Genomic DNA, 57195 nt, shown 5'->3' with positions numbered 1-57195 from the left:
TGCGCAGGAGTTCGGTCAGGCGCGCGTCCGGCAGAGCAGGGTCGCCTGGTGTCATGCCTCACCCCTCGGTGCCGCGTCCCTTCCTGACGTACCGGCCAGTCTGGAGGGTGCGCGGGGGCCGTGGGGCGCCTTTGCCGAAAGTGCTGCGCGTGCAGCACGTGCAGCACGCGCCGAGAGCGCCCGCAGCCCGCAGCCCGCAGCCCGCAGCCCGCGGCCCGCGGCCGTGGTCGGCCGACGGGCGTCGAACGTCGGGCGGGCGGGCGCCGGGCGGGCGTCGGTCCTACTCCTCCAGCGTCAGCGCCTTGCGCAGCCGGACCAGCGTCCGGGACAGCAGCCGGGACACGTGCATCTGGGAGATGCCGAGTTCCTCGCCGATCTCCGACTGGGTCAGGCCCGCCACGAAGCGCAGCGAGAGGATCCTGCGGTCCCGGGAGGGGAGCTCGGCGATCAGCGGCTTGAGGGACTCGATGTACTCGATGCCCTCCAGGCCGTGGTCCTCGTACCCGATCCGGTCCGCCAGCGTGCCCTCGGAGTCGTCCTCGTCGGGCTGCGCGTCCAGGGAGGAGGCCGTGTACGCGTTGGCGGCCGCCATGCCCTCGACCACCTCTTCCCTCGAGATGCCGAGGCGTTCCGCGAGTTCCGCGACCGTGGGGGAGCGGTCCAGCTTCTGGGCCAGTTCGTCGCCCGCCTTGGCCAGGTCGAGCCGCAGTTCCTGGAGGCGGCGCGGGACCCGTACCGACCACGACGTGTCGCGGAAGAAACGCTTGATCTCGCCGATGATCGTTGGCATCGCGAAAGTGGGGAACTCGACGCCGCGGGACAGTTCGAAGCGGTCGATCGCCTTGATCAGGCCGATGGTGCCGACCTGGATGATGTCCTCCATCGGCTCACTGCGGGAGCGGAACCGGGAGGCGGCGAACTTGACCAGCGCGAGGTTCAGTTCGACGAGTGTGTTGCGCACGTACGAGTACTCGTACGTGCCTTCCTCCAGCGACTCCAGCCGCTCGAAGAGGGTCTTGGACAACGCGCGCGCGTCGACCGCGTCGACCTCGTCGTAAGGGGGGATCTCGGGCAGGTCCGCGATCAGTCCCTCGATGGCATCCAGTTGTTCCGGTGGGGGTGTCGACGTCGCCGTCCGGGTATGCGAGGCGTCGAGCCGGGGTGACATGGTGTCCTCCATCGTTCTCGGCATATGGCTGCCGAAGCCGTGCGTGCACTGCGGTGTGCGGCGCCTCCAAAGCCGGCCGTGTCGGTTTAGGTGTCCGTACTAGCCCTACCCGCTTCGTCGAGCCCATCGCAAGTCCGTTCTATTGTGATTTGTCCAGTTAGGGGGGGTTGTTCGGGTGTCGGAGTCCGTGGAGAAGGCGTAATGTTCGAGGGCGTCGGCATGGCGTTCGGCAGACATCGGCGAGCATCGTCAGGCATCGGTCAGACGGTGACAAAGCGGTCACAACCTCGGGAGAGAGACGGCAATGGACCACGGGACGGTCGGCAGCGCACAGTCGGGCCGGCTTCTGGTGGAGGTGCGAGAAGAGGGTTCCAGCGCCGTGGTGACTCCGGCTGGTGAGCTCGATCACCACACCGCGGATCTGTTGCGCGAGCCACTCGACGATCTCCTCGACAAGGGTTTCTCACGCCTCGTCGTCGACTGCTCACGCCTCGAGTTCTGCGACTCGACCGGGCTGAACGTGCTGCTCGGCACCAGGCTGCGGGCCGAGGCGGCGGGCGGTGGTGTGCACCTCGCCGCGATGCAGCCCGTCGTCGCCCGGGTGTTCGAGATCACCGGGGCCGAGGCGGTCTTCACCGTCCATGACTCCGTGGCGGCGGCTCTGGCCGACGGGACCGACGGCGGGACCGACGACAAGACCGGCGACGAGGGCTGAGTCCTGTTCCCTGCCGTCCGGAACCGGGGGGTGTTCCCGCCGATCGGTCGGGCAGGAGTGATTCTGGATCTGTCGGCGCCCGGCCCGGGCACGCCCGAGGGCATCAGGCCGACAGGACCGTACGAAACTGCAACAACGCGAATTCTGAATCGTGAACCGGTGAAACGGTGAGGTGAAGCGCTGATGAGCACCACCCGGCCTTACCCGCCGGGCGACCGCGGCCCGGAGCCCAGCGGCGCTTCCGGGATGTCCGAGACGGCGGCGTCCGGTGTGCCGCCCGCCTCGTCGGGGGGTCGTCAGGTCCGCAGTGTGCGCCTCGAAGGGGAGAGCGGGGTGGTGCCGCTCGCCCGCGACTTCACCCGCGAGGCGCTGCATGCGTGGGGGTGGCTGCCGGCCGCCACCGCCGACCGCAGAGCCGCCGCGGAGGATGTGCTGCTCGTGGTGTCCGAGCTGGTCACCAACGCCTGCCTGCATGCCGAGGGGCCCGACGAGCTGTTCCTGGCCTGCGACAACAAGGTGATCCGGGTGGAGGTGTCGGACCGCGGGAACGGTCAGCCGGCGCCGCGGACCCCGCACCGCGCGGGGCGGCCCGGGGGGCACGGGATGTTCATCGTGCAGCGGCTGTGTCTCGACTGGGGGGTCGTACGGACGCCGGGGGCGGCCGGGAAGACCGTCTGGGCGGAACTCGGGGCGCCGGCGTAGGGAGCCCCGCTCCGTCGGCACCCCCACACTTCCGCCACGCCCTTTCTCTTCCCTCCTCTTGAGCCCCGGCGTACCTTGACGGCCCATCTGATACGCCGTCAGGAACGAGGTGGACCGTGCCGTCCTCCCAACGAACCGCCGCGCTCGCGTCCGCCGCCGCCCTGGCCGGCTCGGCGGTACTGCTGGCCGCCCCGGCCGCGCACGCCACCGTCGTCGACGTCGACTACCAGTGCCAGACGCCGATCGGCCAGAAGAGCGCGGTCTCCCCGATCGACATCAAGGGCGTCCGCAGCGGCAGCGGCTACACGATCACCATGTCCTGGCAGAAGGGCGTCTCCTCCAGTCCCGTGGAACTCGGCAAGGGCGCCATGAGCCCGAGCGCCACCATCACGCTGGGCGGCGCCGAGACCGGGACCCTGAACGTCACCGGCCCCGCCAACCAGGCCGCGATCCCCGCCAACACCCCGATCAAGATCAGCGACCTGAGCGGCACCTACACCCCGAAGAAGTCCGGCAAGGTGACCTTCACGCCGGGCACGCTCGTCATCAAGGCGCTCGGTACGACGACGACGTGCAACCCCACCAACCACCCCGGACCCGCCCTGACCCTGGACGTGACGGCGTCGGGCGGCGGTTCGAGTGGCGGCTCGAGCGGCGGTTCGAACGACTCCGGCTCCTCGTCCGGCGGCTCCGGCTCCTCGTCCGGCGGCACGGGCACCGACTCCGGCGGCACCCTCCCGAAGACCGGCCCCGAGGACTCGTTCGTCGCGCTCGGCACCCTCGGCGGGACCGTGCTGCTCGCGGGCGCGGCCGGCACCCTCTGGCTGACCCGGCGGAACCAGACCGCACGCCGCTGACCCACCGGGTCCGACCGCTGGAGCCGCCCATGCCACCCACCCGCTCCGCACGCCCGCACCCCCCTGCGGAGCCCTCCCGCCCCACGTTCCCCGCGCAGCTCACCCGGCCCACACCCTCAGCGAGGCCGGTCCGGGACGCGCTGCCCGCGGAGTCCGCCCGTCCCGCGCCCCTTCCGCGCTCTGCGCAGCGCCTGAGCTCTGCGCACCCCGCGCACCCCGTCGGTGCCATCTGCCCCGCGCACCCCGTCGGTGCCATCTGCCCCGCGCACCCCGTCGGCGTCGGCTGCCCCGCACATCCCGTCCGCCCAGGCTGCCTCGCGGCCCCCCTCAGGCCCGTCCGCCCCGCGTCCCCCGGCCGGATCGCTCTCCGTGCTCTCGGGCTCGCTGGGGCGGTGCTGTTCCTCGTCGCTCCGCGTGCGGTGGCGGTCGGGGGGTGGTCGGTAGGGCCCGGGGGCGGTGGGCGGCCCTCCTTCTACGCCGAGGGCGTCCCGGGGGCGGTCCTCCAGGACACCGTGTCGGTGACCAACCCCGGCCGGCACCCCGTGACGGTACGGCTGACCGGTACGGGGGTCCCGGTCACCCCCGCCGAGCGGAGCGTCCGCGTCCCCGCCCGCACCCGTGCCGACGTCCCCTTCACACTGACCGTCCCGGCGGACGCGGCCCCGGGCGACCGCTCCGGCGCCCTCGTCGCGAAGGACGCCGACGGCCGCACCGCCACCGTCCGCATCCGGCTGCGCGTGGGCGGCCCCGCCCTGACCGCCCTGACCCTCGAACACCTGGCCGTCCACGGTGACCGCATCACCTACGAGCTGGTCAACCGGGGTACGACCGCTCTCGTACCGAAGCTCGCGGTGCACGTCGACGGGGTCTTCGGCCGGGTCCTCATGGACCGCGCCCCGCGCACCCTCCCGGTCCGCCTCGCCCCCGGCACCCGCACCGAACTGAGCGAGCCGTGGCCCGGCCGGCCCGCGCTGGACGCCGTCCACGTCCGGCTGACGGCGACGGCGGCCGGCGGCGCGCACGCCACGGCGAGCACCCGGGCCCACTTCGTGCCCTGGGGCGCGGTGGCGGGGACCACGGCCGCGCTGACGGCGGCGGCCGCCGTGACCGTCGTACGACTGCGCGGACGCCGTGCCCAACCGGTGGCCGAACTCCATTCCCCGGACGTCGAGCTGACGGGAGCAGCGAGGTGAGGGCGCGAGCGTTCCTGGTACTGGCGGCGGTGTTCGCGCTGCTGATGACCCCCCTGGCGGCGGCCGCCGCCGTCGGGCCGGCCGTCAAGGTGTCCACGGCGCAGGCGGGCACCGGGGGTTCCGTCACCGTCAGCGGGACCGGCTGGCGCCCGGGCACCCTGCTGATGATGCTGATCTGCGGCCAGGCCACCCCGGCCCGGGGCGTGATCGGCGGCACCAACTCCTGCGCCAACTCCGCCGGACGGGCCGTCACCACCGACGCGGACGGCCGCTTCAGCAGACAACTCCCGGTAGCCGAACCGCCGGTGCCCTGCCCCTGTGTCGTCCACGTGGCCACCGTGACCGGCGCCCCGGCCGACGCGGACACCGCCTTCCAGGTCGCCGGACACGCCGTGAAGCCGCTGCCCGTCGCGACCACCGGCGGCCGCCTCTCGATGCTCACCGACACCCGGCTCGAGGGCTCCTCCGGGCTGCTGACCTGGTTCGGCGCACCCCCCTCCCGCACCCTCGTCTTCACCATCGGCAACGCCGGGTCGACCCCGCTCAAGGATCCCGTCTTCCAACTGGGCACCGCGCACGGCCTGTTCGCACCCCAGTGGGACGAGCAGCAGTGGCACGGCACCCTCGCGCCCGGCAAGAAGGCCCAGATCAAGCTGCCCTTCGAGCTCTCCGCGGGGGCTCATGGCGACTACACCGTCTCCCTGAAGTACGACGGCAAGGTCCTCGCCGAACAGCCCTGGGGCGTCGGCCGCCCCTGGGGGGTGACCCTGTTCTGGCTCCTGCTCTGCGTGGTCGTACCGACCGCCGTCTTCCGCGTCGGCATGGCCGTCGTGGACCGGGTACGCCCGGCCCGCGCCCACCGGGCGGCACCGCGCCCGGCCTTCCGCGTCCCCCGCCTGCGACGCGCGCCCGCGCCCGACCCCGGGCCCGCCACGACCTCGACCCTGCCGTGGTTCACCCCGGACGACGATCCGGGCGCGACGGCCGGTCGGCTCTCCGCACCGCACGACGACAGTCCGGCGAGTCCCAGGACTCCCACGCCACCCACGACTCCCACCACGAAAGGACCCACGTGATCATGCGAAGGAGAGTGACACCGGTCAGAGCGGGCGCGGCGGCGGCCGCATTGGTCCTCGGCGGGGCAGGTGTCCTGCTCGGCGTGGCCGCCGGTACCGCCCAGGCCGCCGAGGTGTCGTACGCGACGCACTGCGTTCCGCCCGCCGGGGTCGCCGACCCGATCGACGGGACCACGAAGGTCGAGATCACCGCGCCCGCCACCGCCAAGGTCGGCGACACGGTCGACGTCACCTGGAAGTTCGTGCAGGCCGCGTCCAAGAACCCGAACATCATCGATCTGCCCGCCGACACGGTCCAGCCGTCCGGCACCCTCAAGGCGGCCGGCGCCCAGAGCGCCGACATCGCGATGCAGGGGCCGCGCAAGAACCCGGCGATCCCCAAGGGCGGCGACATGGTGCTGTCCGACATGACGGGCACGCTGAAACTGACGTCTCCCGGCGAGGTGACGCTCACCCCGGACGCGTACACGGTCAACGCGTACGGCACGAACACCGTGTGCACCCCCTCCGCGCCGGTCCCGAAGGCGGCGACGATCGAGGTGACCTCAACCGGTTCGACCGGCTCGGCGAGCCCGACGGACACCGCGTCCGCCTCCCCTTCCACCTCCACCTCACCCTCCGGCCCGGCGAGCCCCTCCGACTCGGCGTCGGCGTCCGTGTCGGCATCCGCGTCCGCGTCCGCCTCCGGCGGCACGGGCGGCGGCCAGACCGACTTCACGGGCAAGGAGGTCGACATCCCCTACGCCTGCAAGACGCCCATCGGCGACAAGAGCGCGACCTCTCCGGTGCAGATCAACGCAAAGAAGGACGGCGGCCGTTTCGACCTCACCGTGCAGTTCAAGAAGTCGGTGATGGACAGCCCGGTGGACATCCCGGCGGACTCGGTGAAGCCGTCGATGGAGGTGGTCCTGGGCGGCGCCGACAAGGGCACGGTCCATGTGGAGGGCCCCACCAACTCCGCTGCGATCAAGTCCGGCGCCCCCATCGAGATCCCGGACCTGACGGGCGCCTACACACCGGGCGCGAGCGGTACGTCGACGCTGTCACCGGGCGTCCTGACGGTCCAGGCCCTCGGTACGACCACGACGTGCACGCCGACGAAGACGGAGGTCTCCCTGACCCTGGACACGACACAGCAGGCGGGCGGGGCGTCGGGCAGCACGTCGACCTCAGGCGGCTCATCGTCATCGAGCAGCGGCGGCCTGGCAGAGACCGGTGACAACAGCAATGGCGCACTGAAGGCGCTGGGTCTGGTGGCGGGAACGGCGATCCTGCTGGGCGGCGCGGTGTTCACCTTCATGCCGAAACGAAGGACGCGATGAGAAACCCAGGGGCGCGGGGAACTGCGCGCTCAGCCCCCACAAACCGTTAGCCGAAAACGTAAGAGGGCCACCGGAATCCGAAATCCCGGTGGCCCTCCGTCAGAAGACGATCAGTGAACGTCGCCCATCAGCTCGCGGACCTTCTTCCGGTACATCCACACGGCCACACCGGCCAGTACCGCCAGCACCGCCTGGAGCGCCACGATCCCCGTCTTGTTCAGGTCGACCCCGGCGATCGACAGCAAGCCGGTCGTCGCGTCACCCGCGGTCACCGCGAGGAACCACACACCCATCATCTGGGACGCGTACTTCGCCGGAGCCATCTTCGTCGTCACGGACAGACCCACCGGGGACAGCATCAGCTCACCCACGGTCTGGACGAAGTAGATCCCCACCAGCCACATCGCCGCGGCCTTGTGACCGCCGTCGGCGATCGACAGCGGCGCGAGGAACAGGAAGAACGACGCACCGATCAGCACCAGGCCACCGGCGAACTTCACGGCCGTGCTCGGCTCCTTGCCCCGGCGGGCCAGCGCCAGCCACGCCCAGGCGAACACCGGCGCGAACGCCATGATCATGACCGGGTTGACGGACTGGTACCAGGAGACCGGGAAGTTCCAGCCGAAGATCGTGTTCTTGGCGGACGCGTCGGCGAACAGGGAGACGGTCGAGCCACCCTGGTCGTAGATCATCCAGAAGACCGCGGCGGCCACGAAGAACCAGATGTACGCGCTCATCTTGGACTGCTCGGCGCGGTCCAGGTCCTTGTCCCGCTTGATGCGGGCGATGACGAACACTGGGATCAGCAGACCGGCGATCGTGATCGGGACCAGCAGCCAGTTCAGCGTGTAGACGCCGGAGACACCCACGACGAGGTAGAAGACCGCGGCGACGGCGGCCCAGAGGCCGGCCTTCGTCAGCGTCGCCTTCTTCTCCGCGGCGGACAGCGGCGTCGGGACGATGTCCGAACGCGAGCTCAGGTGGCGGGTGCCCAGCAGGAACTGGGCGAGGCCCAGCGCCATGCCGACCGCGGCCAGCGCGAAGCCGAGGTGCCAGTTGTAGCTCTCACCGACGGTGCCGATGACCAGCGGCGCGGCGAACGCGCCCAGGTTGATGCCGATGTAGAAGAGCGTGAAGCCACCGTCACGGCGCGGGTCGTCCGGGCCGTCGTACAGGTGGCCGACCATCGTGGAGATGTTGGCCTTCAGCAGACCGGAACCGATCGCGACCAGGCCGAGGCCCGCGAAGAACGTCCCGGAGCTGGGCAGCGCCAGCGTCAGGTGGCCGAGCATGATGACCGTACCCGCGACGGCGACCGTCTTGCGGGGGCCGAGGACGCGGTCGGCGAACCAGCCGCCCGGCAGGGCGAGCAGGTACACGAGCGACAGGTACACCGAGTAGATCGCCGTCGCCGTGGCCGCGCTCATGTGCAGGCCGCCGGGAGCGACCAGGTACAGCGGGAGCAGGGCCTTCATGCCGTAGTAGGAGAATCGCTCCCACATCTCGGTCATGAAGAGAGTGGCCAGTCCGCGGGGGTGGCCGAAGAAGGTCTTCTCGGAACCGGGGGTGCCCGGTCGGACCGAGTCCTTCGTCAGGCTGGACGCCATGGTCGTTCCTTGCTGGTCGGAGCGCGCGGCGGGGCTTTGCGCGCCCGTGGGGGGAGCGGCCGGCACCGGCGGGTCGGACCGTCCACCCCACGCCCAGGGGGAGTCCGTCCCGGGTCGCGGGGCGGCGGACGGCGACCACCGGGATCCACGCTCCGTGACGCTGCGTCGCGTCCGGGGCCCGGCCAGAGGTCATTCCTTTCAAGGCCGGATCGAACCGGCCCGCACACGAAAGAGACCTTCAGCGACGAGATGCCCACCGAAGGTCCCCGGGTGTACTACAGGCGTTCTCTTCACTCTACGTCAGGACACTGCCGGATATGGAAGGACTTGAGACACGGATCACAGGTGTCGGGGGAACCTCAGGACGCCTTTCGAAGGTCCCTTCTACGATCGCACCTGTCACCCACAGGTTCGTACCACTGTGCCCCAAGGTAAGAATCCCGGGTGCCGATCACACTCCTTTACAGCGCGTGAGCGGTCTACCATCAGCTCATGACCCGTGTACTGCTCGCCGAGGACGACGCGTCCATCTCGGAGCCGCTGGCCCGCGCCCTGCGCCGGGAAGGTTACGAGGTCGAGGTGCGCGAGGACGGACCGACCGCACTCGACGCCGGAATGCAGGGCGGCGTCGATCTGGTCGTGCTGGACCTCGGGCTGCCCGGCATGGACGGCCTGGAGGTCGCGCGCCGGCTGCGGGCCGAGGGCCACGCCGTGCCGATCCTCATCCTGACCGCGCGGGCCGACGAGGTGGACACCGTCGTCGGTCTCGACGCGGGCGCCGACGACTACGTCACCAAGCCGTTCCGGCTCGCCGAACTGCTCGCCCGGGTGCGGGCGCTGCTGCGCAGGGGGGCCACGGAGCCCGCGCAGCCGCCGGCCACCCACGGTGTGCGCATCGACGTGGAGTCGCACCGGGCGTGGATGGGGGACGAGGAACTCCAGCTCACTGCGAAGGAGTTCGACCTGCTGCGGGTGCTGGTGCGGGACGCCGGCCGGGTGGTGACCAGGGACCAGCTGATGCGCGAGGTCTGGGACACGACGTGGTGGTCGTCCACCAAGACGCTCGACATGCACATCTCGTGGCTGCGCAAGAAGCTCGGCGACGACGCGGCGAACCCCCGGTACATCGCCACCGTGCGCGGCGTCGGGTTCCGTTTCGAGAAGAGCTAGGTCGGCTGCGCAGCGCGCCCCCTCCCGGGGTGCTGATGTGGTCGTCTCCCGGAGAGTGCCGTGCGTCGTCGTCTGATCCAGTCCACCCTCGCCGTCGTACTCGTCGTCATCGCCGTGTTCGGCGTCTCTCTCGTGATCGTCGAGTCGCGGACCATCAGCAACAGCGCCCAGGAGCGCGTCGACTCCGAGGCGCTGCGGCTCGCCAGCATCGTGGACAGCCGGATCCTCGGGGACGAGGACGTGACCGCCGAGATACTGCGCAGCCAGGTCTCGAAGGAGCAGTACGCCGTCATCCGGATCCCGGGGAAGCCGGTGATCGAGCTCGGTGCGAAGCCCGAGGGCGACGTCATCCACTTCACCGCCGACGGTGAGGAGGGCGAGACGGTCACCGTCCAGGAGCCGCGTTCCACGGTGACCCGGGAGGTCGGCCGTACGCTGCTGATCATCGCGGCGGTCGCGCTGCTCGCTGTGATCGCCGCTGTGCTGCTCGCCATCCGGCAGGCCAACCGGCTCGCCTCTCCGCTCACCGACCTCGCGGAGACCGCGGAGCGGCTGGGCTCCGGCGACCCGCGGCCCCGTCACAAGCGGTACGGCGTTCCCGAGCTGGACCGGGTCGCCGACGTCCTGGACTCCTCCGCCGAGCGGATCGGGCGGATGCTCACCGCCGAGCGGCGCCTCGCCGCCGACGCCTCCCACCAGCTGCGCACCCCGCTCACCGCGCTGTCCATGCGCCTGGAGGAGATCACCCTCACGGATGACCCGGACATCGTGAAGGAGGAGGCGAACGTGGCGCTCACGCAGGTCGAGCGGCTCACGGACGTCGTCGAGCGGCTGCTGACGAACTCCCGCGACCCGCGCACCGGCTCCGCCGTCTCCTTCGACCTGGACGAGGTCATCCAGCAGCAGCTCGCCGAGTGGCGGCCCGCCTACCGCGGGGTGGGCCGGGCGATCGTCAGCTCGGGCAAACGGCACCTGCGGGCCGTGGGGACGCCGGGCGCGGTGGCGCAGGTGCTGGCCGCGCTGATCGAGAACTCGCTGATGCACGGCGGTGGCACGGTCGCGTTGCGCACCCGGGTCACCGGCAACCAGGCCGTGGTCGAGGTGACCGACGAGGGCGCCGGGGTCCCCGCCGACCTCGGCAACCGGATCTTCGAGCGGACCATCAGCGGCCGCAACTCCACCGGGATCGGGCTGGCCGTCGCCCGCGACCTCGCGGAGGCCGACGGCGGCCGCCTCGAACTGCTCCAGGCACAGCCACCGGTGTTCGGCCTGTTCCTGTCCCGGACCCCGCCCCAGCACAAGCCGGACGACGACCTCCCGACGGTCCGCTAGGGGCCCTCCGCCGGGTGCCGGTCTCCCGGCGTCCGTCGGGGCGACGCGCTAGCGGACCCGTTGCCTGGGCTTCCGTGAGTCGGCGGCCCGCTCCAGGATGGCCTCCGCGTCCGCGACCGTGTCACGGGCCGGCAGCGCCTTGAACACCCAGCTGCGGTACGACCAGAAGCGGAACAACGTCGCCACGCCGATGCCGACGAACTTGAAGACGTTGCTCTGCAGCGGGCTGTCCCAGCCGAACTCGTAGGTCGCCAGGTACAGCACCCCGTTCTCGATCACCAGACCGATCGCGCTGAACAGCAGGAACAGGGAGAGTTCCCTGGTGCGGCCGCCCTTGTCACGGTCCCGGTACGTCCAGTAGCGGAAGCCCAGGTAGTTGAAGACGATGGCGACGACGGTGGCTATGACACTCGCGCGCACCACCGGCAGCTCGGTGACGTGCCGGACCAGGTTGAAGACGCCGAGATTGACGAGAATTCCGGCCCCGCCGACGGCGCCGAACTTGGCGACCTCGCGTACGAGCCGTTGCAGCCCCGAGGAACCACGTTCCATGGTTGTGCGGGCTCCCGTCCGTAGGTGTTGGCGACCCAGCCATGCTAACGATCCCGGGTGCCCCGTGCCTGCGGATGGCGACACAGCTGGGGAACGGCTTGGGAAGAAGACCGGAAAACCGGGGCAAGAGGCGGCGAAGCGGCGGGTAAGAGCGCTGGTCGGGGGCGTGCGATTCGGCCACCCCGGCGCGGCCGATACCCTGAGGGTGTGACGTTCCCGGTAGTCGGCATGGTCGGCGGGGGTCAGCTCGCGCGTATGACGCACGAGGCGGGCATCCCGCTGGGCATCAGGTTCAAGCTCCTCAGTGACACCCCTCAGGACTCGGCGGCCCAGGTGGTGAGCGATGTCGTCGTCGGCGACTACCGCGACCTGGACACGCTGCGTGAGTTCGCGCGCGGCTGCGACGTGATCACCTTCGATCACGAGCATGTCCCCACCGAGCATCTGCGGGCCCTGGAGGCGGACGGCATTCCCGTGCGCCCCGGCCCCGACGCGCTGGTGCACGCCCAGGACAAGGGCGTGATGCGGGCGAAGCTCACCGCGATCGGCGTGCCGTGCCCACGGCACCGGATCGTGGCCGACCAGGAGGACGTGGTCCGGTTCGCGGCCGAGGGCGACGGGTTCCCCGTCGTCCTCAAGACGGTCCGCGGCGGCTACGACGGCAAGGGCGTGTGGGTCGTGGAGACGGCCGAGGAGGCCGCCGACCCGTTCCGGGCCGGCGTGCCGGTCCTCGCCGAGGAGAAGGTCGACTACGTCCGCGAGCTCGCCGCCAACGTCGTACGCTCCCCGCACGGCCAGGCCGTCGCCTACCCGGTGGTCGAGTCCCAGCAGGTGAACGGCGTCTGCGACACGGTGATCGCCCCCGCCCCCGACCTGGACGAGGACCTCGCGCTGCGGGCCGAGGAGATGGCCCTGACCATCGCCAAGGAACTCGGCGTCGTCGGCCACCTGGCCGTGGAGCTGTTCCAGACCCGCGACGGCCGCATCCTCGTCAACGAACTGGCGATGCGCCCCCACAACTCCGGGCACTGGACCCAGGACGGCGCGATCACCTCCCAGTTCGCCAACCACGTCCGCGCGGTCCTGGACCTGCCCCTGGGCGACCCGCGCCCGCGCGCGAAGTGGACCGTCATGGTCAACGTCCTGGGCGGCGACTACCCCGACATGTACTCCGCGTACCTGCACTGCATGGCCCGCGACCCCAAACTGAAGATCCACATGTACGGCAAGGACGTGAAGCCCGGCCGCAAGGTCGGCCACGTCAACACCTACGGCGACGACCTGGACGACGTACTCGACCGCGCACGTCACGCAGCCGGCTACCTGAGAGGCACGATCACAGAATGAGCCCCGTTGTTGGCATCGTGATGGGTTCCGACTCCGACTGGCCCGTCATGGAGGCCGCCGCCAAGGCCCTGGACGAGTTCGAGATCGAGTACGAGGTCGATGTGGTCTCCGCGCACCGCATGCCGCGCGAGATGATCACGTACGGCGAGCAGGCCGCCGACCGCGGGCTGAAGGTGATCATCGCGGGCGCCGGGGGAGCGGCCCACCTCCCGGGCATGCTCGCCTCGGTCACGCCCCTCCCGGTCATCGGTGTGCCGGTCCCGCTGAAGTACCTCGACGGCATGGACTCCCTGCTCTCCATCGTGCAGATGCCGGCGGGCGTCCCGGTCGCCACCGTCTCCGTCGCCGGCGCCCGCAACGCCGGTCTGCTGGCCGCCCGCATCCTCGCCGCGCACGACGAGGACCTCCTCCAGCGGATGCGCGAGTTCCAGCAGGACCTCAACGACCAGGCGACCGAGAAGGGCAAGCGCCTGCGGTCCAAGGTCGAGGGCCCGACCGGCTTCGGCTTCGGCAAGTAGGACTCCGGGAAGCAATACGCAATGACCTCTCTCGACGAAGCCCGGTCCCTGCTGCGCGAGTTCCCGGTCGTCGACGGCCACAACGACCTGCCGTACGCACTGCGCGAGCAGGTCCGCTACGACCTCGACGCCCTCGACATCGGCACCCACCAGAACGCCCGCCTGCACACCGACATCCCGCGCCTGCGCGAGGGCGGGGTCGGCGCGCAGTACTGGTCGGTGTACGTCCGCTCGGACCTGCCGGGCGCGGTCCCGGCGACTCTCGAACAGATCGACTGCGTACGGCAGTTGATCGCCCGTTACCCGGCCGACCTGCGGGCCGCGCTGACCGCCGCGGACATGGAGGCGGCGCGCGCGGAAGGCCGCATCGCGTCCCTCATGGGCGCGGAGGGCGGCCACTCGATCGACAACTCGCTGGGCACCCTGCGAGGTCTGTACGAGCTGGGCGTGCGCTACATGACGCTCACCCACAACGACAACAACGACTGGGCGGACTCCGCGACGGACGAGCCGAACGTCGGCGGCCTGTCCGCCTTCGGCCGCGAGGTGGTGAGGGAGATGAACCGCCTGGGCATGCTGGTCGACCTCTCGCACGTCGCGGCCACGACCATGCGCGCGGCCCTGGACACCACCACCGCCCCGGTGATCTTCTCCCACTCCTCCGCCCGGGCCGTCTGCGACCATCCACGCAACATCCCGGACGACGTCCTCGAACGCCTCCCCGCCAACGGCGGCATGGCGATGGTGACGTTCGTGCCGAAGTTCGTGCTCCAGGCGGCGGTCGACTGGACGGCGGCGGCCGACGACAACATGCGCGCCCACGGCCTCCACCACCTCGACACCACCGAGGAGGCGATGAAGGTCCACCGCGCCTTCGAGGAGAGCAACCCCCGCCCGGTCGCGACCACCGCCACGGTCGCCGACCACCTCGACCACATGCGCGAGGTCGCCGGCATCGACCACCTCGGCATCGGCGGCGACTACGACGGCACGGCCTTCACCCCCGACGGCCTGGACGACGTCTCCGGCTACCCCAACCTCCTCGCCGAACTCCTCGACCGCGGCTGGTCCAGGCCCGACCTGGCCAAGCTGACCTGGCAGAACGCGGTCCGCGTGCTCGGCGCGGCAGAGGACGTGGCCCGCGACCTCCAGGCGACCCGCGGACCCTCCCACGCCACGATCGAGTCCCTGGACGGCTGACACCCGGCCCGGCTCGCGGCGGCTCACGCACCGGCGGGGACGGCGCGGCCACGGCCCCGCACGTCCCCGTACGGACCGTACGGGCGCTGAAGCGGCGATACCCCCGAACGCCCCGTCCACCAGGAACCCTCCCGGCCGGGCGTGCGACGGTGGACCACAGCCCCTTCACGACGTAGCCCACGACGACGTACGGAGCCCCCATGGCCGACCTCCAGAACGACGTCCCCGCCGCGACCGAGGTCGGTCAGGGCGACTGGCTCCCGGACGATCCGTTCCCGGCGGAGACCGACCGCGAACTCCTGGGACGGGCGCACGCCCTGCTGGCCGAGCACCCGGTCGCGGACGGCTACAGCGGACTGCCGCGGGCCCTCGAACCGCTGCCCTGGTACGACCTGGAGCTGGGCGAGGCCGCCGTGGACACGGACGTACCCCGGCTGCGCGAAGGGCACGTCGGCGCGCTGTTCTGGTCCTTGCAGGTGGCGCCGGACGAGCGGGCCGTGGGCGCCACGCTGGAGCAGCTGGACCTGGCCCGCCGGGTCGTCGAGGCACATCCGGAGGGCCTGCGGATGGTGCGCACCGCCGGCCAGATCATCGACGCCCGGCACTGCGGCCGGGTCGCCGTGGTGCTCGGGCCGGCCTCCGCCGCCGCCGTCGACGACTCCCTCGGCATCCTGCGGGTCCTGCACTCCCTCGGCCTGCGCGTGCTCTCCCTCGCGGGCGCCGCCTGGGCGGGCGAGGAGGGGCTGACCCGGTTCGGCGAGGAGGTGGTCCGGGAGATGAACCGGCTCGGGGTGCTCGCCGACCTGTCCGGTGCCCCGGCGGCCGCCCTCGCCCGGGTGCTCGCCCTCTCCAAGACACCGGTCCTGTGCACCCGCTCCGCGGCCGCGGCGGTACGCCCGCACTCCGCCAACCTCTCCGACGACCTGCTCGCGCGGCTGGGGGAGCACAAGGGCGTGTGCATGGTGCCGCTGGCCGCCGAGCAGACCGGGCCGACGGTCCCGGACGTCGCCGACCACCTCGACCACGTCCGGTTGGTGGCGGGACCCGAGTGCGTCGCCCTGTCCGGCACCTACGACTCGGGCGCCGCCCACCCCCGCGACCTCGCCGACGCCTCCTGCTACCCCCGGCTGATCGCCGAACTGCTCAGACGCGGCTGGTCAGAGCCCGAACTGGCCCTGCTGACCTGGGGAAACGTCCAGCGGGCCCTGCGCAGCGCCGACTTCACAGCCCGCGCGTCGCAACGCCGCCGGGACCCGAACCAGCCCCGCCCGACCGATCCGGAGGAGTGACCGGCCGAACCGACCCGGAGGAGTGACCGGCCGGGCCCGGCGGCCGACGGCCCGCGTACCGGTCAGTCGATGCGGCAGAGGCAGAACGGGTGTCCGGCCGGGTCGGTGTACACCCGGAAGTCCTCGGCTTCGGGATCGTCCTCCCGCCTCAGCAGCCGGGCCCCGAGCGCCAGCACCTTCTTCTCGGCCGCGTCGACGTCCTCCCACGTCGGCCCCGCGTCGAAGTCGAGGTGGAACTGCTGGGAGTCGCGGTCGGCGCGCGGCCACTGAGGCGGGGTGTACCCGTCGGCCCGCTGGAAGCACAGCCGCGGCCCGTCCGGCAGCTTCAGCACCACCCAGTCGTCCTCCTCCGCCGCCGGGGAGCCGCCGGCCACGGCCGCGTAGAACTCGGCCAGGGCGAGCGGGTCGGGACAGTCGATCACTACGTTGCGCAGTCGGGCGACGGACGCCATGGGTCTCCCTCTCTCGACGGGTCTGTCCGGAGGCGCTGTTTCAGCAGGCGCAGAGGCAGAACGGGTGCCCCGCCGGGTCGGCGTACACCCGGAAACTGCGGGTCCGGTCCGTCGCGTCCAGCGGCTTCGCGCCCAGCTCCAGCACCCCCTTCTCGGCCGCGTCCAGGTCCGGCACCACCAGGTCCAGGTGGAACTGCTGCGAGTCGTCGGCCGCGGGCCACTTCGGCGGCACGTGACCGGGCGCCTTCTGGAACGCCAGCGCCTGGCCGCCGGGCACCTTCAGGTCCACCCAGTCGCCCTCTCCCTCCACGCTTCCGCCCAGCACCCCGGCGTAGAAACCGGCGAGCGCGGCGGGGTCGGGACAGTCCAGGACGACGACACCGAGCTTGGCGAGAGCCATGACTTCCTCCTCGAGTCCGAGTTACCTGTAGTGGCGGGTAACCAGTAACGGTTACCGCATGCTCCCGCAGTGGAGGTAACGTCGCAAGCAGATTGCGGAGGTGACGCGCGGGGATGAGTGGAAGATCGCCGGCGCCGGGCGGCCTGGCCCTGGTGGAGGCCCTGGTGAACACCCTGGACCTGGAGTCCGGCGCCGACGCCCTGGACACGCGGGACGGCAGGGCAGGCCTCGGCATCACGGAGGCCGAGGTCGCGGCCGCCCGCACCCTGCGCGAGTCCCTGCGCGCCACCCTCCTCGCCCACGCCGGCCACCCGCCGCACCGTGCGGTCACCCCGCTGGGCGACCTGCTGGCCGCCGCTCCCCTCCACGTCGCCGTGGACCCCGCGGACGGCTCGGCGACCCTCGCCCCCGCCGACTCCGGCCCCCTTCTCTCCCGCGTGGCCGCGGCGGTGGCCAACGCCCTGGTCGAAGGCACCTGGACCCGGCTCAAGGCGTGCGAGGACGACACCTGCCACTGGGCGTACTACGACCGCAGCCCGGCCGGACGCGGCCGCTGGTGCTCCATGCAGGTGTGCGGGTCGCGGGCGAAGATGCGCCGTTACCGGGCCAAGGACCGGTAACGCACAGCCGGTTCACCGCTCACGCCCGTGCCGCGTGGTGCAGAATGCAACAAGACACCGGTTCGGCCGACTGAGCCTCGGCCGAACCGGTGTCGTGCGCTGTGCACACCTGGTGCCGGAGCGCCCCGTCAGGGGCGCGGGTCCGTGTCGACGTGCGACCGGCGCCGCGCGGGCGCGACCGGCCCCGCGCACCCGCGGCCTTACGCGGTCGGCCGGCCCATGGCGCGATACGTCCACCCGGCCCGCCGCCAGACCTCAGGATCCAGCGCGTTGCGCCCGTCGAGAATCACCCGGGCCGCGGCCACCTCGCCCAGCACCTCCGGATCCAGCTCCCGGAACTCCCGCCACTCGGTCAGATGCAGCACGACGTGCGCCCCCCGCACGGCCTCCGGCGCGGACTCCGCATAGCCCAGCGTCGGAAACAGCTTCCGCGCGTTCCCCATCCCCTTCGGGTCGTACACCGTGACCTGGCCGCCCTGCAGATGGATCTGCCCCGCCACGTTCAGCGCCGGCGAGTCCCGTACGTCGTCCGAGTCCGGCTTGAACGCCGCGCCGAGCACCGCCACCCGCTTCCCGAGGAACGACCCCCCGCCCAGCGCCTCCCGGGCCATCTCGACCATCTGCCCGCGGCGCCGCATGTTGATGGAGTCGATCTCGCGCAGGAAGGTCAGCGCCTGGTCGGCGCCGAGCTCACCGGCCCGGGCCATGAAGGCGCGGATGTCCTTCGGCAGGCAGCCGCCGCCGAACCCGATCCCGGCCCGCAGGAACTTCTTCCCGATCCGGTCGTCGTACCCGATCGCCTCCGCCAGCTTCACCACGTCACCGCCGCCGGCCTCGCAGACCTCCGCCATCGCGTTGATGAAGGAGATCTTCGTGGCGAGGAAGGAGTTCGCCGAGGTCTTCACCAGCTCCGCGGTCGGGAAGTCCGTCACCACGAACGGCGTGCCCTCGCCCACCGGCGTCGCGTACACCTCGCGCAGCAGCTTCTCGGCGCGCTCGCTGCGCACACCCACCACGACCCGGTCCGGGTGCAGGGTGTCCTGCACGGCGAAGCCCTCGCGCAGGAACTCCGGGTTCCAGGCCAGTTCGGCATCGGCGCCGGCGGGCGCGTTCTCGGCGAGGTACGCGGCGAGCCGGTCCGCCGAGCCGACGGGCACCGTCGACTTGCCGACGACCAGCGCGGGCCCGGTGAGATGCGGGGCGAGCGAGGCGATCGCGGAGTCGACGTACGACATGTCGCACGCGTACTCGCCGTGCTTCTGCGGGGTGTTCACGCAGACGAAGTGCACGTCGCCGAAGGCGCCGACCTCGGCCCAGTCGGTGGTGAAGCGCAGCCGCCCGGTGGAGCCCTCGAAACCGGCCACGTGCCGGCGCAGCAACTCGTCGAGCCCCGGTTCGTACATCGGGGTCTCGCCGCGCTCCAGCATCGCGATCTTCTCGGGTACGACGTCCAGCCCGAGCACCTCGAAGCCCAGCTCGGCCATGGCCGCGGCATGGGTGGCGCCGAGATAGCCGGTGCCGATCACGGTGATCTTGAGGCTCATGGATGCTCCAGCTCGGGGACGTGGGTGCGGGCTGCGGCCCGAGCATAACCGGGCCGTGTTCCGGGCAACTTTCCCGCTGTCACCAAGCTCACGTCACCGCTGCGCGGGCGACGTTCTAAACTTTGAGTTACTTAACAGTAATTAGCGTCAGCACCACTGCGTCTGGAGTGAGAGACCTTGGCCGGATCGGCTGACTTCGACCTGTACCGCCCGTCCGAGGAGCACGACATGCTCCGCGACGTCGTCCGTGCGCTGGTCGAGGCGAAGATCGCCCCGTACGCGGCCGCGGTGGACGAGGAGGCCCGCTTCCCGCAGGAGGCGCTGGACGCGCTGGTCGCCAACGACCTGCACGCGGTGCACGTGCCCGAGGAGTACGGCGGCTCCGGCGCGGACGCGCTCGCCACCGTCATCGTGATCGAGGAGGTGGCCCGCGCCTGCGTCTCCTCGTCCCTGATCCCCGCCGTGAACAAGCTGGGCTCGCTCCCGGTGATCCTGTCCGGCGGCGAGGACCTGAAGAAGAAGTACCTCACCCCGCTCGCCAAGGGCGACGCCATGTTCTCGTACTGCCTCTCCGAGCCGGACGCGGGCTCCGACGCCGGTGGCATGAAGACGAAGGCGGTCCGCGACGGCGACCACTACGTCCTCAACGGCGTGAAGCGCTGGATCACCAACGCGGGCGTCTCCGAGTACTACACGGTCATGGCGGTCACCGACCCGACCAAGCGCACCAAGGGGATCTCCGCCTTCGTCGTCGAGAAGTCCGACGAGGGCGTCTCCTTCGGCGCGCCGGAGAAGAAGCTCGGCATCAAGGGCTCGCCGACCCGCGAGGTCTACTTCGACAACGTCCGCATCCCCGCCGACCGCATGATCGGCGACGAGGGCACCGGCTTCGCCACCGCGATGAAGACCCTGGACCACACCCGGATCACCATCGCCGCCCAGGCGCTCGGTGTCGCCCAGGGCGCCCTCGACTACGCCAAGGGCTACGTCCAGGAGCGCAAGCAGTTCGGCAAGGCGATCGCCGACTTCCAGGGCATCCAGTTCATGCTCGCCGACATGGCCATGAAGATCGCCGCCGCCCGCGCCCTCACCTACCAGGCCGCGGCCGCCTCCGAGCGCGGCGACGCCGACCTCACCTTCCAGGGCGCGGCGGCCAAGTGCTTCGCCTCGGACGTCGCCATGGAGGTCACCACGGACGCCGTCCAACTCCTCGGCGGCTACGGCTACACCCGCGACTACCCGGTGGAGCGCATGATGCGCGACGCGAAGATCACGCAGATTTATGAGGGCACGAACCAGGTCCAGCGGATCGTGATGGCCCGCAACCTGCCGTAACAGCAAAAGAGTTCACCGCTTTGGGAAAGGCGCCCTCGGGGGCGCCTTTTTCCTGGACCCTGCGCTCAGTCGCACGCCGTGAGCGAAGACCACACGCCGAACCACTGCTCGGCGCCCCACGCCTCGAACCGTGCCACCTCGGTGAACCCCAGCTTCGCCGCGAGGCGCATCGAGCCGGCGTTGGCGGTCTGGGTGCAGAGCACCACCGGCTCGCCGGGCAGCGCGTCGGCAAACCAGCCGAGCGCCGCCGTGCACGCCTCGGTGGCGTACCCGTGGCCCCATGCCTCCGGTAGGAACAAGTAGCCGAGCTCCGTCTCCCCGGCCTCCAGACGGCCGTCACTCGGCCTCTCAGGGGCGTGCGGTTTGAGCTGGACCGTGCCGATCATGGCTCCGTCGAGCTCGACCACGAACCAGCCACGGAGCTGCCCCGGTACCTCGGGCACCGTGCGTTCGAGTTCGGCGCGCGGTCGGGGCCCACCAAGGTAGGCGTTCACCTCTGGCGACGCGTTCAGTTCGATGACCGCCGCACGGTCCCGGGCCTGCGACCCGCGGAGTACGAGCCGTTCGGTCTTGATCGGTGCAGGTGGCCAGGCGAGGGGTCTGAGGTCAGCCATGCCGGCAGCCTAACCAGCAGCCCGGTCTCCAATGCCACTGCTGAATGGCACTACCGATCGGTCGGGCTTAGGACGGGAACCACACGGGGACCGCCCCGGCCCCCTCTCCCCTCCCTGGAGGAGCCATGACCCAGACCGGACCCATGCAGGCCATGAGCAAGCAGATGCAGGAGTGCGTCAACATGTGCATGGCGATGCACACGATGTGCGAGGAGACCCTGAGCTCCTGCATGTCCATGGAGGGCGGCCAGGCCCACATGCGCATCATGCGCGCCCTGATGGACTGCTCCGAGATGACCCGGATGTGCGCCGACATGATGATGCGGCGCTCGCCCCTGTCCGCCGAGATGTGCGCGATGTGCGCCAAGGCCTGCGACATGTGCGCCGAGGCGTGTATGTCCATGCCGGACGACCCGCAGCTGAAGCGCTGTGCGGAGATGTGCCGCAACTGTGCCGAGATGTGCCGCTCGATGGCGACCATGGCCATGTGACGTCCGCCTGACCAGGGCAGAGCCGCGGCAAGGGGCACCCCGAGTGGGGTGCCCCTCTTGAGAGGAGTCCCTCGGCGTCGCCTAGTTGCCGGAGACGGTGACCTTCTCGTCGTTCTTCAGCTCGCTCACCAGGGTCTGCACCTTCGCCTTGTCCCAGACGAGGTTGCCGCCCGTGGAACCCGAGATCGGCATGTTCATGGAGACGCCGTTGCCGCCGTTGACGTCCTTCATCGCGAAGAACATCGACGCCAGGTCCCACAGGCTCATGTCCTTGTCGACGGTCAGGGAGTCCAGGCCCGCGCCGAGGGTGGGGTAGAGCTTGAACGGGTTGAGGACCGTCGAGGGGGTGGCCACCTCGTGCGCCAGGGCCGCCAGGAACTTCTGCTGGTTCTTGGTGCGCTGCAGGTCGGACGCGGCGAAGGCGTGCCGGGTCCGGACGAAGGCGAGGGCCTCCTCGCCGTTCAGGGTCTGCTTGCCCGCCTTGAAGTCCGCGCCCGAGTACTTGTCCTTGAAGCCCTTGTCGATGTCGATGGTGACCCCGCCGACCGCGTCCACGATGTTCGCGAAGCCGGCGAAGCCGATCTCCACGTAGTGGTCGATGTGCAGCCCGGTGTTGTACTCGACCGTGCGCACCAGCAGGGTCGGGCCGTCGTACGCGTAGGCCGCGTTCAGCTTGTTCGGGCCGAGCGGTCCCTTGAGCTTCCCGGACTCGGAGCCGCGGAACGTCGGGATCGTGACGTTCGAGTCGCGGGGGAGGGAGATCAGGGTGTCGCCGTTGTCCCCGACGTGCAGGATCATCATCGAGTCCGTGCGCGAGCCCTGGGCCGACCCCGTGTGCAGCTTCTTCTTCTCCGCGTCCGACATGCCCGCGCGGCTGTCGGAACCGACGATCAGGTAGTTGGTGCCCTTGCCCGTCGCGGGACGGTCGATCACCTTCGACAGGTCGACGTCCCGGTGCAGCTTGGAGTCGGCCCAGAAGTAGGTCGCGACCGACGTGACGATCAGCACACCGGCGACCGTGATCGCCGTCCACTTGATCCGCTTGCGCCAGTTGGGAGCCGGCCGCGGTCCACGCTCGCGCTGGCCGCCGGGTCCCCCGCCCCCGGGGCCGCCGCCGTAGACCTGGCCGGTGTTGTAGCCGCTGTCGTAGCTGTCGTACCCGCCGCCGTCGGCGTACCCGTCGCCGCCGTACGACGGCTGCTGCGGGACCCCGCCGTAACCGCCGCCCTGCTGCGGGCTGCCGTACGGCGGTGCCGACGGCTCCTGGCGCCGTACCTGGCGCATCACGCGGGCGCCCTCAGGCTGCGCGCCGGCGCTGCCGCGGCCGTACCGGTTTCCGCGGCTGTCGTTCGACCATCCCTCGGGCCATTCGTTCATGGGCCCCAGTGTGCAGGCAGCGCCTGTACCTCTTACAAGGGTCGTCGGGAAATCAGGTCATCCCTGTTGCCAAGCCGACACAAATTCCGTGATTGTCCGTTCGGCATAAGGTGGGGGCCATGACAGACCAGGCCCCCGAGGCGGATTCCGACATCCCCGGCAAGCCGACGTCCGCTTCCCGGACCACCCTGAGCCACATCATGACCCACAACGACACCAACCTGCTGGGCACGGTGCACGGCGGTGTGATCATGAAGCTCGTCGACGACGCGGCGGGCGCGGTCGCCGGCCGCCACTCGGGCGGCCCCGCCGTCACCGCGTCCATGGACGAGATGGCGTTCCTGGAGCCGGTCCGCGTCGGTGACCTGGTCCACGTGAAGGCGCAGGTCAACTGGACCGGCCGGACCTCCATGGAGGTGGGGGTACGGGTCCTCGCCGAGCGCTGGAACGAGTCGGCCCCCGCCACCCAGGTCGGCTCCGCGTACCTGGTCTTCGCGGCGGTGGACGCCGACGGGAAGCCACGCCGGGTGCCGCCGGTGATACCGGAGACGGACAAGGACCGGCGCCGCTACCAGGAGGCCCAGATCAGGCGGACGCACCGGCTGGCGAGGCGCCGGGAGATCAGGGAGCTGCGCGAACGCAGGGTGGCCGAGGGGTACGCGGACTGAGGGAGGCGTTGTGCCGGGGCCGGCGGCCGGGTGCGGCGCCGTCGTGGCCGCTCGCGCAGTTCCCCGCGCCCTTGAAGGGGCGCCGGCACTCGCGTCCCCGAAGGGGCGCTGGGGGTACCCCCAGCCGAAGGCTGGCAGTTCCTCCCCCAGCCTTCGGCTGGGGGAGGAACTGCGCGAGCAACCCCCACCCAGCCGCAGCCGAAAGACGCACGGCGTCAGCACACCGACTCGCTCCCCCGCATCACGGACGCCTCCCCCTGCGGCGCCGGGTCGTCGAAGCGCACCTTGCGCACCGCCCCCTTGAAGTCCGCCCCGACCGTCACCCGCATCGTCTGCCCCAGCCCGGGCACGGCCCGCAGCTCGCTCCCCGGCAGCGCGGCCGCCAGCGACCGTGCCGAGCGGTCCCAGCGCGGGTCGAACGAGATCACCGTCCGCTTCACGTCGTGCCGTGCCGCCGTCACCGGCTGCCGGGTCGTCGCGAACCCCGTGCCGGCCAGCGCCGCGTCCATCCGCCGGGCCAGCCCGGCCGTCCCGGTGCCGTTCTCCACCTGCACCCGGATCCGCTCCGGTGCCACCTCCACGCCCACCGGCGCGGGCCCCGCCTGCCGCTTCGGCGCCGCCGGCGCGGTCAGCTGCCGGTCGTCGTGCAGGGCCCGGAACAGCTGGTCGGACTTGGCCTGGTCCCACTTCAGGGTCGAACCGATGCCCTTCACGGGGTAGGCCAGCTGCCCGATGGGGACGGTGGTGAACTCGGACGAGGACGGCGAGAAGTTCCGCATCGCCCGTCCGAGGTCCAGGAGCTCGTCCGTGCCGAAGCCGGTGTCGGCCCGGACCGACCCGAGCACCGCCCGGGTCACGTCCCGGAACCTGATCGGGTTGAGCAGCACCCCGGACGTCGCCGCCCGTTCGATCAACGAGGCCAGGAACCGCTGCTGCCGCTTCATCCGCCCCAGGTCGCTCGCCCCGTCGACGTGCCGGGAGCGGACGTACTGGAGGGCCTGGCCGCCGTTGAGGAGGTGGGTGCCGGGGGAGAGGTCGAGGCCGGTGTACGAGTCCTTCAGCGGCTGGGCCGTGCAGACCCGGACCCCGCCGAGCACGTCGACGGTCCGCATGAAGGTGATGAAGTCGACCTCCAGGTAGTGGTCGATCTTCAGATGGGTCATGTTCTCGACGGTGCGGACGGTCAGCTGCGGGCCGCCCTCCGCGTAGGCCGCGTTCAGCTTGATCGGGTGGGCGGCGTGCTGCTGACCGGTCGTCTCGTCGACGTGCGTGGGGGCCTCGGCGTACGAGTCGCGGGGCAGGCTGACCACGGTGGCCCGCTCCCGGTCCGCCGAGATGTGCACGATCATGATCGTGTCGGTGCAGTGGCAGGGCGCCCCGCCGAGGCGGTACTTCCGCCGCTCCCGCTCGGTGATCTTGTCGCGGCCGTCGGTGCCGACCAGCAGGACGTTCATGCCGTGACCCGCGCGGGGCCGGTTCTTCATGTCCTTGAAGGGGTCGACGCGTGCGATGTCCGCGTCCAGGCTGGCCATCACCGAGTGTCCGATCCCGGCCGACGCCAGCACCACCACCGAGAGTGTGGTCACGGCCCGCATGGCCCAGCGCGGCCGCCGGGGCCTGGTGGGTCGTACCGGCGGCCGCGGGGCCTGACGGGTGGGCTGTGGTCGACGCTGCGGCCGGGCGGGCCGGGCGGGGGACCGGGGCGGGCTGGCGGGCAAGGGACACCTCCGGACGAGGCCGTACGTGGGATCCATGAGCACGGTAGGCCGATACGACCTTCAGCCCGCGTTGTGGCCCCGGCGGCGCGCACCGCTGTCCCCCGTTCGCGGTAACGTGAGCCCCCTATGAACGCCAAGCCCGACGTGCGGCACCCCGCAGTTTCTGTGATCATGCCCGTCCTCAACGAGGAGCGGCACCTGCGCGGGGCCGTCCAAGCGATCCTCGCGCAGGAGTACGCCGGCGAGTTGGAGGTCGTCATCGCCCTCGGTCCGTCCACGGACCGCACGGACGAGATCGCGGCCCGGCTCGTGGCGGAGGACGCGCGCGTGCACACCGTCCCGAACCCGACCGGGCGCACCCCGGCCGCGCTGAACGCCGCGATCAAGGCCTCCCGGCACCCGATCGTGGTCCGCGTCGACGGCCACGGCATGCTCTCGCCGAACTACATCACCACCGCCGTACGGCTCCTGGAGGAGACCGGCGCGCAGAACGTCGGCGGCATCATGCACGCCGAGGGCGAGAACGCCTGGGAGCAGGCGGTCGCGGCGGCCATGACCTCGAAGATCGGCGTCGGCAACGCGGCCTTCCACACGGGCGGCGAGGCGGCGCCCGCCGAGACCGTCTACCTGGGTGTCTTCCGCCGCGAGGCGCTGGAGCGGCAGGGCGGCTACAACGAGGAGTTCATCCGCGCCCAGGACTGGGAGCTGAACTTCCGCATCCGCGAGGCCGGCGGGCTGATCTGGTTCTCCCCGGAGCTGAGGGTGTCGTACCGCCCGCGGCCGAGCGTGCGGGCGCTGGCCAAGCAGTACAAGGACTACGGCCGCTGGCGGCACGTCGTCGCCCGCTACCACGAGGGCTCCATCAACCTGCGCTACCTCGCCCCGCCGACCGCGGTGTGCGCGATGGCGGCCGGGATCGTGGTCGGCGCCCTGGTGACCCCGTTCGGTTTCGTGGTGCCCGGCGCCTATCTCGCGGCGATCGTCGCCGGGTCCGTCCCGGCCGGCAAGGGGCTGCCGCTCAAGGCGCGGCTGCAGATCCCGCTGGCCCTCGCCACCATGCACATGTCGTGGGGGTACGGCTTCCTGACCAGCCCGAAGTCGCTGGCGAAGCGGGTCATTGCGTCCCGCCGCCCGGCGGTGCTCAGCCCCGCGGCCGACTGAGCACCGACGGTCGTACGGCCGGGACGTGAACCCCCGGCCGTCCGCGTCACCAGCGGTAGGGGGCGTACACGTCCATGCACTGCTTGGTGTCGGAGCCGTTGATGGCGTCGGCGTTCTCGGGCAGGTCACCGGCCTTGGGCGCGGACTGCTTCGGGTACGCCGTTCCGTCCCGCCAGTCGGAGCCGACGACGAGCGTGACGCCCGACACGTCGGTGGTCTGCTTGACCTGGCCCGCCGGGATCCCCAGTGCCTTGGCGACCGCCTGGGCATCGCCCTGAAGGTCGGCGCTCGGGTACTGCACGACGGTCTTCTCCACCGACTCCGGGGCCGCGGAGGAGTCCGCCGCCGCGCCGGTGTAGCCCTTGGCGGCCAGTTCCTGGGCGAGTGTCCGGGCCCGGCCGCCGACCGGCGCCTCGGTCGCGGTCCCGGTGGCGTTGCGCACCAGCACGCCGAGGCTCGCGGGGGAGACGGACGGCTCCTTGGCGGGTCGGGCGCTCGCCCGGGTCTCCTTCGCGCCTGCGTTCGAGGTCTTGCCGTTCTTGTCGAACGACACGTCGTCGCGGAGCATCTGCCACATCTTGTCGGCGTTGGCGCCGTCCGGCACGAGGTGGTCCTTGTTCTGCGGGTCCTGGACGTTCGGCATCGTCAGGGAGGTGATGCGGTCCGTGGGCACCGACTTGAGCTGCATGCCCAGGTCGTAGAGCTTCTTCGGGGTGCCGATCTCCTCGGAGACCGTCAGCGACTTGGTGGCCGCCTCCGCCAGGTCCATCAGCCTGCCGGTGTCGGTGAAGACGTTCTGCCCCTTCAACGTGCGGATCATCGAGTTGAGGTACATGTGCTGGGCCTTGGCCCGCAGCGGGTCGCTGCCCCAGGCGTGCCGGGTGCGCAGCCACCGCAGGGCCTCCTCACCCTTCACCTTGTGCGTGCCGGCCGTCATCTTCAGCCCGGAGCCGCCGGGCACCGCGGCCGTCGGCCGGTCCCACACGTTCTGCTTCACGCAGACGTCGACGCCACCGATGGCGTCCGCCATGTTGACCACGCCCGAGAAGTCGATCGTGATCCAGTGGTCGATGTAGACCCCGGTGAGGTTCTCCCAGGTGGCCAGCGTGCAGCCGGCGCCGCCGCGGGCCAGCGACTCGTTGATGATGGTGTTGGTCGCCGGGTACACCTTGCCGGTCTTCGGGTCCGTGCACTTGGGTATGTCGACGCGGGTGTCCCGGGGGATGCTCACCATCGCGGCGCTCTTGCGGTCCGCCGACAGGTGGATCAGCATCTGCACGTCGCCGAGCGGCGGGCTGCCCCGGTCGTACTTGGCGCCGCCGAGCTTCACGTTCTCGTCGGAGTTACGGCTGTCGGAGCCGATCAGCAGGATGTTCAGCGGGGTCTGTCCGGCCGCGTTGGCCGCGCTCTTCTGCGCCTTGGCGTCTCCGATGTCGCGCCGGCCCTTGTGGATGTTGCCGTTCAGGTGCTGGTAGTAGAGGTAGCCGGCACCGGCCGTACCGAGGATCACCACCGACAGCACGGCCGCCGACCAGCGCAGCACCCGCCGTCCGCCGCGCGAGCCGCTCGGGGCCTGGGGGCCGTTCGGGCCTCGCGAGCCGCTCTGGCGCCGTCTGTCGCGTCCCGGCGTGGCAGGAGCCTTCGGTGCGAGGGACATCGTGTCCTCGACCGCAGGCACCTCCCCCCGCACATCGCTCTGCGTCAACTCCCTGCCCTCCCCACCCTGCGCCCTGCGCGCACCGGCCTGCGGCCACGCCCCCCGTCGGACGTCCCACGGACCACACGGGTCCGCCCCGCGCCCGGTTAGACGCGTGACGGACCCATAGGGTTACCTACTTATTTGGTGTGACTTGTTGTCACCCGAGGGCAACTCCGAGCAATCAGGCGCCATTTGCGGACGACTTCGCGCTTACCGCCGGATGGAGCGCCCGCAGCCGTTCGCTACTTGGCGCACGTCACCTTGTCCGCGGTGGTCTTGCTGTCCACGTCCGGCGCCTTCGTCGGTGTGGTGAGGGAGACCCCCGCCCCCTGGAAGTCCTTGCCGAGGGTGAGCGTGATCGCGGGCAGCCCCTGGGAGTTGACCACGCTCTTGCCCGGCTTCATCGCCGAGCCGGACAGGCCCATGAGGCTTGCCAGTTCACGTGCCTGGTCGGCCTGAGCGGGCGCGTACTCCACCGTGGTCCTGGCGAGTTCGGCGGGCGCGTTGCCGGCGTTCTCCGACTTGAGGACGCCCTTGTCGTTCTGCAGCCAGCTGAGGGTCTCCTGGGCGCTGCCGGGCGCGGCCCCGCCGTTGAGGATCCGCACCCGCACCTCGGAGGCCGCGGACTTGCTGCCCTCCAGCCGGGCGGCCACGGCGTCCTTGCTGGCCTGCGCCTGCTTCTTCTTGACCTTCGTGAAGGAGACGTCGTCCTTGATGGCCTGGAAGACCGCGGGCGCCTTCGACTCGTTGAGCACGACGGTCGCCTTCACCTTCTCCGCCGGGTTGTCCAGCACCGGGACGGTGGTGAAGGTCAGGTTCTTCGGGTTCAGCTTGCCGAGCTCCAGGCCCAGGTCCTTCAGCTTGCCGATGCTGTCCAGCTGGGAGTCGACGGTGAGCGCCTTGGTGCCGACCTCGGCCAGCTTCAGCAGCTTCGTCGGGCTGGAGAGCGTCGAGTTGGAGCTGAGCTTGCGCATCAGCGCGCTCAGGAACTGCTGCTGGAGCTGGATCCGGCTCAGGTCGCCGCCGAAGCCGACCGAGTGCCGGGTGCGCACGAACGCCAGCGCGGTCTCACCGGAGATGTTGTGGGTGCCCTGGGACAGCTTCAGGTGCGACTGCTTGTCGTCGATGTTCTTGCCGAGGCAGACCTCGACCCCGCCGACCGCGTCGGTCAGCGTCTTGACCGCGTTGAAGTCGGCCACCATGAAGTTGTCCGGCTGGATCCCGGTCAGCTCCGTCACCGTGCGCACGGTGCAGCTGGGCGTACGGCCGTCCTGGCCGAGGCTGGTGTTGAACCGGACGTTCTGGGTGCCCGCGATGACCTTCGTGGTGCCGTCGGACTGCTCGGTCGGGCAGTCCGGGACGTCCACGATCAGGTCACGCGGGATGCTCAACGCGGTGGCGTTCGAGCGGTCCTTGGAGATGTGCAGCAGGATGTTGGTGTCGGCGTGCCCGACGCTGCCCGTGTCGCCGTAGCCCTCGTTGCCCTTGCCGGTGCGCTTGTCGGTACCGATGATCAGCAGGTTGATCGCCTTGTCCTTGCTGAAGCCACCGGTGCTCGCCCCGTCGTCGGAGACGGACGTGATGTTGTCGTTGAGGTGCTTGATGTACAGGTAGCCGGCGGCCGAGACGGCGACCAGCACGAAGGCCATCGACCCGCCGGTCCACAGCAGTGCCTTCTTGGCCTTCGACTTCTTCTGCACCGGCTGCCGCCGGGAGCGGCGGCCGGGCGGCGGCTCGGGCTCGCCGCGCCGTCGGCGCTGCCCGGGCACCTCGGGCGTACCGCTCGGGGCGCTGCGCGTCGGGGCCGTCGGGGCCGACGGCCTGCGCGGGCCCGGTACCGCCGCCTGCGGCGCCGCCGACTGCGGTGCGGAAGGCGTCAGTCGCAGTTCGTATTCGCCGGTGTCCGGATTGAGCACCCACTGGTCTGCGGGATCGATGTTGTCCGCCCGCCCACGGCCTTGCGCGTCCACGGTTGTCCGAATCCTCCGTCGGGGCCACGCGGCGCCTTCCCCCCACCAAGGCGCTCGGTCACGTTGTGCAGTGCACGACCCCAGGACGGACCTCGTGGCCGGGTGCACCGGAACGCTCACACTATCCGCCCGGTTCGGCGACGAGTGACGCCAGTGACAAATTCCTCCTCCCTACAAGCGGGCAATCCATCCCATTTAACTGACAACGAACGCCACGGAAGTTCGCCGCCTTGGCGAGTGCTTTACTCGCAACTGTCCTCGGCGGCGGTGTTCCCGCGAAACGCGGGGGGCGGAGAGGTTCCGGGCTTCCCGCCCGAACCCCCGCCCTGCTCGCCGACCTTCACGGGCCGGTCGGCCCGCAGCAGCGCGAACAGCGCCTCCGCGCGGCCCGCCACGAGCTGGTCGCGATCGGAGTCGTACACATACGGCTCCCGTGGCACGGTGAGGAACTGCACGTGCTCGGTGGGGATGTCCCGCAGCCCCCGCACGAGCTGGTAGAGGCCGCGCAGACTGGCCAGTTCGGGGTCGGTGGTGAGCGCGGACGTCGCCGCGACCAGCAGGGGGTAGAGCTTCGCCGGGTTCAGCAGTACGCCGCCGCTCTGCACCTTGTCGACGAGCGCCCCCAGGAACCGCTGCTGCCGGTCCATCCGGTCGGTGTCGCTGCCGTCCCCCAGCGACTTGCGCGCCCGTACGTACCCCAGCGCCCGCTCCCCGTCGAGCGTGACCCGCCCGGCGGGCAGCCGCAGTTTCGCCGCCTTGTCGTCGATCGGCTGCGGCAGGCACACCTGCACCCCGCCGACGGCGTCGACCACGTCCTTGAACCCGCTGAACTCGACGACCGCGTAATGGTCGATCCGGAGGTGCGTCAGCTTCTCGACGGTACGCACGGTGCAGGCCGAACCTCCCACCGCGGAGGCCGAGTTGAACATCGTGAAGGAGGGTGCGCTGCGCCGCCCGTCGCGCCGCAGGCACCCGGGCACGTGCACCATGAGGTCCCGGGGCAGCGACACCGCGGTGGCGGTGCGCCGGCCGGCGGCCAGATGGAGCAGGATCGTGGTGTCGGACCGCTCGGTTCCCGAGTCCCTGCCGTAGCGGCGGTTCCCGTCGCCCGTGCGGGTGTCCGACCCGATCACCAGGATGTTCTGCGCGCCCCGCACCAGCGCGGTGGGCCGCTCCCGCTCGTACCGGGCGAGCTCGGCGGCGGCCGCCTCGTCGGCGGTGATGTTGTCGCTGAGCCTGTCGTAGAGCGCCCAGCCCCCGCCGACCGCACCGAGGGTGAGCACCCCCATGGCGAGCGCCGCACCCCGGAGCAGGCGCCGACGCCGTCGCCGGGCGAGCCCGGACCCGGTGGCGGATGCCCCTACGACGTCGGTCACGGTTCCACCGTGCCCCGGGACGGGGGCGACGGCGGTGGCGGCTACGCCACTTGGACGAGTGGTCCGCCCTGCTGACGAGTGGTCCGCCCGGTTTCAGGGACGCTCCCGCACGACGCTCAGCGGGCGGAGGCCGTGACCCGCTCGCTCTCGATCCGCTTCGCGACCCCTTCCTCACCCACCTCGTCCAGATGCCGGCACAGGACCACGGATCCCCCGACGGCCAGCGGCGCGTACAACCCCGCGCTCAGCCCCTCCCACGTGTCGAACCCCAGCCCCGAGAGCATCCGGGACCCGGGCCCGGTCAGATCGAGCCCCGGTGCGTCACCGACCGCCCGCTCCACCACCTCGGCCCCGCTCATCTCCGCCCCGGCGACGATCAGCGCGGGCTCGTCCGGGTCGACGGGCGAGAACGGCACGAACCGGTCCCCCTGGCTCGGCACCTCGACGGCGTAGTCGACGAAGCCCTCCGGCGTCCGCGGGAACCGCCCGCCCAGCGGCCGCAGCGCGAGAGCGACCCGCTCCCCCCGGCAGGCCCGGGCCGCCTCCAGCGCGTCCGGTCCGCTCACCACCACGTCGGCGGCCGCCGGCTCCCCGGCCACGTCGGCGATCACACCCACCGACGAACAGGCCAGCAACCACACGGCCGTCTGCCAGTGCGCGGGCAGCAGCAGCGCCACCCGGTCGCCGGGCTGCGCCGCGAGGTCGGACTGCAACAGGTTCGCCGTCTTGGCCACCCAATTGGCGAAGGTGGCCACGGACAATTCGACGCGTTCGCCCGTCGCGTCGTCGTAGAAGGTCACCAGGGGGCGTCCGGGGTCCGCGGCGAGCGCGGAACGCAGCAGGTCGGCAGGGGTGCGATCGGTGGCGTTCACCCGCGCAAGGGTACGCCGCGGCCGCCGCCCGCACCGGCCGCCGACGCCACCGGTTCGGCGCAACCGCGTCCGACGGACCGTCACATCCGTAATGGACATATTTGTCATACTGTGTTCAACATCAGGGGCATGCGTGGATACCTGACTTCCTCGATCGGCATCACCTGTGCGGCGGCCCTCGCCCTTCCGCCGGCCGTCCTGAACACGCCGTCCGCGGCCGCGGCGCCCGTGGCGGTGCCGGTACGGGGCCTGTCGACCGGCACGGCAGGCAGCACCCAGTCGCTGCCCCTCGCCCCCCGCACCCGCGAACGCGTCCTCGGCCGGGCCCCCGAGCAGGGCGTGTTCCGGCAGGACGTACGGCACTTCTCGCTCGTCGGCGTCGTCTGGGACAACCCCGGAACCCAACTGCACGGCACGGTCCAGGTGCGCACCCGGTCCGCCGGTACCGGTACCTGGTCGGGCTGGCAGGACGTCGACACGCACAACGCCGACCACGGTGCCGATCCGGACACGGCGGAGGCCGCGTCGGGCCGGGTGCACGGCGCCACCGCACCCCTGTGGGTGGGCGACTCGGACGGCGTCGACCTGCGCGTGCGGGCCGAGGCCGACGAGGGTCCCGGTCCGTTCGCCAACGGCGGCCGCGACCTGCTCCCCGCCGGGCTGCGCCTCGAACTCGTCGACCCCGGCGCCGACTCCCCGCCCCAGGGCTCACCCGCCGACGGGCTGCCCACCGAGGACGACGCGACGGCCGCCACCAACGCCGACCTCGCCCCCTTCGGCGCCACCGAGATCCCCGCGCTGGACCGCGAGGACACCGAACGCGAACTGCTGGACCTGGACGGCGTCGACGTCCCGCGCGGCAAGCCGTACATCGGACCGCGTCCGAGGATCGTCACCCGCCGCGGCTGGCGCGCCGACGAGTCGCTGCGCGAGAAGGGGTTCGTGTACACGGGGAAGGTCAAGGCGGCCTTCGTCCACCACACCGACTCCGGCAACGGGTACAAGTGCTCACAGGCCCCGTCCGTCATCCGCAGTATCTACCGCTACCACGTGGTGAGCATGGGCTGGCGGGACATCGGCTACAACTTCCTCGTCGACAAGTGCGGAACCATCTACGAGGGCCGCGCCGGGGGCGTGGCGAAGGCCGTCAAGGGCGCCCACACCCTGGGGTTCAACAGCAACAGCACGGGGATCGCCGTGATCGGCACGTTCAACTCGCACAAGCCGCCCGCCGCCGCGGTGACCGCCCTCGCCCGGCTCACCGCGTGGAAGCTCGGTCTCTACGGGGCCAATCCGACGGGGAAGACATATCTGAGGTCCGGGGGTGGCAATCTCTACCCAAAGGGGAAGAACGTACGACTGAATGTGATCTCCGGCCATAGGGACGGGTATGCCACCGACTGTCCGGGAGCCAAGCTCTACGCCAGACTCGGGTCGGCCCGGACCAGCTCCGCGCACCTCCAGGGACGCTGAGCAGGGGCTGCGTACACTGGCCGGCCGACACCGAGTTCGGCCGGTCCCGGCAGGAAGCAGAGACGACAGGTGACAGAAGCGATCCTCCTGGTCGGCGGCAAGGGCACCCGGCTGCGCCCGCTCACGGTCCACACCCCGAAGCCGATGGTCCCGGCGGCCGGTGTGCCGTTCCTGACGCACCAACTGGCCAGGGCCAGGGCGGCGGGCGTGGATCACATCGTCCTCGCGACCAGCTACCTCGCCGAGGTCTTCGAACCGTACTTCGGCGACGGCGCGGCGCTCGGCCTGCACATCGAGTACGTCACCGAGGAGGAACCGCTCGGCACCGGCGGCGCGATCCGCAACGTCGCCTCCCGGCTGCGCTCGGGCCCCGACGACCCGGTCCTGGTCTTCAACGGCGACATCCTCACGGGCCTGGACATCCGCGCCCTGGTGGCCACGCACGAGTCGACCGGCGCGGACGTCTCCCTGCACCTGACGAAGGTGACGGATCCGCGCGCCTACGGCCTGGTCCCCACCGACGGGACGGGCCGGGTGCGGGCGTTCCTGGAGAAGCCGCAGACGCCGGAGGAGATCGTCACCGACCAGATCAACGCGGGGGCCTACGTCTTCCGCCGCTCCGTCATCGACACGATCCCGCCGGGCCGCCCGGTCTCGGTGGAGCGGGAGACCTTCCCGGAGCTGCTGGCGGCCGGCGCGCACCTACAGGGCATGGTGGACTCGACCTACTGGCTGGACCTGGGCACACCGGCGGCCTTCGTCCGGGGCTCCGCGGACCTCGTCCTGGGCCGCGCCCCGTCCCCCGCGGTCCCCGGCCGCTGCGGCGACCGGCTGATCCTCCCCACGGCCCGGGTGGCGGTGGACGCCAAGCTGGCGGGCGGCACGGTGGTGGGCGAGGGCGCGTCCGTGGCGGAGGGCGTGCGGGTGTTCGGCTCCACGATCCTGCCGGGCGCCGTGATCGAACCCGGCGCGGTCATCACCGACTCCCTGATCGGCAACCACGCGCGCGTCGGCGAACGCTCGGTCCTCACCGGCACGGTCATCGGCGACGGCGCGGTGATCGGCGCCGACAACGAGCTGCGCGAGGGCGCCAGAGTGTGGTGCGACGCGATGATCCCGGCGGGGGCGGTGCGGTTCTCCTCGGACCAGTAGGGGGCCGGCAGGAGCCCGAAGGGGCGGTGCGGGCGGGCGCGGCGGCACCCGGCCGGCGCCGGAGCCGAACTCCCGACCCCGGCACCCACCCGCACCTCACAACCGGCCGATGTCCCACCGTGACATCTTCGGCGCCCGCCTCGCCGGGGTGCTCCCGCTCAGCAGGATCAGCCTGGCCGCCCGGTGCCGCTGGCCCGCGTACGGCTCGAGCAGCCGCAGCATCACCTCGTCGTCGGCGTGCCGGTCCCCGGCCAGCGCCCACCCCACGATCCCCGGCAGATGCAGGTCCCCGACCGTCACCGCGTCCGCGGCCCCATGACTGCGCTGCACGGTCTCCGCGGACGTCCAGGGCCCGATCCCCGGCACCACCTCCAGCCGCGCCCGCGCGGCCTCCGCCGCCATCCCCACGGCCTGCTCCAGCCGCGCGGCGACCCGTACCGCACGCAGGATCGTCGAGGCCCGCTTGTCGTCGACCCCGGCCTTGTGCCACTCCCAGGACGGGATCAGCGCCCAGGTCCGCGGCGCCGGCATCACCCACATCGGCCGCTCGCTCACCCCCGCGGGCCCCGGCGCGCGCTCCCCGAACCTGCGCACCAGCAACCGCCAGGCCCGGTACGCCTCGTCGGTGGTGACCTTCTGCTCCAGGACCGACGGGATCAACGACTCCAGCACCAGCCCGGTCCGCGTCAGCCGCAGTCCCGGCCGCCGATGCCGGGCAGCCGCTACCACCCGGTGCCGGGGCACGAACACGGAGGGGTCGTCGGCGGCACCGAGCAACTCGGGCAACTGCTCCAGCAGCCACTCGGCACCGGGCCCCCAGGCCTCCCCGCGCACCTCACCGCCGTACGCCCGCACCCGCAGCGTCCCCGGCCCGGCAGGCGTGAGACTGGCCCGCCACACGGACCCGTCGGGCGTGGCCCGGAACGTCGGATCTCCGGGCCCGCGCCGCAACGGCCCGAGCACGAGCCCCAGATCGAGCGCTCCGTCCGGCTTCCACACCCGGACCCGCCCGGGCGCCATGGCCTGCCGAGGCACCCCCACGGCGGGCACGACGACCTGCCCACCCCGCACGGTCGTACGAGTGGGCCGCGGAGAGAACCGTCCAGCCACGAAAGATCCCGGATGTGTGAAGTGCCTGCTGTGCCCATGAGCCTAAGTGCCAGCGCCCCCGCCGGGGGCGCTGGGGCACCCCCGGCCGCAGGCTGGGGGAGGAACCGCGCGTCGGCCCCCACCGGCCCCCACTGGTCCGCGCCCTTCCCCGAAGCCCGATCCCCTCGGACCTCGGGCACGGAACTCACCGCACCTCGATGAAGTCCCCCACCTCCCGGGGCGCCCGCTGCCGCGGCTCCTCCGCGGCGCGGCCCACCGCGACCGCCCCCATGGGATCCCACCCCTGCGGCAGCCCCAGCACCTCCCGCACCACGTCCCGACAGAACATCGTCGACGAAACCCACGCCGACCCCAGCTGCTCCCCGGCCAGCGCGACCAGGAGGTTCTGTACGCCCGCCCCGGCGGCGACCACGAACATCTCCCGCTCGGCGGCGTCCCGCCGCGGGTCCCCGTACGTGTGGGACCCGTCCATCACCAGACAGGGCACGACGAGATACGGCGCGTCGCGCAGCACGTCCCCCCGCCGCACCCGCTTCGCGATCGACTCCTCCGACCTGCCGTCCTTGCGCAGGTCGGCGACCCAGGCGTCGCGCATCGCGTCCAGCAACCGGGTCCGGGCCCCGGCCGACTCCAGGAGCACGAACCGCCACGGTGTCGTGTGGTGCGGCGCCGGCGCGGTCACGGCCGCGGCGACCGCCCGTCGTACCGCACCGGGGTCGACGGGATCGTCGGTGAACGCCCGCACGGTCCGTCGGAGCGTGACGGCTTCGCGGACCGCCTCGGAGGTGCCGAGCCGGAACATGTCACTGGCCGCGCCCCGCACCAGCGCCCGCGCGTCGTCGCCGTCCTCGTCCGCGTCGGTCACGACGTGGGCGAGACCGCGCACCACGGCGACCGGCATTCCGGTCGCCTTGCCCTTCACCAGGTCACCGGCGGCGGCCAGTTCGTCGGCGGTGGCGACGACCGTGGCCACCAGCGGATTGCCGTACGCGTCCACGCCTCCGCGCAGGTCGTCCAGCACGCGCACCCCGGCGGCGCCGATGGCGACGTCCGTGAGCCCCGCGCGCCAGGGCCGCCCGGAGGTGTCCGTGACGACCACCCCGACATTGACGCCCAGCGCGTCCCGCAGCCCCGCGCGGACGGCACGGGCCGAGGCGTCGGGGTCCTCGGGCAGCAACAGCACGGTCCCGGAAGGGGTGTTGGAGGCATCCACCCCGGCCGCCGCCATCACCAGACCCAGCCGGTTCTCCACGATCCGCAGGGTTCCGCGCCGGGCCACCACCCGCACGGTCTCGGCGTCGATCGCCGCCTCCCGGTCGGTCGCCTCGACGATCCGCCCCTCGGCCTTGGACACGATCTTCGACGTGACGATCACCACGTCCCCGTCGGCCAGCTCGGGCCCGGTCGCGGCGATCAGCTTGGCCAGGTCGTCGCCGGGCCGGACCTCGGGGATCCCGGCCAGCGCCCACACCCGGTACCCGGGCACCGCGTCGCTCATGACCCGCGCACCTCCTCGGCCAGCGCCAGCGCTTCCCGCGCCATCTGGGCGGCCGCGTCCAGATCGGTCATCATCAGCGGTACCGCCCGGCAGCGGATGCCGGCCGCCTCGATCCGCCCGACGCTGCCGGCGTCCACGGTGTCGACGAGCCAGCCGTCCAGCAGTCCCGAGCCGTAGTGCTCGGCGACCGCCGCCGCCGTCGACTCCACTCCCACGGCCGCGAGCACCTTGTCGGCCATCCCGCGCACCGGCGCGTCCCCGACGATCGGGGAGAGGCCCACCACCGGCACCCCGGCGTCCGCGATCGCCTCGCGGACGCCCGGCACGGCGAGGATGGTGCCGACGGAGACCACCGGGTTGGACGGCGGGAAGAGGATCACGTCGGCCTCGGCGAGGGCCTCCAGGACGCCGGGCGCCGGCTTGGACTGCTCGGCACCGACCGGGACGACCGCGTGGGCGGGCACCGACGCCCGAAGCCGCACCCAGTACTCCTGGAAGTGGACCGCCTTGCGCTCGCCGTCGACCTCCACGGCGACATGGGTCTCGACCCGGTCGTCGGTCATCGGGATCAGCTTCACGCCCGGCTTCCAGCGGTCGCACAGCGCCTCGGTCACCGCGCTCAGCGGATAGCCGGCGCCCAGCATCTGGGTGCGTACGATGTGCGTCGCGAAGTCCCGGTCACCGAGCCCGAACCAGTCCGGCCCCACTCCGTAGGCGGCGAGCTCCTCCTTGAGGTGGAAGGTCTCGTCGGCGCGCCCCCAGCCCTGTTCCTCGTTGATGCCGCCGCCGAGGGTGTACATCACCGTGTCGAGGTCGGGGCACACCTTCAGCCCGAAGAGGTGGATGTCGTCCCCGGTGTTGCCGATGACGGTCACCTCGGCGTCCGGCACGGCCTTCTTGAGACCGCGCAGGAACCGGGCACCGCCGATACCGCCTGCCAGAACCACAATGCGCATGCGCCAAGTCTTGCAGGCGGCTCCGACAATGCGTCACACAGCCGCCGGACGGGCCTCGCAAACGGCACCGGCACTCGGGTGCATCGGCATCTCGGTCAGGCCCGGGTAGTAGATGTGCAGGCTCACCGCGGGCTCCAGCGCGCCGTTCAGCACCTCGTGCGCGTACCCCGGTGCGAAGACTCGTTGTGCGCCGGCGGACAGCGTGCGCGTGCCGCGCTCCGTGCGTTCCGTGAGGGTGCCCTCCAGGACGGTCAGCACGCCGGCGGAGCGGCCGTGGTCGTGCAGTCCGCTGCCCTGTCCGGGCACCCAGGACAGCAGCCACACCTCGTAGCCGGGGCCGGTGCGCAGCCGGTGGTACCAGCGGCTGGTCGCGTCGTACGCGACGAGGTGCTCCCACTGCGCGCGGTCGGCGGCGATCGCACGGGCCAGGCCGACGAACTCGGCCACGGTGGCCGGGTGCTCGCGCGGGGGCTGCAGCAGGTGCTGGACCTCGAGGATGTCGCCGGCGATCTGGAGGTCGTTGTCGCTGTTCATGGGGTGCGGTGGTTCCTCAGTGAAGGAGGTCAGAGGGGAACGTCTGGCGGGAACCGGGCCCTGGGGACTCGGTCCGCAGCCGGAGCGGCCGGGATACGGCTGTGGCTCAACAGCTGGAACAGCAACAGCTACAGCGAGCGCGGGCAGCACCGTGGGACCCGGCGGTGCGGGTCGAGGTGAGTGCCAAGTTCGCGAGCATGCCCACAAGGACATCGGTTCACACCTGCCGTGTCAACTCGACGCCCGGTATGTGGGACATGTTTCACCTCATCCGGTTCACCTCGCTGCCGAAAGGTTTGCTCAGTGGGTACCCGGGACACATGGCGCACAACCGGCCGCGCGAGCCGCTGCGGAACGCGATCGAACATCTGGGCGTCCTTCTCCGTACAACCTCTGTATGGGGTCGGAGGCCCGCGGACGGGCCCCTTTTGCGTGTCAAGGTTTATGCCGATTTGAACACTTTCCGCACGGCCTTGGTTCCGCAGAGTGAATAACGGGCCCAATAGCAGATCTCGGCTTGACTCGCCCGGAGCAGCACACTTGTAATTTCACTCGTGTCGTTCAGCCGACATCGGTGACGGCCAGGCACGGGGACGCGAAAGACAGACGAGGGGCGCACATGACCGAGCTGGTGCAGCAACTGCTGGTCGACGACGCGGACGAGGAACTCGGCTGGCAGGAGCGCGCGCTGTGCGCCCAGACCGACCCCGAGTCCTTCTTCCCCGAGAAGGGCGGCTCCACCAGAGAGGCCAAGAAGGTCTGCCTCGCCTGCGAGGTGCGCTCCGAATGCCTCGAGTACGCCCTCGCCAACGACGAGCGGTTCGGCATCTGGGGCGGACTCTCCGAACGGGAGCGCCGCCGCCTCAAGAAGGCCGCCGTCTGACCGGACGCCCACCGGACGTACCCATCTGAGCTGCGTGAACGGCCCGTCGCCCGTGGGTTATCCACAGGCGGCGGGCCGTCGGCATGACCAGCCGATAGTGTGGGCGCTCGTCCGAGACGCCTCGCCGCCACCAGCGGGCGCAGGAGTCCACCGCAGTCCATCGAACCGGGGCCCGTACCTCGATGTCCGTGCACAGTCACACGGCAGCCCAAGCGGCGGCTGCCCCAGCGGGGTTTGACCTGACCCGCCCGCCCGAGTTCCCGCGTCACGTGGTGACCGCGGTCCTCGTCTCCCACGACGGTGCCCGCTGGCTCCCCGACGCGCTCGCCGGGCTGCTCGGCCAGGAGCGCCCCGTCCAGTACGCGGTCGCGGCCGACACCGGCAGCGCGGACGACTCCGCCCAGCTGCTCGCCGAGTCCCTCGGCGACGCGGGCGTCGTGCACCTCGCCCGGCGCACCGGCTTCGGCCAGGCCGTCGAGGAGGCGGCCCGCACCGCGCCCGTCCTCACTCCGGACGAGCTGCCGTACCTGAAGCGGCCCAGCGGCTGGGACCCGGTCACCCGGCAGTGGCGCGACGACGCCTACGACATGCCCGAACTGCCCTACGGCGAGCCCATCCAGTGGCTGTGGCTGCTCCACGACGACTGCGCCCCCGAACCCGACGCACTCGCCGAGCTGCTGCGGGTCGTGGACAACGAGCTGGAGCTGGGCCGCGACGACGTGGCGGTCGTCGGCCCCAAGCTGCGCGGCTGGTACGACCGCAGGCAGCTGCTGGAGGTCGGCGTCACCATCGCCAACTCCGGCCGCCGCTGGACCGGCCTGGACCGCCGGGAACAGGACCAGGGACAGCACGACCACGTCCGGCCCGTGCTGTCCGTCTCCACCGCCGGCATGCTGATCCGCCGCGACGTCTTCGAGGAACTCGGCGGCTTCGACCGCCGGCTGCCCCTGATGCGCGACGACGTCGACCTGTGCTGGCGCGCGCACAACGCGGGACACCGCGTCCTGGTCGCCCCCGAAGCCGTCGTACGGCACGCCGAGGCCGCCTCCCGCGAGCGCCGCGCCGTCGACTGCGCGGGCCGTACCACGGCCTCCCCGCACAAGGTCGACAAGGCCGGCGCGGTCTACACCCTGCTCGTCAACGCCCGTACCGCCGCGCTGCCCTGGCTGCTGGTACGGCTGGTCCTCGGCACCCTGCTGCGCACGGTCGCCTATCTCGTCGGCAAGGTCCCCGGACAGGCCCTCGACGAGATCCGCGGCCTGCTCGGCACCCTGCTGCGGCCCGAGCGGATCATCGCAGGACGGGGCCGGCGCGGCCCCTCCCGGCTCGACAAGGGCGAGCTGCGCGCGCTGTTCCCGCCGCCCGGCGCCACCGTCCGGGCCACCGTCGAACAGGTCGCGGGCAACTTCTTCGGCGCCGACGACGAGGTCTCCGCCGCCGGCCGGCACGGCGGCGCCGTCGAGTCCGGACCCGGCGGCGACGACGCCGACTTCCTGGAGATCGAGCAGTTCGCCCGCCTCAAGCGCATCGCCCGCAAACCGGGCCCGGTGCTCTTCCTGGCACTGCTCCTCATCTCGCTGGCCGCCTGCCGCGCCCTGCTCGGCAGCGGCGCGCTCGCGGGCGGCGCCCTGCTGCCCGCCCCGGGCAGCGCGGGTGCCCTGTGGTCGAGCTACCTCGACGCCTGGCACGCGGTCGGCGCCGGCGGCACCCCGGCCGCGCCGCCCTACCTCGCGATCGTCGCCTCGCTGGCCACCGTGCTGTTCGGCTCGACCGGACTCGCCGTCACCGTCCTGCTGGTGGCCTCCGTGCCACTGGCCGGGTTCACCGCCTACTTCGCCTCCCGGCCGCTGGTCGCCTCGCGGCTGCTGCGCGCCTGGGCGGCCGTCGCCTACGCCTTCCTGCCGGCCGCCACCGGCGCCCTCGCCGGCGGCCGGATCGGCACCGCCGTCCTCGCCGTCCTGCTGCCGCTCATCGCCCGCGCGGGCGTCGCGGCCGGCGGCCTGGCGAACTCCTCCGGAGCCCGCGGCAGTTGGCGCGCCACCTGGGCGTACGCGCTGCTGCTGACCATCACCACCGCGTTCACCCCGATCGTCTGGCCGATCGCCCTGGTCCTCGGCGTCGCCGTACTGGCCGTCCGCCGCACCGACCTGGTCGCCTCCGGACTGCGGCTGCTGACCCAGCTCGGCACCCCGCTGCTGATCCTCGCCCCCTGGTCGCTGACCCTGCTGCCGTCCGGCTTCTTCAAGGAAGCCGGACTGGAGTACGGCGCCTCGGCGGCCTCCGCCCTCGACCTGCTCGGCGCCAGCCCGGGCGGCCCCGGCACGCTCGACGGCCTGATGCTCATCGGCATCGTCCTGGCCGCACTGGCCGCCCTGCTGCGCTCCGAGCGCCAGACCGCGATCCGCACCGCCTGGGCGGTCGCCCTGGTCGGCCTGGTCTTCGCGGTCCTGTCCAACAGCTCCGCCTGGGCGGGCCCGGCCACCCTCGTCTACGGCATCGCGATCCTGTCCGCCGCCGCGCTCGGCGCCGACGGCGCACGCTCGCGGGTCGCCGAGCAGAGCTTCGGCTGGCGCCAGCCGGTCGCCGCCCTGATCGCCTTCGCCTCCGCCGCGGGCCCCCTGCTCCTCGCCGCAGGCTGGATGATCGCGGGCGCCGACGGCCCGGTCGAGCGCCGGAACCCCGCACAGGTTCCCGCGTTCGTCGCCGAGGACAGCACCACCAGCGACCAGGTCCGCACCCTCGTCCTGGACAGCGACAGCACCGCACACGTGGACTACATGCTGGTGCGCGGCTCCGGCGCCCGCATGGGAGACGCCGAAGCGGTCGCCGCCGACGGCGAGAACGCCACGCTCGACAAGGTCGTCGCCAACCTGGTCGCCGGCTCCGGCGCCGACCAGGCCGACCAGCTCGGCGGGTTCGCGGTGCGCTATGTCCTCGTCCACCGGGGCGCCCCGCGCGACATCGCGCGCGTGCTGGACGCCACGCCCGGCCTGACCCGGCTCAGCCAGCAGGACGGCGGCGCCCTGTGGCGGGTCGACCAGCAGGTCTCCCGAGCGATGATCGTCTCCGCGAACGGCTCCGGCACCCCGGCCTCGGTCCCCGCCGGAGCCGTCGACATCCACACCACGATCCCGAGCGGCGCCGACGGCCGGATCCTGCGCCTGGCCGACACGGCCGCGCCCGGCTGGACGGCCACCCTGGACGGCAAGCCGCTCACCCGCACCACCGTCGACGGCTGGGCCCAGGGCTTCGCACTCCCCTCCGCCGGCGGCAGACTGGACGTCACCTACGACACCCCGTTCACCCACACCGCCTGGCTGTGGGCACAGGGCGCGCTCGCCGTCGTCCTGACCGTCCTCGCCCTGCCCGGCCGCCGCCGCGACGTCGACGACGACCTCCCCGAGGAGGAGCCGATCCCCGCCCGGGCGACCGAAGGCGAGGGCCGCCGCGCCCGCCGTCTGCGCGCCCAGGCGGAAGCCGAGGAGGAGGCGGCCCCGCCGGACGAGGACACCGGCCACCCGGCCGCCGTCCCGGAGACGGCGGCAGAGGAGCAGACTCCGGCCGCGGTCCCGCAGCAGCAGTCGTACGACGAGTGGGACCCCGCCTCCTACCCCCAGGCCGACGGCTACCACACCGGCTACGCCGACCAGTACCAGAACGCCGGCCAGTACCAGCAGGGCTACGACCAGGGGACCTACGACCCGTACCAGACCGGCCAGTACGACCCGTACGGCTACGGCGGGCAGCAGGGGCAGGGGACGTACGACCCGACGTACCAGCAGGGCTACGACCCCGCCTACGACCCGGCCGCCCAGCAGCACCACGGCACCGGCGGCGAGCACCACGACGGGAGCCAGCAGTGAACCGCACCACCCTCTCCCTGTTCGCCGGTACGACCGCGCTCGCGGCGGTCACCGGGTTCGCCGTGCTCAACCAGCCGGCCACGTCCTCCGCGCACACCGCCGAGGCGGCCGCCCAGCTGCCCGTGGAGCGCACCAGCCTGCTGTGCCCGGCGCCGAGCCTGTCCGACATCGCCGACACCTCGTACACGTCGTTCACGCCCGTCACCAAGGGCACCACGAACGACGGCAAGGCCGAACTCCAGGCGGCCACCGAGCAGTCGGCGGACGGGAACGGCAGCGGCAAGAGCAGTGGCGGCGGCAAGAAGAAGACCGCCAAGCCGGTCCTGACGCCGAAGGCACCCGGGACGCCGGCCACCGGGGACACCTCGGGCGCCGACGGGCCCGCCTACGTCGGTACGGCCGAAGGCAGGTACGCGCCCGGCTGGACGGTCCAGGAGACCACCGAGGTCGCCGCCGGCACCGGCCGCGGCCTCCAGGGGGTCAACTGCACCGGCGCCGACACCGACTTCTGGTTCCCCGGCGCCAGCACCGCCGCCGGCCGCACCGACTACGTGCACCTCACCAACCCCGACGACAGCGCCGCCGTGGTCGACGTCGAGCTGTACGGCAAGGACGGCCAGCTCAAGTCGACGGTGGGGGAGGGCATCACGGTCCAGCCGCACGCCAGTGAGCCGGTCCTGCTGTCCACCCTCAGCGAGGAGCGGCAGACCGACCTGACCGTGCACGTGAACGTGCGCAGCGGCCGGGTCGGCGCGAGCGTGCAGGCCCTGGACGACAAGAGCGGCGGCGACTGGCTGGCCGCCTCCGCCGATCCGGCGGGCAGCCTGGTGCTGCCGGGCATCCCGAAGGACGCCACCGACGTCCGGCTGATCGCCTTCACCCCCGGCGACTCCGACGCCGACCTGAAGGTCCGCCTGGCCTCCCCGGACGGCCTGATCACCCCGGCCGGCAACGAGACGCTGCACGTGAAGGCCGGCCTGACCACCGCGACCGACCTGGGCCCCGTCACGCGCGGCGAGGCGGGCTCGATCGTCCTCACGCCCACCGACCAGTCGGTGCCGGTGGTGGCCGCGCTGCGGGTCACCCGTGGCAAGGGCGCCAAGCAGGAGACCGCGTACATCCCGGCGACCGCGCCGGTCGGCACGCGCGCGACGTCCGCCGACAACAGCGGCAAGGGCAGCACGCTCTCCCTGACCGCCCCCACCGGCACCGCACAGGTGAAGGTCACGGCGTCGGCGGGCAGCGAGGGCGGCACGGCGGTGTCCAAGACGTTCACGATCAAGTCGGGCACCACCCAGGACGTCGACGCACCCGTCCCGTCCGGCCTGAAGGGCACCTACGCGCTGACCGTGGAGGCGCTCTCCGGCGGCCCGGTCTACGGCGCCCGCACCCTCGCGGCCACCGAGGAAGGGGTCCCGGGCTTCACGATCCAGACCCTCCCGGACGACCGCGGCACGGTCGCCGTACCGGTGGCGGACCAGGACGTGGCGGTGCTGCAGAAGTAGCGGTGCGCGAGCGGTGGCCGAGCGGCGCCGGGCGACGGCGCCGAGGGCTCAGTCCTCGCCGTACCGGGGATCCACCGTCTCCGGGGTGAGTCCGAGCAGCTCGGCGACCTGTTCGACGACGACCTCGTGCACCAGCGCGGCCCGCTCGTCACGCCCCTTGGTGCGGATCTCGACCGGCCGCCGGTAGACCACCACGCGCGCCCGGCGTCCCTCACGCGCGGGTATGACACCGCCCAGCGGCACCGCCTCGTCGCTCCAGCCGTCACCGTGCCGGTCCTGGAGCCGGGGCACCTCCAGCACCAGGAAGTCGATGTCGGCCAGCTGCGGCCAGCGCCGCTCCAGGCGCTCCACGGAGTCCTGCACCAGATCCGCGAACGCGTCGGCGCGGCTCGCGGCCAGCGGCACCTGAGGCGGTGCGATCGGCCCGCGCATCCCCCGACCGTGGCGATCGCGTCGACGAGGCCCGGGGCCGGCGGCCCGGGGCGGTACACGGTTGTCCATCACTGATGAAGCGTAATCCTCGCGGGCGCCGCCCGCGCCGTTCCACGCTCCGACAGCGCTCCGGCACCGCCCGGCGGCGTCTCGCAGGGCGACCGATCCGGCCAAGGTCGGGCTCGTTTCCGTATCTCCACACGTCCGATGAGCTCAAGGCAATTGACGGTTTTTGTACCGGATCATGACCGGATGCGGTGCTGTCCGGTATTCCGGACGGCCCCGTCAACGCAGGTCAGCAAGGTATGTCAGAAGGGGCGTGTGGGGCGTTTCACACTACGACACGGGGGAGTGACCTGAGGGAGAGTCGTCGCGGCCCGCTCAAGAGTGCGGTACCGTCCAACGTCGTGAGCCCTGTACGTCGCTGTTCGCGAACCGCCTGCGGCCGACCCGCCGTCGCGACGCTGACGTACGTCTACGCCGACTCGACCGCGGTCCTCGGCCCGCTCGCCACCTACGCCGAACCCCACTGCTACGACCTGTGCGCCGAGCACTCCGAGCGCCTCACCGCCCCGCGCGGCTGGGAGGTCGTCCGGCTCCTCGACGGCTCCGCCCCCGCGCGGCCGAGCGGTGACGACCTGGAAGCGCTCGCCAACGCGGTGCGCGAGGCTGCCCGTCCCCAGGAGCGGGCGGCGGAGGCGGGCGGCGGCGGACGCGGCGCGGATCCCAGGGAGGTCGCACGCCGCGGCCACCTGCGGGTGCTGCGCTCCCCGGACAACTGACCGCCCCGCAGCCCGGATTGCCTCGCGTGGACGCCGAACAAGGCGCCCCCTTCGGCCTGCTCCCCATCCGGCGGAACGCCGTCAACACCCCGTGGGTGAACCGGAGACGGCGCGCGTCCGCCATTTCGACGTCCGCCACCGCACGTTCATCGCTGGTCACGTCTGTCCACCGTGGGCAGCGCGCCGAGGGAGCCCGCGTCCGGCGCTTACCCGGGGCAGGTAGCTTGGGGCGACCGTGAGGACTCCAGGAGGGTTGGCCTGTGGCTGCTGCTGATCTGTCGCAGATCGTGAAGGCGTACGACGTGCGCGGGGTGGTCCCGGACCAGTGGGACGAGGCACTCGCCGAGCTGTTCGGCGCCGCGTTCGTCCAGGTGACCGGCGGCGCCGCGATCGTGGTCGGCCACGACATGCGGCCCTCCTCGCCCGGCCTGTCCCGCGCCTTCGCGCGCGGCGCGGCGGCCCGGGGCGTCGACGTCACCGAGATCGGCCTGTGCTCGACGGACCAGCTGTACTACGCCTCGGGTGCCCTGGGCCTCCCCGGCGCCATGTTCACGGCCTCGCACAACCCGGCGCGGTACAACGGCATCAAGATGTGCCGCGCGGGCGCCGCGCCGGTCGGCCAGGACACGGGCCTGGCGGAGATCCGCGACCTGGCCGAACGCTGGTCGCGGGAAGGCGCACCGGCCCCCGCGCGGACCCCGGGAACGATCACCACCCGCGAGACGTTGACCGACTACGCGACGCACCTGCGCTCGCTCGTCGACCTGACCTCCATCCGCCCCCTGAAGGTCGTGGTCGACGCGGGCAACGGCATGGGCGGGCACACCGTCCCGACGGTCTTCGAAGGACTGCCGCTGACCCTGGTCCCGATGTACTTCGAGCTGGACGGCACCTTCCCGAACCACGAGGCCAACCCGCTCGACCCGGCCAACCTCGTGGACCTCCAGCAGCGCGTCCGCCAGGAGTCCGCCGACCTCGGCCTGGCCTTCGACGGCGACGCGGACCGCTGCTTCGTCGTCGACGAGAACGGCGACCCGGTCTCCCCGTCGGCGATCACGGCTCTCGTGGCCGCGCGCGAACTCGCCCGCAACGGCGGCAAGGGCACGGTCATCCACAACCTGATCACGTCCTGGACCGTCCCCGAGGTGGTCCTGGAGAACGGCGGCACCCCGGTCCGCACCCGCGTCGGCCACTCGTTCATCAAGGCCGAGATGGCGAGGTCCGGCGCCATCTTCGGCGGCGAGCACTCGGCCCACTACTACTTCAAGGACTTCTGGAACGCCGACACCGGCATGCTGGCCGCCCTGCACGTCCTGGCGGCCCTCGGCGGCCAGGACGGCCCGCTCTCCGCACTCGTCGCCCAGTACGACCGCTACACCGGCTCCGGCGAGATCAACTCCACGGTCGCCGACCAGCAGGCCCGCCTGGCGGCCCTCCGCGCGGCGTACGGGGACCGCGACGACGTGACCCTCGACGAACTGGACGGCCTCACCGTCACCGCGGCCGACTGGTGGTTCAACGTCCGCCCGTCCAACACGGAACCCCTCCTCCGCCTGAACGCGGAGGCGAGGGACGAGGCGACGATGACCAAGGTGCGGGACGAGGTCCTGGCCGTCATCAGGGCCTGAGACAGCCGCCCGCGGCGCGGCCCCTCGGGCGGTCACGCCGGCGGACGCGCACCCGTCGGCCGAGGTCAGCTCCACCCACCTCACCGGCGGTACCCTGACCGCACGCGAACATACCGCCCCCCGAAGGGAAACCCCATGCCGCTCGAAGCCGGCCTCCTGGAGATCCTCGCCTGCCCGGCCTGCCACGCCCCCCTCAAGGAGCAGGACACCGAGCTGATCTGCACCGGCCAGGACTGCGGCCTGGCGTACCCGGTCCGCGACGGGATCCCCGTCCTCCTCGTCGACGAGGCCCGCCGCCCTGCGTAAGCAGCACCCCGCAACCGCATCAGGACCAAGGAACAGGACCCCGGCGACCGGAGGCCGCTCCCATGCTCGACGAATCGCTGCTCGACACCCCGGAGGCCCTCGCCGAGGCCGACCGCCGAGGTCTGCTGCGCGGTGCGGCCGAGGCGGGCGCCCGCGTCCGTACCGCGGCCCGGCACGCCACCGAGGCCGGCGTCCAGGAGCTGAAGCCGGACGGCCGGCCCCGTGCCGTCCTGATCGCGGGCCCCGGCGTCGCCGCCACCCACGCCGCCGACTTCCTCGGCAGCCTGGCCGGACCCGGCAGCCCCGTCATCCGCCTCGCCGCCACCGGTGTCGCCCCGGCGGCGGGCGCCCTGCGCTGGGAACTCCCCGGCTGGGCCGGCTCGGTCGACCTGCTGCTGATCGCCACCCCGGACGGCGCCGAACCCAGCCTCTCCCTCCTCGTCGACCAGGCCTACCGGCGTGGCTGCTCGGTGGCCGCCGTGGCCCCCGCCGGCACCCCGCTCGCGGAGGCCGTGGCCGGCGCCCACGGCATGTTCCTGCCGATGGCGACCGCCCCCTACGACCACGGCGAGCCGCTGGCCGGCTCCTCACCGGGCGTCCTGTGGGCGCTGCTCACCCCGCTGCTCGCGCTCCTCGACCGCATCGGCCTGGTCAACGCGCCGCCGGAAGCCCTGGACAAGGTCGCCGACCGCCTCGACCTCGTCGCCGAACGCTGCGGACCGGCCATCGTGACCTACAGCAACCCCGCCAAGGCCCTCGCCGTGGAACTCGCCGACGCGCTCCCGGTGGTCTGGACCGAGGGCGACTCGGCCGGCCCCGCGGGCCGCCGCTTCGCCGCCGCCCTCGCCGAACTGGCCGGCCGTCCCGCCCTGGTCGCCGAACTCCCCGAGGCCCTGGCCGCGCACAGCGCCCTGCTCGCCGGACCGCTCGCCGCCAGCGCCGACCCCGACGACTTCTTCCGCGACCGCGTGGACGAGCCGCCCGCGCTGCACGCGCGCGTGGTGCTGCTCCGGGACCGCCCCCTCGGCGGCCTCACCGCCGCACCCGCCGCCCGCGACCTCGCGCTGAGCCACGACACCCCGATCAGCGAACTGGAACCCGAGGCGGGCGACGAGCTGGAGACCCTGGCGGAACTGATCGCCGTCACGGATTTCGCCGCCGTTTACCTCGCGCTCGCTTCGGGAGCCTGAGGTGGACACCGGCACCGGGCCCGCCGTGGGAAGGGCGACGTGAACGTCGTACCGGAGGCGAACGGGTGGCGGAACGCACGGTGAACACGTAAGTCCCGCCGCGCCGTTGCCCGCGCTCACCGCAGTACGCACAGAGAACCGGCAGAGAGAAGCCATGGACCGCCTCGACAACACCGTCCGCCCCTACGCCTGGGGTTCCCCGACCGCCATCCCGAAGCTGCTCGGGGTCGAGCCGAGCGGCGAGCCGCAGGCGGAGATGTGGATGGGCGCACACCCCGGCGCGCCCTCGCGCACCGCGCGCGGCACGCTCGTCGAGGTCATCGACGCGGACCCCAAGGCCGAACTGGGCGAGGCGGCCGTGGCGAAGTTCGGCCCGCGGCTGCCCTTCCTGCTCAAGATCCTCGCCGCCGGCGCCCCGCTCTCCCTCCAGGTGCACCCCGACCTGGAACAGGCCAGGGAGGGGTACGCGGACGAGGAGCGGCGCGGCGTCCCCGTCGACGCCCCGTACCGCAACTACAAGGACGCCAACCACAAGCCCGAACTGATCTGCGCGCTCACCGAGTTCGACGGCCTGTGCGGCTTCCGCGCCCCGGAGCAGGCCGCGGGACTCCTCGAAGCCCTCGGCGTCGACTCCCTCAAGCCGTACGCCGACGCGCTGCGCGCCCGCCCCGAGGAGGGGGCGCTGCGCGAGGTCCTCACCGCGATCCTCACCGCCGACCCCGAGGAGATGGCCCACACGGTCGCCGAGGCCGCCGCCGCCTGCACCCGCCTCGGCGGCGACCACGCCCCCTACGCCGCCATCGCCCACCACTACCCGGGCGACCCCGGAGTGATCGCCGCGATGCTCCTCAACCACGTCCGCCTCCAGCCCGGCGAGGCGCTCTTCCTCGGCGCCGGCATCCCGCACGCCTACCTCGACGGCCTCGGCGTCGAGATCATGGCCAACTCGGACAACGTCCTGCGCTGCGGCCTGACCCCCAAGCACGTCGACGTCCCCGAACTCCTGCGCGTCGTCCGCTTCGAGGCGAGCGACCCGGGTGTGCTGCGCCCCGAGGCCGCCCCGGACGGCGAGGAGGTCTACGAGACACCGATCGACGAGTTCCGGCTCTCCCGGTACGTCCTGCCCGAGGGCGCCGCCGCCCACGACCTGACCCTGCCGACCCCGCAGATCCTGCTCTGCACGGCCGGTACGGTCCGCGTGGGTGAGTACGACCTCGCCCCGGGGCAGTCGGTGTTCGTGCCGGCGGCCGAGAAGACCGAAGTGTCCGGCGCGGGCACGGTGTTCCGCGCCACGGTGATCGTCTGAGCCGCGACGCACGACCGGTTGGATTGTCGTACCCGGGGTGTGGATACCTGACCAACCGCCTCCGGGCAGGGCTGCAAGAATGACCCACCGGCAAAGCACGGGCAAAGACGAGCACCGAAGGGACCACGCGGACACATGAGCGCGTCAGGCGGCAGCAAGGCGATCGTGGCGGCACTCGGCGCCAACCTCGCGATCGCGGCATCGAAGTTCGTGGCGTTCGCCTTCAGCGGCTCCTCGTCGATGCTCGCCGAGGGCGTCCACTCGCTCGCCGACTCCGGCAACCAGTTCCTGCTGCTCATCGGCGGCAAGCGGGCCCAGCGCGAGGCGACCCCGCAACACCCCTTCGGCTACGGTCGCGAGCGCTACATCTACGCCTTCCTGGTCTCGATCGTCCTCTTCTCCGTCGGCGGCATGTTCGCCATCTACGAGGGCTACGAGAAGATCAGCCACCCGCACGCGGTGGAGCACTGGTACTGGCCGGTCGGCGTCCTCCTCTTCGCGATCATCGCGGAGGGCTTCTCCTTCAAGACGGCCATCAAGGAGTCCAACGAACTGCGCGGCAAGCTGTCCTGGTCGCAGTTCATCCGCCGCGCCAAGGCCCCCGAGCTGCCCGTCGTCCTCCTGGAGGACTTCGGCGCCCTCATCGGCCTGGTCCTCGCCCTCGGCGGCGTCGGCCTCGCCCTGCTCACCGGCGACGGCGTCTGGGACGGCGTCGGCACCGTCTGCATCGGTGTCCTGCTCGTCATGATCGCCCTCGTCCTGGCCGCCGAGACCAAGTCCCTCCTGCTCGGCGAGGCCGCCGGCGTCGAAGAGGTCAAGAAGATCGAGGCCGCGATCGTCGACGGCGACACCGTCACCGGCATCATCCACATGCGCACGCTCCACCTCGGCCCCGAGGAACTCCTCGTCGCCGCCAAGATCGCCGTCCAGCACGACGACACGGCCACCGAGGTCGCGACCGCCATCAACGCCGCCGAGTCCCGCATCCGCGCCGCGGTCCCCATCGCCCGCGTGATCTACCTGGAACCCGACATCTACAGCGAGGCCGAAGCCGCCAAGGGCCCCGACCCGGAGGCCACCCCCGGCGGCCCCAACCCCCACCCGGCCGGGCACTGAGTTCCCCGATCCGCCGCCCGTGTCCCGCACCGCGGCCCTGCTCCCACCCCTGGAACGGCGTGAACTGTTCGGGCTGGACTGGGGGCGCCCCGCCCCTCCGGTGTAGCTTGGGACGGAGCCAGACGTCGCTGCTGATGGCGGTCGGGCGGTCCGCACGCGGACCGGCCGAGGGAGAGAGGGCCTCCGACGGACTGCGCTGCGCGCACGCGGGCATGCCTGTGCCCTCCTTCGGGCACCCCTGTGTCCGCCGCCGCGCAGACCAGCCGTATCCACCCTCGCCCCAACCCCGAGGAGCAGCTCCCCATGACGACTGTCGACAACCGACAGGACTTCAAGGTCGCCGACCTCTCCCTGGCCGACTTCGGCCGCAAGGAGATCACCCTCGCCGAGCACGAGATGCCCGGCCTGATGTCGATCCGCAAGGAGTACGCCGACGCCCAGCCGCTGGCCGGCGCCCGCGTCACCGGCTCCCTGCACATGACCGTGCAGACCGCCGTCCTGATCGAGACCCTCGTCGCCCTGGGCGCGCAGGTCCGCTGGGCGTCCTGCAACATCTTCTCCACCCAGGACCACGCGGCCGCCGCCATCGCCGTCGGCCCGAACGGCACGCCCGACAACCCGCAGGGCGTCCCCGTCTTCGCCTGGAAGGGCGAGACCCTGGAGGAGTACTGGTGGTGCACCGAGCAGGCGCTGACCTGGCCGGACAGCCCCACCGGCGGCCCCAACATGATCCTCGACGACGGCGGTGACGCCACCCTCCTCGTCCACAAGGGCGTCGAGTACGAGAAGGACGGCAAGGTCCCGTCCGTCGACACCGCCGAGTCCGACGAGCACCGCGTCATCCTGGAGCTCCTGCACCGCACCATCACGGACGGCTCGCAGAAGTGGACCCAGCTGGCCTCCGAGATCCGCGGCGTGACCGAGGAAACCACCACCGGCGTCCACCGCCTGTACGAGATGCAGCGCGACGGCCAGCTCCTCTTCCCGGCGATCAACGTCAACGACGCCGTCACCAAGTCGAAGTTCGACAACAAGTACGGCTGCCGCCACTCCCTGATCGACGGCATCAACCGCGCCACCGACGTCCTGATCGGCGGCAAGACCGCGGTCGTCTGCGGCTACGGCGACGTCGGCAAGGGCTGCGCGGAGTCCCTGCGCGGCCAGGGCGCCCGCGTGATCATCACCGAGATCGACCCCATCTGCGCCCTCCAGGCCGCGATGGACGGCTACCAGGTCACGACCCTCGACGAGGTCATCGACAAGGCCGACATCTTCATCACCACGACCGGCAACAAGGACATCATCATGGCCTCGGACATGGCCAAGATGAAGCACCAGGCCATCGTCGGCAACATCGGCCACTTCGACAACGAGATCGACATGGCCGGCCTCGCCAAGATCCCCGGCATCGTCAAGGACGAGGTCAAGCCGCAGGTCCACACCTGGACCTTCCCCGACGGCAAGGTGCTCATCGTCCTCTCCGAGGGCCGCCTGCTGAACCTGGGCAACGCCACCGGTCACCCGTCGTTCGTGATGTCCAACTCCTTCGCGGACCAGACGCTGGCCCAGATCGAGCTGTTCACGAAGCCCGACGAGTACCCGGTGGGCGTCTACACGCTGCCCAAGCACCTCGACGAGAAGGTCGCCCGCCTGCACCTCGACGCGCTCGGCGTGAAGCTCACGACGCTGCGCCCCGAGCAGGCCGCGTACATCGGTGTGAAGGTCGAGGGCCCGTACAAGTCGGACCACTACCGCTACTGAGACACCGCCGCTGAGCTCACCGAGGCAGGCCCCCGCACCCCCGTGCCGGGGGCCTGCCCCTTTGGCGAACCACCGGAGCTCGGCCGAGCCTCAGCCCGTCAAGACCCAGGACCCCCATGCCCCGCGGCCGCTATTCGCTCCACGATCCGCACGATCACACCCCCCTCGGCGAAGAACACTTCCAGTGCGCCCCCGGCCCCTCCGGCTGGCGTTACGTCTCCCAGGTGACCACCCCCTCCGGTGACCACAGCGGTTCGGTCGATCTCGCCCTCGACGACCGCGGCCGCCCCATCCGCCTCGAACTCCATGCCGGGAGCTGGCAGGTGCGCGGCGCCGCCCTCGACGGCGTCACCTGGGTCCGCACGGACCCCACCGGCACGCATGCCACCGAAGGCAATGTGCGCGCCCACGCCTTCACCGGCACGTCCCCCGCGTTCCTGGTCGCCACCGCCCGTCTGCTGCGCCTCACCCCCTCCGCCGCCGCGACCCGCGTACGCCTCGTGGCCTTCACGGACCCGGTTCTCGCCCCACGCACCGTGGACCAGTCCTGGGCCCTGCTGAGAAGAGAAGCACACGCCACTGACAACGGCCCGCTGACCGTGGACGAATACCAGGTCACGGCCCTGGACACCGGCGAGCAACACGCCGTGCACCTCGCCGGCGACGTGGTGCTGGCGGCCCCCGGGATCGAACTGGAGGACCTGCAGTCACCCCCGTCCGCCTTCGACGACTGAGCCGGGGGAGTGGGCGGGCCGGCTGGGTCTAGGCCGGCGGCACGAACCCGGTGGACGGCCGCTCGGCCGCCTGGGCGGGAGGGGCCACGGACGCGGAGGCCTGGGCCTGGGCCCCCGGCTGGGGAGGGGCCGAGGCCGCCGACCGTGCCTGGTCGAGCGAAGGGGGCACGGGGACCCCGGGCGCCGGAGGGACGTAACCGGCTCCGGCACCGGGCTCCGAAGGGCCGGATCCGACGGGAGCGCCGTACCCGACAGGTGCGCCGTATCCGACGGGCGGGCCGTATCCGGTGGGCCCGCCGGTCACCGCGGGGCCTTGACCGGCGAAGGCCCGCCGGGCCTCGCGGGCCTGCCGCTCCTGCATCACCGCCGCGAGAAAGGCGGCCGGCGGGACGTCCTGCGGCGCCGGAGTACCCGTCCGGTTCGCCAGATCGGCAGCGAGCCGCCCGGCCATCGCCCAGGAGACCTGCGGATCCAGCTGCTGCATCCGCGTCAGGTACTGCCGGACGGCGAGCCACAGCCCGTCCGGTACGGCCGACAGGTCCAGCTCGGCGAATCGTCCCGCCAGCCAGGGCGGGGGCGGCGGAACGAAGCGGGTCTGCCCGACGGGCACCCGCTCCCGTACGACCAGGGTCCCGGCGAAGACGTCCCCGAGCCGCCGGCCGCGCGCCGACACCAGCGAGGCGATACAGGCCACGACCCCGAACGTCATCAGGATCTCCACCACACCCAGAGCGCCACGCACCAGCGCATGCCGGAACCGGATCGGCCCGCCGTCGTCGCGTACGACCCGCAGCCCGCACGCCAGCTTGCCGAGCGAACGCCCGTGACTCAGCGTCTCCACCGCGATCGGCGCCCCTACCAGAAGCAACAGGAAGGCCGCGATCGACAGCGCGGTCTGCGCGGCCTCGTCCAGCGAGGCCGTGGCCGCGACCAGTCCGGTCATCGCCCCGATGTACACGGCCATGACCACGACCAGGTCCAGCAGGACCGCCAGCGCCCTGCTGGGCAGCCTCGCGGGACGCAGTTCGAGCGCCACCGCCTCGCCCGTCACCAGCTCGCTCACGCCCGCCGCCTTCCCCTGGTCTGCCCTGTACAGCGCAAGTCTGCCAAGCTGAGCCCACATCGCGCCGCAGTACGACAAGCCGACAGCTACGACAGGCAGTCGACGACCAGCCGAGGAGCAGGCAGACCCGATGGACCTCGACGTCTTCGTCTCCGCACACCGAGCCGAGTGGGACCGCCTGGACGCCCTCCTGCGCCGTCAGCGGCGTCTCGACGGCGCGGAAGCCGACGAGCTCGTCGCCCTCTACCAGCGCACCGCCACGCACCTGTCCCTCATCCAGTCCAGCGCGCCCGATCCGCAGCTCACCGGACGCCTCAGCCAACTCGTGGCACGTGCGCGCAGTGCCGTGGCGGGAACCCGCCGGGCCTCCTGGCGCGATGTCGCCCGCTTCCTGGGACAGGGCTTCCCGGCGGCCGTCTACCGCTGCCGCCGCTGGTGGGTGCCCACCGCGCTCATATCCACGGCCGTCGCGATCCTGCTGGGCTGGTGGATCGGGACCCACCCGGACGTGCAGGCGACCATCGCCGCGCCCAGCCAGCTCCGCGAGCTGACCCGTCCCGGCGGCGAGTACGAGACCTACTACTCCAGCCATCCCGCGGCGTCCTTCGCGGCCCAGGTGTGGACGAACAACGCGCAGGCCGCCGCCATGTGCCTGGTCCTCGGGGTCTTCCTCGGCCTGCCGGTCCTCTGGATCCTGCTGGAGAACATGCTCAACCTGGCCGTCGGGTTCGGCCTGATGTCCTCCGCCGGCCGCCTCGACACCTTCCTGGGCCTGGTCCTCCCGCACGGGCTGCTCGAACTCACCGCGGTCTTCGTCGCCGCGGGTACCGGGCTGCGACTCGGCTGGACCCTCGTGGACCCTGGCCCGCGCAGCCGCCGTACGGCTCTGGCCGAGGAGGGCCGTGCGGCCGTGGGCATGGCGATCGGCCTGGCCCTGGTCCTGTTCGTCTCCGGTGCCATCGAAGGGTTCGTCACCCCCTCCGGCCTGCCGACGTGGGCCCGCATAGGCATCGGAATCGTGGCTGAGCTGGCCTTCCTGGCCTACGTCTTCGTCCTCGGTGGCCGCGCCGCCCGAGCGGGTGAGACGGGGGACCTCGGAGAGACCGAGCGCAGCGCGTCCCTCCCCACGGCCGCCTGATGTGCGGAGAGCTCCCGTGAGCTGCTAGTCTCCTCTTCGCCCCGGAAAACCTGTTGACACGGGTTGGGTGGGGAGGTAGATTCAAACAGTTGCCTAGAACTGGACAAGTTCAGGACCGCTCGTTAGAATCGATCTGCTTCACAACGGAGAGTCTCTCCGGACATCGAAGCCATCCGGATGGATTCAGAAATGAGTGGCCGGTCAGACCGGTCAGGAACTTCTGATAAAGTCGGAAAAGCCGAAAAGGCAAAGGCCCTCCAACGGGCACCGGAAATGAATTCCGACCGGAAACGGAACGGGAAACGGATCTGGTAAGGTTGGAAACACCGAAGGGAAGCCCGGAGGAAAGCCCGAGAGGGTGAGTACAAAGGAAGCGACCGTTCCTTGAGAACTCAACAGCGTGCCAAAAGTCAACGCCAG

At 71.8% G+C, this 57195-nt stretch carries 52 protein-coding genes (1 of these 52 only partly in view); 31 read left to right on the top strand and 21 right to left on the bottom strand.

Annotated features, from left to right (window positions below; genetic code table 11):
* Both AB0958_RS21140 and AB0958_RS21135 read right to left on the bottom strand, forming a co-directional pair.
* Positions 1 to 55, bottom strand: the start of a protein-coding gene (locus AB0958_RS21140; protein ID WP_366891984.1) for an RICIN domain-containing protein. Its footprint begins 1445 nt before the window's first position; only the first 55 of its 1500 coding nucleotides appear in the window; the start codon lies at positions 53 to 55; the stop codon falls past the left edge of the window.
* 225 nt (positions 56 to 280) lie between these two features.
* Complete coding sequence (locus AB0958_RS21135) at positions 281 to 1168, bottom strand: RNA polymerase sigma factor SigF (RefSeq protein WP_366892009.1); 888 nt, start codon at positions 1166 to 1168, stop codon at positions 281 to 283.
* A gap of 304 nt (positions 1169 to 1472) precedes the next feature.
* Between AB0958_RS21135 and AB0958_RS21130 the strand changes: the two genes are divergently transcribed.
* From AB0958_RS21130 to AB0958_RS21105, 6 genes are all read left to right on the top strand, one after another.
* Positions 1473 to 1883 carry an STAS domain-containing protein gene (locus tag AB0958_RS21130; protein WP_366891983.1) on the top strand — a complete coding sequence of 137 codons (411 nt, stop codon included), beginning with the start codon at positions 1473 to 1475 and terminating at the stop codon, positions 1881 to 1883.
* Positions 1884 to 2066: 183 nt separating this feature from the next.
* On the top strand, positions 2067 to 2585 hold the full coding sequence (locus AB0958_RS21125) for an ATP-binding protein (RefSeq protein WP_366891982.1): 519 nt from the start codon (positions 2067 to 2069) through the stop codon (positions 2583 to 2585).
* A gap of 116 nt (positions 2586 to 2701) precedes the next feature.
* On the top strand, positions 2702 to 3442 hold the full coding sequence (locus AB0958_RS21120; RefSeq protein WP_366891981.1) for an LPXTG cell wall anchor domain-containing protein: 741 nt from the start codon (positions 2702 to 2704) through the stop codon (positions 3440 to 3442).
* Between the two features lie 392 nt (positions 3443 to 3834).
* Positions 3835 to 4635 carry a hypothetical protein gene (locus tag AB0958_RS21115; RefSeq protein WP_366891980.1) on the top strand — a complete coding sequence of 267 codons (801 nt, stop codon included), beginning with the start codon at positions 3835 to 3837 and terminating at the stop codon, positions 4633 to 4635.
* Between the two features lie 44 nt (positions 4636 to 4679).
* The gene (locus AB0958_RS21110) at positions 4680 to 5711 is read left to right on the top strand and encodes a hypothetical protein (protein WP_366892008.1); all 1032 of its coding nucleotides are present in this window, start codon (positions 4680 to 4682) and stop codon (positions 5709 to 5711) included.
* 2 nt (positions 5712 to 5713) lie between these two features.
* A complete protein-coding gene (locus AB0958_RS21105; protein WP_366891979.1) occupies positions 5714 to 7033 on the top strand; it encodes a hypothetical protein in 1320 nt (439 codons plus the stop codon).
* Positions 7034 to 7143: 110 nt separating this feature from the next.
* Here AB0958_RS21105 and AB0958_RS21100 read toward each other — a convergent pair whose 3' ends face one another.
* On the bottom strand, positions 7144 to 8640 hold the full coding sequence (locus AB0958_RS21100) for an oligopeptide:H+ symporter (RefSeq protein ID WP_366891978.1): 1497 nt from the start codon (positions 8638 to 8640) through the stop codon (positions 7144 to 7146).
* A 492-nt stretch (positions 8641 to 9132) separates the two neighbouring features.
* Here AB0958_RS21100 and AB0958_RS21095 point away from each other — a divergent pair, with 492 nt between their 5' ends.
* Complete coding sequence (locus AB0958_RS21095; protein WP_097264982.1) at positions 9133 to 9810, top strand: response regulator transcription factor; 678 nt, start codon at positions 9133 to 9135, stop codon at positions 9808 to 9810.
* A 60-nt stretch (positions 9811 to 9870) separates the two neighbouring features.
* Positions 9871 to 11142, top strand: a complete 1272-nt coding sequence (locus tag AB0958_RS21090; protein WP_366891977.1) for an ATP-binding protein — start codon at positions 9871 to 9873, stop codon at positions 11140 to 11142.
* A 48-nt stretch (positions 11143 to 11190) separates the two neighbouring features.
* Here AB0958_RS21090 and AB0958_RS21085 read toward each other — a convergent pair whose 3' ends face one another.
* A complete protein-coding gene (locus AB0958_RS21085) occupies positions 11191 to 11694 on the bottom strand; it encodes a GtrA family protein (RefSeq protein ID WP_366891976.1) in 504 nt (167 codons plus the stop codon).
* 207 nt (positions 11695 to 11901) lie between these two features.
* Here AB0958_RS21085 and AB0958_RS21080 point away from each other — a divergent pair, with 207 nt between their 5' ends.
* From AB0958_RS21080 to AB0958_RS21065, 4 genes are all read left to right on the top strand, one after another.
* A complete protein-coding gene (locus AB0958_RS21080; protein ID WP_366891975.1) occupies positions 11902 to 13041 on the top strand; it encodes a 5-(carboxyamino)imidazole ribonucleotide synthase in 1140 nt (379 codons plus the stop codon).
* Positions 13038 to 13559: a 5-(carboxyamino)imidazole ribonucleotide mutase gene (gene purE / locus AB0958_RS21075; RefSeq protein WP_366891974.1), complete on the top strand. Its 522-nt coding sequence runs from the start codon at positions 13038 to 13040 to the stop codon at positions 13557 to 13559. Before AB0958_RS21080 ends, purE begins: the two co-directional genes overlap by 4 nt.
* A gap of 21 nt (positions 13560 to 13580) precedes the next feature.
* On the top strand, positions 13581 to 14759 hold the full coding sequence (locus AB0958_RS21070) for a dipeptidase (RefSeq protein WP_366891973.1): 1179 nt from the start codon (positions 13581 to 13583) through the stop codon (positions 14757 to 14759).
* Positions 14760 to 14959: 200 nt separating this feature from the next.
* Positions 14960 to 16048, top strand: coding sequence for a dipeptidase (locus AB0958_RS21065; RefSeq protein WP_366891972.1), 1089 nt, complete (start codon positions 14960 to 14962; stop codon positions 16046 to 16048).
* A gap of 62 nt (positions 16049 to 16110) precedes the next feature.
* On the opposite strand, the gene AB0958_RS21060 is transcribed toward AB0958_RS21065, so the two are convergent.
* Positions 16111 to 16500 (bottom strand): VOC family protein, encoded by a 390-nt coding sequence (locus AB0958_RS21060; protein ID WP_366891971.1) that lies wholly within the window; start codon positions 16498 to 16500, stop codon positions 16111 to 16113.
* A gap of 40 nt (positions 16501 to 16540) precedes the next feature.
* On the bottom strand, positions 16541 to 16900 hold the full coding sequence (locus AB0958_RS21055) for a VOC family protein (protein ID WP_366891970.1): 360 nt from the start codon (positions 16898 to 16900) through the stop codon (positions 16541 to 16543).
* 113 nt (positions 16901 to 17013) lie between these two features.
* On the opposite strand from AB0958_RS21055, the gene AB0958_RS21050 reads away from it, so the two are divergent.
* A complete protein-coding gene (locus AB0958_RS21050; protein WP_366891969.1) occupies positions 17014 to 17520 on the top strand; it encodes a CGNR zinc finger domain-containing protein in 507 nt (168 codons plus the stop codon).
* A gap of 200 nt (positions 17521 to 17720) precedes the next feature.
* Here the strand turns inward: AB0958_RS21050 and AB0958_RS21045 are convergent, their stop codons facing one another.
* Entirely contained in the window at positions 17721 to 19064 is a 1344-nt protein-coding gene (locus tag AB0958_RS21045; RefSeq protein WP_366891968.1) for a UDP-glucose/GDP-mannose dehydrogenase family protein, read from the bottom strand.
* Between the two features lie 177 nt (positions 19065 to 19241).
* On the opposite strand from AB0958_RS21045, the gene AB0958_RS21040 reads away from it, so the two are divergent.
* The gene (locus AB0958_RS21040) at positions 19242 to 20399 is read left to right on the top strand and encodes an acyl-CoA dehydrogenase (protein WP_366891967.1); all 1158 of its coding nucleotides are present in this window, start codon (positions 19242 to 19244) and stop codon (positions 20397 to 20399) included.
* Between the two features lie 65 nt (positions 20400 to 20464).
* Here the strand turns inward: AB0958_RS21040 and AB0958_RS21035 are convergent, their stop codons facing one another.
* Positions 20465 to 21013: a GNAT family N-acetyltransferase gene (locus AB0958_RS21035; RefSeq protein WP_366891966.1), complete on the bottom strand. Its 549-nt coding sequence runs from the start codon at positions 21011 to 21013 to the stop codon at positions 20465 to 20467.
* Between the two features lie 125 nt (positions 21014 to 21138).
* On the opposite strand from AB0958_RS21035, the gene AB0958_RS21030 reads away from it, so the two are divergent.
* Positions 21139 to 21504 (top strand): four-helix bundle copper-binding protein, encoded by a 366-nt coding sequence (locus tag AB0958_RS21030; RefSeq protein WP_366891965.1) that lies wholly within the window; start codon positions 21139 to 21141, stop codon positions 21502 to 21504.
* Positions 21505 to 21585: 81 nt separating this feature from the next.
* On the opposite strand, the gene AB0958_RS21025 is transcribed toward AB0958_RS21030, so the two are convergent.
* The gene (locus AB0958_RS21025) at positions 21586 to 22881 is read right to left on the bottom strand and encodes an LCP family protein (protein WP_366891964.1); all 1296 of its coding nucleotides are present in this window, start codon (positions 22879 to 22881) and stop codon (positions 21586 to 21588) included.
* A 119-nt stretch (positions 22882 to 23000) separates the two neighbouring features.
* Between AB0958_RS21025 and AB0958_RS21020 the strand changes: the two genes are divergently transcribed.
* Entirely contained in the window at positions 23001 to 23549 is a 549-nt protein-coding gene (locus AB0958_RS21020) for an acyl-CoA thioesterase (protein ID WP_366891963.1), read from the top strand.
* A 215-nt stretch (positions 23550 to 23764) separates the two neighbouring features.
* Here the strand turns inward: AB0958_RS21020 and AB0958_RS21015 are convergent, their stop codons facing one another.
* The gene (locus tag AB0958_RS21015; RefSeq protein ID WP_366891962.1) at positions 23765 to 25144 is read right to left on the bottom strand and encodes an LCP family protein; all 1380 of its coding nucleotides are present in this window, start codon (positions 25142 to 25144) and stop codon (positions 23765 to 23767) included.
* Between the two features lie 249 nt (positions 25145 to 25393).
* Between AB0958_RS21015 and AB0958_RS21010 the strand changes: the two genes are divergently transcribed.
* Entirely contained in the window at positions 25394 to 26428 is a 1035-nt protein-coding gene (locus tag AB0958_RS21010; RefSeq protein WP_366891961.1) for a glycosyltransferase family 2 protein, read from the top strand.
* Between the two features lie 46 nt (positions 26429 to 26474).
* Here AB0958_RS21010 and AB0958_RS21005 read toward each other — a convergent pair whose 3' ends face one another.
* The 4 genes from AB0958_RS21005 to AB0958_RS20990 all read right to left on the bottom strand — a co-directional run bounded on the left by AB0958_RS21005 (position 26475) and on the right by AB0958_RS20990 (position 32345).
* Positions 26475 to 28085, bottom strand: coding sequence for an LCP family protein (locus tag AB0958_RS21005; protein ID WP_366891960.1), 1611 nt, complete (start codon positions 28083 to 28085; stop codon positions 26475 to 26477).
* A gap of 284 nt (positions 28086 to 28369) precedes the next feature.
* Entirely contained in the window at positions 28370 to 30097 is a 1728-nt protein-coding gene (locus AB0958_RS21000) for an LCP family protein (RefSeq protein WP_366891959.1), read from the bottom strand.
* A 242-nt stretch (positions 30098 to 30339) separates the two neighbouring features.
* Entirely contained in the window at positions 30340 to 31473 is a 1134-nt protein-coding gene (locus AB0958_RS20995; protein WP_366891958.1) for an LCP family protein, read from the bottom strand.
* A gap of 116 nt (positions 31474 to 31589) precedes the next feature.
* Entirely contained in the window at positions 31590 to 32345 is a 756-nt protein-coding gene (locus tag AB0958_RS20990) for a TIGR03089 family protein (protein WP_366891957.1), read from the bottom strand.
* A gap of 129 nt (positions 32346 to 32474) precedes the next feature.
* Here AB0958_RS20990 and AB0958_RS20985 point away from each other — a divergent pair, with 129 nt between their 5' ends.
* Positions 32475 to 33818 (top strand): N-acetylmuramoyl-L-alanine amidase, encoded by a 1344-nt coding sequence (locus AB0958_RS20985; RefSeq protein ID WP_366891956.1) that lies wholly within the window; start codon positions 32475 to 32477, stop codon positions 33816 to 33818.
* 69 nt (positions 33819 to 33887) lie between these two features.
* Complete coding sequence (locus tag AB0958_RS20980; protein ID WP_366891955.1) at positions 33888 to 34970, top strand: NDP-sugar synthase; 1083 nt, start codon at positions 33888 to 33890, stop codon at positions 34968 to 34970.
* A 96-nt stretch (positions 34971 to 35066) separates the two neighbouring features.
* On the opposite strand, the gene AB0958_RS20975 is transcribed toward AB0958_RS20980, so the two are convergent.
* The 4 genes from AB0958_RS20975 to AB0958_RS20960 form a co-directional block, all read right to left on the bottom strand.
* Positions 35067 to 36080 carry a DNA-3-methyladenine glycosylase 2 family protein gene (locus AB0958_RS20975; protein WP_366891954.1) on the bottom strand — a complete coding sequence of 338 codons (1014 nt, stop codon included), beginning with the start codon at positions 36078 to 36080 and terminating at the stop codon, positions 35067 to 35069.
* A 184-nt stretch (positions 36081 to 36264) separates the two neighbouring features.
* Entirely contained in the window at positions 36265 to 37578 is a 1314-nt protein-coding gene (locus AB0958_RS20970; RefSeq protein WP_366891953.1) for a coenzyme F420-0:L-glutamate ligase, read from the bottom strand.
* Positions 37575 to 38534 (bottom strand): 2-phospho-L-lactate transferase, encoded by a 960-nt coding sequence (cofD, locus tag AB0958_RS20965; protein WP_366891952.1) that lies wholly within the window; start codon positions 38532 to 38534, stop codon positions 37575 to 37577. Before cofD ends, AB0958_RS20970 begins: the two co-directional genes overlap by 4 nt.
* A gap of 33 nt (positions 38535 to 38567) precedes the next feature.
* Complete coding sequence (locus tag AB0958_RS20960) at positions 38568 to 39068, bottom strand: cysteine dioxygenase family protein (protein ID WP_366891951.1); 501 nt, start codon at positions 39066 to 39068, stop codon at positions 38568 to 38570.
* A 619-nt stretch (positions 39069 to 39687) separates the two neighbouring features.
* Between AB0958_RS20960 and AB0958_RS20955 the strand changes: the two genes are divergently transcribed.
* The 3 genes from AB0958_RS20955 to AB0958_RS20945 all read left to right on the top strand — a co-directional run bounded on the left by AB0958_RS20955 (position 39688) and on the right by AB0958_RS20945 (position 45319).
* Positions 39688 to 39951, top strand: coding sequence for a WhiB family transcriptional regulator (locus AB0958_RS20955; RefSeq protein WP_003975777.1), 264 nt, complete (start codon positions 39688 to 39690; stop codon positions 39949 to 39951).
* A gap of 182 nt (positions 39952 to 40133) precedes the next feature.
* Positions 40134 to 43814, top strand: a complete 3681-nt coding sequence (locus AB0958_RS20950; RefSeq protein ID WP_366891950.1) for a glycosyltransferase — start codon at positions 40134 to 40136, stop codon at positions 43812 to 43814.
* Positions 43811 to 45319, top strand: coding sequence for a DUF5719 family protein (locus AB0958_RS20945; protein WP_366891949.1), 1509 nt, complete (start codon positions 43811 to 43813; stop codon positions 45317 to 45319). Before AB0958_RS20950 ends, AB0958_RS20945 begins: the two co-directional genes overlap by 4 nt.
* Positions 45320 to 45367: 48 nt before the next feature.
* Here AB0958_RS20945 and AB0958_RS20940 read toward each other — a convergent pair whose 3' ends face one another.
* The gene (locus AB0958_RS20940; protein WP_366892007.1) at positions 45368 to 45820 is read right to left on the bottom strand and encodes a metallopeptidase family protein; all 453 of its coding nucleotides are present in this window, start codon (positions 45818 to 45820) and stop codon (positions 45368 to 45370) included.
* Positions 45821 to 46056: 236 nt separating this feature from the next.
* Between AB0958_RS20940 and AB0958_RS20935 the strand changes: the two genes are divergently transcribed.
* The 8 genes from AB0958_RS20935 to AB0958_RS20900 all read left to right on the top strand — a co-directional run bounded on the left by AB0958_RS20935 (position 46057) and on the right by AB0958_RS20900 (position 54574).
* The gene (locus AB0958_RS20935) at positions 46057 to 46533 is read left to right on the top strand and encodes a DUF3499 domain-containing protein (RefSeq protein WP_366891948.1); all 477 of its coding nucleotides are present in this window, start codon (positions 46057 to 46059) and stop codon (positions 46531 to 46533) included.
* A gap of 260 nt (positions 46534 to 46793) precedes the next feature.
* Complete coding sequence (locus tag AB0958_RS20930; protein WP_366891947.1) at positions 46794 to 48161, top strand: phosphomannomutase/phosphoglucomutase; 1368 nt, start codon at positions 46794 to 46796, stop codon at positions 48159 to 48161.
* 135 nt (positions 48162 to 48296) lie between these two features.
* On the top strand, positions 48297 to 48467 hold the full coding sequence (locus AB0958_RS20925) for a Trm112 family protein (RefSeq protein WP_007382472.1): 171 nt from the start codon (positions 48297 to 48299) through the stop codon (positions 48465 to 48467).
* Positions 48468 to 48529: 62 nt separating this feature from the next.
* Positions 48530 to 49657 carry an SIS domain-containing protein gene (locus AB0958_RS20920; RefSeq protein ID WP_366891946.1) on the top strand — a complete coding sequence of 376 codons (1128 nt, stop codon included), beginning with the start codon at positions 48530 to 48532 and terminating at the stop codon, positions 49655 to 49657.
* 154 nt (positions 49658 to 49811) lie between these two features.
* Positions 49812 to 50963, top strand: coding sequence for a mannose-6-phosphate isomerase, class I (gene manA, locus AB0958_RS20915; RefSeq protein WP_366891945.1), 1152 nt, complete (start codon positions 49812 to 49814; stop codon positions 50961 to 50963).
* A gap of 135 nt (positions 50964 to 51098) precedes the next feature.
* A complete protein-coding gene (locus AB0958_RS20910; protein ID WP_366891944.1) occupies positions 51099 to 52079 on the top strand; it encodes a cation diffusion facilitator family transporter in 981 nt (326 codons plus the stop codon).
* 303 nt (positions 52080 to 52382) lie between these two features.
* On the top strand, positions 52383 to 53840 hold the full coding sequence (gene ahcY, locus AB0958_RS20905; RefSeq protein WP_366891943.1) for an adenosylhomocysteinase: 1458 nt from the start codon (positions 52383 to 52385) through the stop codon (positions 53838 to 53840).
* A gap of 116 nt (positions 53841 to 53956) precedes the next feature.
* Entirely contained in the window at positions 53957 to 54574 is a 618-nt protein-coding gene (locus AB0958_RS20900; protein ID WP_366891942.1) for a hypothetical protein, read from the top strand.
* 28 nt (positions 54575 to 54602) lie between these two features.
* Here AB0958_RS20900 and AB0958_RS20895 read toward each other — a convergent pair whose 3' ends face one another.
* On the bottom strand, positions 54603 to 55637 hold the full coding sequence (locus AB0958_RS20895) for an RDD family protein (protein ID WP_366891941.1): 1035 nt from the start codon (positions 55635 to 55637) through the stop codon (positions 54603 to 54605).
* A gap of 130 nt (positions 55638 to 55767) precedes the next feature.
* Here AB0958_RS20895 and AB0958_RS20890 point away from each other — a divergent pair, with 130 nt between their 5' ends.
* Complete coding sequence (locus tag AB0958_RS20890; protein ID WP_366891939.1) at positions 55768 to 56775, top strand: stage II sporulation protein M; 1008 nt, start codon at positions 55768 to 55770, stop codon at positions 56773 to 56775.
* 210 nt (positions 56776 to 56985) lie between these two features.
* Here the strand turns inward: AB0958_RS20890 and AB0958_RS20885 are convergent.
* Positions 56986 to 57195: hypothetical protein (locus AB0958_RS20885; RefSeq protein ID WP_366891938.1), on the bottom strand; the 210-nt coding region annotated here is incomplete at its 5' end.

Origin of the sequence: Streptomyces sp. NPDC006655, assembly GCF_040703965.1 — a bacterium.
Taxonomy (GTDB): domain Bacteria; phylum Actinomycetota; class Actinomycetes; order Streptomycetales; family Streptomycetaceae; genus Streptomyces.
This window is presented reverse-complemented; position numbering and strand designations above follow the sequence as displayed.

Coding starts and splice junctions, on each gene's coding strand:
- AB0958_RS21030 (WP_366891965.1), top strand. CDS start 21,139: ATGACCCAGACCGGACCCATGCAGGCCATGAGCAAGCAGATGCAGGAG.
- AB0958_RS20890 (WP_366891939.1), top strand. CDS start 55,768: ATGGACCTCGACGTCTTCGTCTCCGCACACCGAGCCGAGTGGGACCGC.
- AB0958_RS21025 (WP_366891964.1), bottom strand. CDS start 22,881: ATGAACGAATGGCCCGAGGGATGGTCGAACGACAGCCGCGGAAACCGG.
- AB0958_RS20955 (WP_003975777.1), top strand. CDS start 39,688: ATGACCGAGCTGGTGCAGCAACTGCTGGTCGACGACGCGGACGAGGAA.
- AB0958_RS20900 (WP_366891942.1), top strand. CDS start 53,957: ATGCCCCGCGGCCGCTATTCGCTCCACGATCCGCACGATCACACCCCC.
- AB0958_RS20960 (WP_366891951.1), bottom strand. CDS start 39,068: ATGAACAGCGACAACGACCTCCAGATCGCCGGCGACATCCTCGAGGTC.
- AB0958_RS20920 (WP_366891946.1), top strand. CDS start 48,530: ATGCTCGACGAATCGCTGCTCGACACCCCGGAGGCCCTCGCCGAGGCC.
- AB0958_RS21035 (WP_366891966.1), bottom strand. CDS start 21,013: ATGGCTGACCTCAGACCCCTCGCCTGGCCACCTGCACCGATCAAGACC.
- AB0958_RS21060 (WP_366891971.1), bottom strand. CDS start 16,500: ATGGCGTCCGTCGCCCGACTGCGCAACGTAGTGATCGACTGTCCCGAC.
- ahcY (WP_366891943.1), top strand. CDS start 52,383: ATGACGACTGTCGACAACCGACAGGACTTCAAGGTCGCCGACCTCTCC.
- AB0958_RS21050 (WP_366891969.1), top strand. CDS start 17,014: ATGAGTGGAAGATCGCCGGCGCCGGGCGGCCTGGCCCTGGTGGAGGCC.
- AB0958_RS21045 (WP_366891968.1), bottom strand. CDS start 19,064: ATGAGCCTCAAGATCACCGTGATCGGCACCGGCTATCTCGGCGCCACC.
- AB0958_RS20935 (WP_366891948.1), top strand. CDS start 46,057: ATGTCAGAAGGGGCGTGTGGGGCGTTTCACACTACGACACGGGGGAGT.
- AB0958_RS21055 (WP_366891970.1), bottom strand. CDS start 16,900: ATGGCTCTCGCCAAGCTCGGTGTCGTCGTCCTGGACTGTCCCGACCCC.
- AB0958_RS21070 (WP_366891973.1), top strand. CDS start 13,581: ATGACCTCTCTCGACGAAGCCCGGTCCCTGCTGCGCGAGTTCCCGGTC.
- AB0958_RS20925 (WP_007382472.1), top strand. CDS start 48,297: ATGCCGCTCGAAGCCGGCCTCCTGGAGATCCTCGCCTGCCCGGCCTGC.
- AB0958_RS20910 (WP_366891944.1), top strand. CDS start 51,099: ATGAGCGCGTCAGGCGGCAGCAAGGCGATCGTGGCGGCACTCGGCGCC.
- AB0958_RS21130 (WP_366891983.1), top strand. CDS start 1,473: ATGGACCACGGGACGGTCGGCAGCGCACAGTCGGGCCGGCTTCTGGTG.
- AB0958_RS20950 (WP_366891950.1), top strand. CDS start 40,134: ATGTCCGTGCACAGTCACACGGCAGCCCAAGCGGCGGCTGCCCCAGCG.
- cofD (WP_366891952.1), bottom strand. CDS start 38,534: ATGCGCATTGTGGTTCTGGCAGGCGGTATCGGCGGTGCCCGGTTCCTG.
- AB0958_RS21065 (WP_366891972.1), top strand. CDS start 14,960: ATGGCCGACCTCCAGAACGACGTCCCCGCCGCGACCGAGGTCGGTCAG.
- purE (WP_366891974.1), top strand. CDS start 13,038: ATGAGCCCCGTTGTTGGCATCGTGATGGGTTCCGACTCCGACTGGCCC.
- AB0958_RS21110 (WP_366892008.1), top strand. CDS start 4,680: ATGACCCCCCTGGCGGCGGCCGCCGCCGTCGGGCCGGCCGTCAAGGTG.
- AB0958_RS21005 (WP_366891960.1), bottom strand. CDS start 28,085: ATGTCCCTCGCACCGAAGGCTCCTGCCACGCCGGGACGCGACAGACGG.
- AB0958_RS21135 (WP_366892009.1), bottom strand. CDS start 1,168: ATGTCACCCCGGCTCGACGCCTCGCATACCCGGACGGCGACGTCGACA.
- AB0958_RS21085 (WP_366891976.1), bottom strand. CDS start 11,694: ATGGAACGTGGTTCCTCGGGGCTGCAACGGCTCGTACGCGAGGTCGCC.
- AB0958_RS21125 (WP_366891982.1), top strand. CDS start 2,067: ATGAGCACCACCCGGCCTTACCCGCCGGGCGACCGCGGCCCGGAGCCC.
- AB0958_RS21010 (WP_366891961.1), top strand. CDS start 25,394: ATGAACGCCAAGCCCGACGTGCGGCACCCCGCAGTTTCTGTGATCATG.
- AB0958_RS20985 (WP_366891956.1), top strand. CDS start 32,475: ATGCGTGGATACCTGACTTCCTCGATCGGCATCACCTGTGCGGCGGCC.
- AB0958_RS21105 (WP_366891979.1), top strand. CDS start 5,714: ATGCGAAGGAGAGTGACACCGGTCAGAGCGGGCGCGGCGGCGGCCGCA.
- AB0958_RS21020 (WP_366891963.1), top strand. CDS start 23,001: ATGACAGACCAGGCCCCCGAGGCGGATTCCGACATCCCCGGCAAGCCG.
- AB0958_RS20970 (WP_366891953.1), bottom strand. CDS start 37,578: ATGAGCGACGCGGTGCCCGGGTACCGGGTGTGGGCGCTGGCCGGGATC.
- AB0958_RS21015 (WP_366891962.1), bottom strand. CDS start 25,144: ATGCGGGCCGTGACCACACTCTCGGTGGTGGTGCTGGCGTCGGCCGGG.
- AB0958_RS20940 (WP_366892007.1), bottom strand. CDS start 45,820: ATGGACAACCGTGTACCGCCCCGGGCCGCCGGCCCCGGGCCTCGTCGA.
- AB0958_RS21100 (WP_366891978.1), bottom strand. CDS start 8,640: ATGGCGTCCAGCCTGACGAAGGACTCGGTCCGACCGGGCACCCCCGGT.
- AB0958_RS21095 (WP_097264982.1), top strand. CDS start 9,133: ATGACCCGTGTACTGCTCGCCGAGGACGACGCGTCCATCTCGGAGCCG.
- manA (WP_366891945.1), top strand. CDS start 49,812: ATGGACCGCCTCGACAACACCGTCCGCCCCTACGCCTGGGGTTCCCCG.